This window comes from Pseudomonas sp. WS 5051, assembly GCF_012985715.1.
Taxonomy (GTDB): Bacteria; Pseudomonadota; Gammaproteobacteria; order Pseudomonadales; family Pseudomonadaceae; genus Aquipseudomonas; species Aquipseudomonas bubulae.
In genome coordinates this window covers 1-50,837 of record NZ_JAAQWV010000023.1, presented here as the reverse complement: position 1 = coordinate 50,837, position 50,837 = coordinate 1, and the positions used below count along the sequence as shown (strand labels likewise).

51 protein-coding genes and 10 pseudogenes are annotated in these 50,837 nt (G+C 53.3%); 39 read left to right on the top strand and 22 right to left on the bottom strand.

All coding sequences use genetic code 11. The annotated features are described in order from the left end of the window. Positions 1–505: 505 nt before the first annotated feature. The 3 genes from HBN79_RS22895 to HBN79_RS22885 are packed head-to-tail and all read left to right on the top strand — an operon-like array spanning position 506 to position 1,520. Positions 506–769, top strand: coding sequence for a type II toxin-antitoxin system RelB/DinJ family antitoxin (locus tag HBN79_RS22895; protein WP_169917261.1), 264 nt, complete (start codon positions 506–508; stop codon positions 767–769). Then, positions 756–1,043, top strand: a complete 288-nt coding sequence (locus tag HBN79_RS22890) for a type II toxin-antitoxin system YafQ family toxin (RefSeq protein ID WP_169917260.1) — start codon at positions 756–758, stop codon at positions 1,041–1,043. The genes HBN79_RS22895 and HBN79_RS22890 overlap by 14 nt, the downstream gene beginning before the upstream one ends. A 39-nt stretch (positions 1,044–1,082) precedes the next feature. Continuing rightward, positions 1,083–1,520: a hypothetical protein gene (locus HBN79_RS22885; RefSeq protein WP_169917259.1), complete on the top strand. Its 438-nt coding sequence runs from the start codon at positions 1,083–1,085 to the stop codon at positions 1,518–1,520. Between the two features lie 375 nt (positions 1,521–1,895). Here the strand turns inward: HBN79_RS22885 and HBN79_RS24055 are convergent. Then, a pseudogene (locus HBN79_RS24055) lies at positions 1,896–2,153 on the bottom strand (transposase); the annotation flags it as partial. 566 nt (positions 2,154–2,719) lie between these two features. On the opposite strand from HBN79_RS24055, the gene ltrA (HBN79_RS22875) reads away from it, so the two are divergent. Continuing rightward, the gene (gene ltrA, locus HBN79_RS22875) at positions 2,720–4,045 is read left to right on the top strand and encodes a group II intron reverse transcriptase/maturase (protein ID WP_203304376.1); all 1,326 of its coding nucleotides are present in this window, start codon (positions 2,720–2,722) and stop codon (positions 4,043–4,045) included. A gap of 54 nt (positions 4,046–4,099) precedes the next feature. On the opposite strand, the pseudogene HBN79_RS22870 reads toward ltrA (HBN79_RS22875), so the two are convergent. Beyond that, positions 4,100–5,404: pseudogene (locus HBN79_RS22870) on the bottom strand (IS66 family transposase); the annotation flags it as partial. Between the two features lie 17 nt (positions 5,405–5,421). Continuing rightward, positions 5,422–5,781 carry an IS66 family insertion sequence element accessory protein TnpB gene (tnpB, locus tag HBN79_RS22865; RefSeq protein WP_238930714.1) on the bottom strand — a complete coding sequence of 120 codons (360 nt, stop codon included), beginning with the start codon at positions 5,779–5,781 and terminating at the stop codon, positions 5,422–5,424. A gap of 70 nt (positions 5,782–5,851) precedes the next feature. Here tnpB (HBN79_RS22865) and HBN79_RS22860 point away from each other — a divergent pair. The 3 genes and pseudogenes from HBN79_RS22860 to HBN79_RS22850 all read left to right on the top strand — a co-directional run. Next, positions 5,852–6,250, top strand: a pseudogene (locus HBN79_RS22860) (IS5 family transposase); the annotation flags it as partial. 22 nt (positions 6,251–6,272) lie between these two features. Next, the gene (locus HBN79_RS22855) at positions 6,273–6,860 is read left to right on the top strand and encodes a ParA family protein (protein ID WP_169917258.1); all 588 of its coding nucleotides are present in this window, start codon (positions 6,273–6,275) and stop codon (positions 6,858–6,860) included. Further along, positions 6,857–7,888, top strand: a complete 1,032-nt coding sequence (locus tag HBN79_RS22850; protein ID WP_169917257.1) for a ParB/RepB/Spo0J family partition protein — start codon at positions 6,857–6,859, stop codon at positions 7,886–7,888. The genes HBN79_RS22855 and HBN79_RS22850 overlap by 4 nt, the downstream gene beginning before the upstream one ends. A gap of 12 nt (positions 7,889–7,900) precedes the next feature. On the opposite strand, the gene HBN79_RS22845 is transcribed toward HBN79_RS22850, so the two are convergent. After that, positions 7,901–8,842, bottom strand: coding sequence for an IS1595 family transposase (locus HBN79_RS22845; protein WP_169917256.1), 942 nt, complete (start codon positions 8,840–8,842; stop codon positions 7,901–7,903). A 425-nt stretch (positions 8,843–9,267) separates the two neighbouring features. Between HBN79_RS22845 and HBN79_RS22840 the strand changes: the two are divergent. Then, positions 9,268–9,456 (top strand): annotated as a pseudogene (locus HBN79_RS22840) (serine/threonine protein kinase); the annotation flags it as partial. Positions 9,457–9,495: 39 nt separating this feature from the next. On the opposite strand, the pseudogene tnpB (HBN79_RS22835) reads toward HBN79_RS22840, so the two are convergent. Beyond that, positions 9,496–9,720, bottom strand: a pseudogene (tnpB, locus tag HBN79_RS22835) (IS66 family insertion sequence element accessory protein TnpB); the annotation flags it as partial. A gap of 86 nt (positions 9,721–9,806) precedes the next feature. Between tnpB (HBN79_RS22835) and HBN79_RS22830 the strand changes: the two are divergent. Continuing rightward, a pseudogene (locus HBN79_RS22830) lies at positions 9,807–10,370 on the top strand (VacJ family lipoprotein); the annotation flags it as partial. Positions 10,371–10,765: 395 nt separating this feature from the next. Then, a complete protein-coding gene (locus HBN79_RS22825; RefSeq protein ID WP_169917270.1) occupies positions 10,766–11,359 on the top strand; it encodes a trypsin-like peptidase domain-containing protein in 594 nt (197 codons plus the stop codon). A 103-nt stretch (positions 11,360–11,462) separates the two neighbouring features. On the opposite strand, the pseudogene HBN79_RS22820 reads toward HBN79_RS22825, so the two are convergent. The 4 genes and pseudogenes from HBN79_RS22820 to HBN79_RS22805 all read right to left on the bottom strand — a co-directional run. Further along, positions 11,463–11,771: pseudogene (locus HBN79_RS22820) on the bottom strand (SH3 domain-containing protein); the annotation flags it as partial. 469 nt (positions 11,772–12,240) lie between these two features. Further along, positions 12,241–12,642, bottom strand: a complete 402-nt coding sequence (locus HBN79_RS22815; protein ID WP_238930713.1) for a hypothetical protein — start codon at positions 12,640–12,642, stop codon at positions 12,241–12,243. 31 nt (positions 12,643–12,673) lie between these two features. Then, positions 12,674–13,171 (bottom strand): transcription/translation regulatory transformer protein RfaH, encoded by a 498-nt coding sequence (rfaH, locus tag HBN79_RS22810; protein ID WP_169917255.1) that lies wholly within the window; start codon positions 13,169–13,171, stop codon positions 12,674–12,676. A 189-nt stretch (positions 13,172–13,360) separates the two neighbouring features. After that, the gene (locus HBN79_RS22805) at positions 13,361–13,726 is read right to left on the bottom strand and encodes a hypothetical protein (protein ID WP_169917254.1); all 366 of its coding nucleotides are present in this window, start codon (positions 13,724–13,726) and stop codon (positions 13,361–13,363) included. Positions 13,727–13,856: 130 nt separating this feature from the next. Between HBN79_RS22805 and HBN79_RS22800 the strand changes: the two genes are divergently transcribed. From HBN79_RS22800 to HBN79_RS22730, 15 genes are all read left to right on the top strand, one after another. Continuing rightward, the gene (locus HBN79_RS22800; protein ID WP_169917253.1) at positions 13,857–14,309 is read left to right on the top strand and encodes a low molecular weight protein-tyrosine-phosphatase; all 453 of its coding nucleotides are present in this window, start codon (positions 13,857–13,859) and stop codon (positions 14,307–14,309) included. A 45-nt stretch (positions 14,310–14,354) separates the two neighbouring features. After that, positions 14,355–16,589: a polysaccharide biosynthesis tyrosine autokinase gene (locus HBN79_RS22795; RefSeq protein WP_169917252.1), complete on the top strand. Its 2,235-nt coding sequence runs from the start codon at positions 14,355–14,357 to the stop codon at positions 16,587–16,589. Between the two features lie 257 nt (positions 16,590–16,846). Continuing rightward, positions 16,847–18,250: a hypothetical protein gene (locus HBN79_RS22790; protein WP_169917251.1), complete on the top strand. Its 1,404-nt coding sequence runs from the start codon at positions 16,847–16,849 to the stop codon at positions 18,248–18,250. Further along, complete coding sequence (locus HBN79_RS22785; protein ID WP_169917250.1) at positions 18,247–19,467, top strand: polysaccharide pyruvyl transferase family protein; 1,221 nt, start codon at positions 18,247–18,249, stop codon at positions 19,465–19,467. The genes HBN79_RS22790 and HBN79_RS22785 overlap by 4 nt, the downstream gene beginning before the upstream one ends. Positions 19,468–19,534: 67 nt before the next feature. Beyond that, on the top strand, positions 19,535–20,503 hold the full coding sequence (locus HBN79_RS22780; protein ID WP_169917249.1) for a lysylphosphatidylglycerol synthase transmembrane domain-containing protein: 969 nt from the start codon (positions 19,535–19,537) through the stop codon (positions 20,501–20,503). 111 nt (positions 20,504–20,614) lie between these two features. Continuing rightward, complete coding sequence (locus tag HBN79_RS22775; RefSeq protein WP_169917248.1) at positions 20,615–21,946, top strand: Coenzyme F420 hydrogenase/dehydrogenase, beta subunit C-terminal domain; 1,332 nt, start codon at positions 20,615–20,617, stop codon at positions 21,944–21,946. Between the two features lie 31 nt (positions 21,947–21,977). Beyond that, positions 21,978–22,721 (top strand): WecB/TagA/CpsF family glycosyltransferase, encoded by a 744-nt coding sequence (locus HBN79_RS22770; RefSeq protein WP_169917247.1) that lies wholly within the window; start codon positions 21,978–21,980, stop codon positions 22,719–22,721. A gap of 22 nt (positions 22,722–22,743) precedes the next feature. Next, a complete protein-coding gene (locus tag HBN79_RS22765) occupies positions 22,744–24,150 on the top strand; it encodes a mannose-1-phosphate guanylyltransferase/mannose-6-phosphate isomerase (RefSeq protein ID WP_169917246.1) in 1,407 nt (468 codons plus the stop codon). Positions 24,151–24,384: 234 nt separating this feature from the next. After that, on the top strand, positions 24,385–24,693 hold the full coding sequence (locus HBN79_RS22760) for a hypothetical protein (RefSeq protein ID WP_169917245.1): 309 nt from the start codon (positions 24,385–24,387) through the stop codon (positions 24,691–24,693). 87 nt (positions 24,694–24,780) lie between these two features. After that, positions 24,781–25,893, top strand: a complete 1,113-nt coding sequence (locus tag HBN79_RS22755; RefSeq protein ID WP_169917244.1) for a polysaccharide biosynthesis/export family protein — start codon at positions 24,781–24,783, stop codon at positions 25,891–25,893. A 14-nt stretch (positions 25,894–25,907) separates the two neighbouring features. Next, a complete protein-coding gene (locus HBN79_RS22750; protein WP_338136061.1) occupies positions 25,908–26,567 on the top strand; it encodes a YjbF family lipoprotein in 660 nt (219 codons plus the stop codon). A 29-nt stretch (positions 26,568–26,596) separates the two neighbouring features. Then, positions 26,597–27,331 (top strand): capsule biosynthesis GfcC family protein, encoded by a 735-nt coding sequence (locus HBN79_RS22745; protein WP_169917263.1) that lies wholly within the window; start codon positions 26,597–26,599, stop codon positions 27,329–27,331. Continuing rightward, positions 27,328–29,421: a YjbH domain-containing protein gene (locus HBN79_RS22740; protein WP_338136060.1), complete on the top strand. Its 2,094-nt coding sequence runs from the start codon at positions 27,328–27,330 to the stop codon at positions 29,419–29,421. Before HBN79_RS22745 ends, HBN79_RS22740 begins: the two co-directional genes overlap by 4 nt. Then, positions 29,418–29,777 carry a VanZ family protein gene (locus HBN79_RS22735; protein ID WP_169917243.1) on the top strand — a complete coding sequence of 120 codons (360 nt, stop codon included), beginning with the start codon at positions 29,418–29,420 and terminating at the stop codon, positions 29,775–29,777. Before HBN79_RS22740 ends, HBN79_RS22735 begins: the two co-directional genes overlap by 4 nt. 370 nt (positions 29,778–30,147) lie before the next feature. After that, positions 30,148–31,539 (top strand): undecaprenyl-phosphate glucose phosphotransferase, encoded by a 1,392-nt coding sequence (locus HBN79_RS22730; RefSeq protein ID WP_169917242.1) that lies wholly within the window; start codon positions 30,148–30,150, stop codon positions 31,537–31,539. Here HBN79_RS22730 and tnpB (HBN79_RS24050) read toward each other — a convergent pair. Continuing rightward, entirely contained in the window at positions 31,533–31,892 is a 360-nt protein-coding gene (gene tnpB / locus HBN79_RS24050; RefSeq protein WP_338136062.1) for an IS66 family insertion sequence element accessory protein TnpB, read from the bottom strand. The genes HBN79_RS22730 and tnpB (HBN79_RS24050) overlap by 7 nt on opposite strands. A 20-nt stretch (positions 31,893–31,912) precedes the next feature. Continuing rightward, positions 31,913–32,875, bottom strand: coding sequence for a DNA-binding protein (locus HBN79_RS22720; RefSeq protein ID WP_169917241.1), 963 nt, complete (start codon positions 32,873–32,875; stop codon positions 31,913–31,915). A 196-nt stretch (positions 32,876–33,071) separates the two neighbouring features. On the opposite strand from HBN79_RS22720, the gene HBN79_RS22715 reads away from it, so the two are divergent. The 3 genes from HBN79_RS22715 to HBN79_RS24045 all read left to right on the top strand — a co-directional run bounded on the left by HBN79_RS22715 (position 33,072) and on the right by HBN79_RS24045 (position 35,655). Then, positions 33,072–33,791, top strand: a complete 720-nt coding sequence (locus HBN79_RS22715) for a hypothetical protein (protein WP_169917240.1) — start codon at positions 33,072–33,074, stop codon at positions 33,789–33,791. Continuing rightward, the gene (locus HBN79_RS22710) at positions 33,788–34,939 is read left to right on the top strand and encodes a tyrosine-type recombinase/integrase (RefSeq protein ID WP_169917239.1); all 1,152 of its coding nucleotides are present in this window, start codon (positions 33,788–33,790) and stop codon (positions 34,937–34,939) included. The genes HBN79_RS22715 and HBN79_RS22710 overlap by 4 nt, the downstream gene beginning before the upstream one ends. Before the next feature lie 278 nt (positions 34,940–35,217). Continuing rightward, positions 35,218–35,655 carry a hypothetical protein gene (locus tag HBN79_RS24045; protein ID WP_238930712.1) on the top strand — a complete coding sequence of 146 codons (438 nt, stop codon included), beginning with the start codon at positions 35,218–35,220 and terminating at the stop codon, positions 35,653–35,655. Between the two features lie 244 nt (positions 35,656–35,899). On the opposite strand, the gene HBN79_RS22700 is transcribed toward HBN79_RS24045, so the two are convergent. The 10 genes and pseudogenes from HBN79_RS22700 to HBN79_RS22655 form a co-directional block, all read right to left on the bottom strand. Further along, complete coding sequence (locus HBN79_RS22700; protein WP_169917237.1) at positions 35,900–36,334, bottom strand: ATP-binding domain-containing protein; 435 nt, start codon at positions 36,332–36,334, stop codon at positions 35,900–35,902. 61 nt (positions 36,335–36,395) lie between these two features. Continuing rightward, a pseudogene (locus tag HBN79_RS22695) lies at positions 36,396–36,752 on the bottom strand (AAA family ATPase); the annotation flags it as partial. A 794-nt stretch (positions 36,753–37,546) separates the two neighbouring features. Beyond that, complete coding sequence (locus HBN79_RS22690) at positions 37,547–38,554, bottom strand: DNA replication terminus site-binding protein (RefSeq protein ID WP_169917235.1); 1,008 nt, start codon at positions 38,552–38,554, stop codon at positions 37,547–37,549. 665 nt (positions 38,555–39,219) lie between these two features. Beyond that, a complete protein-coding gene (locus tag HBN79_RS22685; RefSeq protein WP_169917234.1) occupies positions 39,220–40,248 on the bottom strand; it encodes an IS110 family transposase in 1,029 nt (342 codons plus the stop codon). 51 nt (positions 40,249–40,299) lie between these two features. Beyond that, positions 40,300–40,836, bottom strand: coding sequence for a hypothetical protein (locus tag HBN79_RS22680; RefSeq protein ID WP_169917233.1), 537 nt, complete (start codon positions 40,834–40,836; stop codon positions 40,300–40,302). Beyond that, positions 40,811–41,128 carry a hypothetical protein gene (locus HBN79_RS22675; protein ID WP_169917232.1) on the bottom strand — a complete coding sequence of 106 codons (318 nt, stop codon included), beginning with the start codon at positions 41,126–41,128 and terminating at the stop codon, positions 40,811–40,813. Before HBN79_RS22675 ends, HBN79_RS22680 begins: the two co-directional genes overlap by 26 nt. Before the next feature lie 80 nt (positions 41,129–41,208). Then, positions 41,209–41,505: a CopG family transcriptional regulator gene (locus HBN79_RS22670; protein WP_169917231.1), complete on the bottom strand. Its 297-nt coding sequence runs from the start codon at positions 41,503–41,505 to the stop codon at positions 41,209–41,211. Positions 41,506–41,563: 58 nt separating this feature from the next. After that, on the bottom strand, positions 41,564–42,208 hold the full coding sequence (locus HBN79_RS22665) for an AAA family ATPase (RefSeq protein WP_153439109.1): 645 nt from the start codon (positions 42,206–42,208) through the stop codon (positions 41,564–41,566). Positions 42,209–42,362: 154 nt separating this feature from the next. After that, positions 42,363–42,824 carry a hypothetical protein gene (locus tag HBN79_RS22660; protein WP_153439107.1) on the bottom strand — a complete coding sequence of 154 codons (462 nt, stop codon included), beginning with the start codon at positions 42,822–42,824 and terminating at the stop codon, positions 42,363–42,365. Positions 42,825–42,896: 72 nt separating this feature from the next. Next, entirely contained in the window at positions 42,897–43,133 is a 237-nt protein-coding gene (locus HBN79_RS22655) for a hypothetical protein (RefSeq protein WP_169917230.1), read from the bottom strand. A gap of 204 nt (positions 43,134–43,337) precedes the next feature. Between HBN79_RS22655 and rdgC the strand changes: the two are divergent. From rdgC to ltrA (HBN79_RS22605), 11 genes and pseudogenes are all read left to right on the top strand, one after another. Beyond that, positions 43,338–43,808: pseudogene (gene rdgC, locus HBN79_RS22650) on the top strand (recombination-associated protein RdgC); the annotation flags it as partial. Between the two features lie 111 nt (positions 43,809–43,919). Beyond that, positions 43,920–44,108: pseudogene (locus tag HBN79_RS24040) on the top strand (DNA translocase FtsK); the annotation flags it as partial. Beyond that, positions 44,105–44,416: a hypothetical protein gene (locus tag HBN79_RS22645; RefSeq protein WP_169917229.1), complete on the top strand. Its 312-nt coding sequence runs from the start codon at positions 44,105–44,107 to the stop codon at positions 44,414–44,416. The pseudogene HBN79_RS24040 and the gene HBN79_RS22645, both read left to right, overlap by 4 nt. Positions 44,417–44,836: 420 nt before the next feature. Continuing rightward, a complete protein-coding gene (locus tag HBN79_RS22640) occupies positions 44,837–45,874 on the top strand; it encodes a replication initiator protein A (RefSeq protein WP_203304375.1) in 1,038 nt (345 codons plus the stop codon). Positions 45,875–46,026: 152 nt separating this feature from the next. Then, positions 46,027–46,362: an XRE family transcriptional regulator gene (locus HBN79_RS22635; RefSeq protein ID WP_178089948.1), complete on the top strand. Its 336-nt coding sequence runs from the start codon at positions 46,027–46,029 to the stop codon at positions 46,360–46,362. After that, positions 46,352–46,774 (top strand): hypothetical protein, encoded by a 423-nt coding sequence (locus HBN79_RS22630; protein WP_178089947.1) that lies wholly within the window; start codon positions 46,352–46,354, stop codon positions 46,772–46,774. Before HBN79_RS22635 ends, HBN79_RS22630 begins: the two co-directional genes overlap by 11 nt. 30 nt (positions 46,775–46,804) lie before the next feature. Continuing rightward, entirely contained in the window at positions 46,805–47,038 is a 234-nt protein-coding gene (locus HBN79_RS22625) for a hypothetical protein (RefSeq protein ID WP_153439099.1), read from the top strand. Positions 47,039–47,050: 12 nt separating this feature from the next. Further along, entirely contained in the window at positions 47,051–47,266 is a 216-nt protein-coding gene (locus HBN79_RS22620; protein WP_153439097.1) for a hypothetical protein, read from the top strand. Positions 47,267–47,351: 85 nt separating this feature from the next. Further along, a complete protein-coding gene (locus tag HBN79_RS22615) occupies positions 47,352–47,630 on the top strand; it encodes a hypothetical protein (RefSeq protein WP_169917228.1) in 279 nt (92 codons plus the stop codon). Positions 47,631–47,894: 264 nt separating this feature from the next. Beyond that, entirely contained in the window at positions 47,895–48,491 is a 597-nt protein-coding gene (locus HBN79_RS22610) for a type IIL restriction-modification enzyme MmeI (protein WP_238930715.1), read from the top strand. 553 nt (positions 48,492–49,044) lie between these two features. Further along, entirely contained in the window at positions 49,045–50,529 is a 1,485-nt protein-coding gene (ltrA, locus tag HBN79_RS22605) for a group II intron reverse transcriptase/maturase (protein WP_169917227.1), read from the top strand. A gap of 204 nt (positions 50,530–50,733) precedes the next feature. On the opposite strand, the gene HBN79_RS22600 is transcribed toward ltrA (HBN79_RS22605), so the two are convergent. Beyond that, positions 50,734–50,837: transposase domain-containing protein (locus HBN79_RS22600; protein ID WP_169916207.1), on the bottom strand; the 104-nt coding region annotated here is incomplete at its 5' end.

Sequence of the window (50,837 nt, the reverse complement as noted above, 5' to 3'; positions counted from 1 at the left end):
GGCTTGAACATGTGCGATCCATAACTCGCGCCGCACTGACATTGGTTCCATGTAACTCTCCCGACGAAAAGAGCACAGGATGCCGACCGAGTCGAATGGGTTACAGGTGGTAGGGCTGGACGCTTACACTTTGATTAACGAAACGGGTTTTTGACACGCCTTTTCGGGTGTTTACGGCCATTTTTGGCCCTTCCTTAAACGGTTTCGTAAAACGGTGGTTTTATCGAACTATCCAGACAGTACGCGGGTTTGCGGGCAGACGCTGGGCTTAAGTGCACTTTCTGTTCCATTGCGCCTCAAACCCCAAGTGGGCCTACCGGCCCTCTTCACTGCTTGCCCATTCGCCTGCGGCTCAAGGGGAAGTTTTGCGGCCGTTTAACGACCGCGACGGTTACGGTGGGGTTGGTGTTACACCCCTACTTCACCGCCATAGATGGTGATTTTTTGTTCCTCCAGGCCGCGCTATATTGAGCTACACTGTGGCCCAAGAATAGGAGAGAAAGCCATGTCCACAAACGCTGTAGTGCGTGCTCGTATCGACGAACACATCAAAGAAGAAGCCGCTGCCGTACTTGCGACAATGGGCCTCACGGTTAGCGATGCTTTCCGCATGATGATGACCCGTATCGCGCAGGAAAAAGCGCTGCCATTCGAGCCGTTGGCGCCCAACGCCGAAACCGTCGCTGCAATGAAAGAGGCCCGGCGCGGAAAGTTAAAAAAGTTCACCACCGTTGATGACTTGATGGCGGGTTTGAATGCGGACGATTGAGCATACCAACCAGTTCAAGCGCGACTTTAAGCGAGAGGCTAAAGGTCAGCACCGGGCCGATTTAGAACCAGGTGGTCTGTTCATCAAGGTCATTACCGCCCTAGCGAAGGATAAGGTGCTGCCCGAAAAGCATCGTGACCATGCCCTGACTGGCGACTGGAAAGACCATCGGGATTGCCATATCAAACCGGATTGGGTGCTGATCTATCGCAAGCCAGACGATGAGCGATTGCAGCTTGTGCGACTTGGATCACACAGCGAACTGAGCCTATGACCAGTCAGACTGTGACGCGTCATATGACGGAACTACACCATGCGTCACACCATAGATGAGGCCGCGTCACTGGTTGGCAGGACGCGCCGATCACTGTACCGAGCAATGACCGAAGGCCGCTTAGCATATGGGTTAGAGGCTGACGGCCGTCGCTACATCGACACTGCCGAACTGCTGCGCGTCTACGGGGCTTTTGATTCACCGTCACAGAGCGTCACACCGCAAATGTCACATGGCGTCACAGTGCCGAGCGACCTCGGGGAGATCATCGCCAAGGCCGTCGCAGAGGCAGTGGAACCATTGCGGAAAGAGATCGAACTGCTGCGCCTGGAGAATGCCGAGCAACGCCGGCTCGAGCACAGGCCTGATAGATGTCAACCGAGACTTCGTCCCATCCTCAGATTGAGGAACACCCACAAACGATGGACGTTGAACGGCCTCGGGCTCAGTCATTTGCGGATCTGCTGGCTGGGATGAAGTAAACATTGTGTCGCGACAAAAAACGCTGAAAACGAAAACATGTCGCGGATGAGGACTGTGCCAGAGTTGCTGTGCCAAGGTGTGCCACAGCTGTGCCAAAGAGCAGGCGGCTTAATCCAGAGAAGACTTTTTGCCTAAAGGGGGAAGGATTTCGGCTAGGCCTGACAATGGACCTATAAAGGCCTGACAAACACCAGACAAAGGCCTGACACCGGGCGTACCCCCTGACAAACACCGGACAACGGCCTGACAAACGCATGACCACCTGGAAAGGCGGATACCTTCAGTCGATCAGAGGAAAAAACACAGGCACGCTAAGGATGTATACATCCCGTGCCAAAGGGAGCCCCCTTTGAAACCCGACTCTACGAGTCAAACGCTAGGTGAAGTGAACTCCATACGGATTTGCACGGCCGCAGCTAGCTCGACTATTTCGTCCAGGGAGAAGGCATTGAATTGCTGATCGAGCAGTGAGTGCACACGCGCTATGGGGAGGTTGGCCTTGGCGGTTTCCACCAGGCTGTAGATTTGAGCACTGGCCGTCGCGCCCTTGGGCGTGTCGCTGAACATCCAATTTTTGCGACCAATAACAAAGGGTTTTACCGCTCGCTCGGCCCTATTGTTATGTACGCCCTGACAAGGCGTATGAGTTCAGTGGGTGCGAATCCCACCCGGCTACTGTCGCTCCGGCCGGAAGCACTTTGGAGCAGTTCAGGAGGCAACGAATGGGCTGAAGTATCTGAAGAAAAGGCTTCTTTTAGGAAGTCAGTGACTGTGCAGGCCGTAGCGCGCAGCGAACACCGAGCAGGCCCCGAAAATGCCTTGCGGTAGCCGACCCGCCATAATAACGGGGAAGGTTGATAGTGCTGAGGGATCGAGCGTCAAGCGAACTTGGCACTGCCGCCGGGGTAGTGGTGATGGCATGTACAGAAGAGAACTCATACGAAACAGGGGAAGCCTGCCAGGGTGAAGTGGCCGTTAGACACGGCCATACAAACAGAGCGCCCGTGAGGGATGGCGCTGGCTCGGACAGGTGGCGGATGGGCTCGTAGTACCGTTGAGGCCGGGTAATGCCGGAGTAGGAAAGGAGCCCTGGTCCAAGAGAGGAGTACAAAGTGGTAAGAACGATGGGATTGGCGCCAAGCCTACTAACCCAGGTGAGAAATCGCGTTCGGACACTACAGCGTGCCCTGTATGTGAAAGCTAAGACAGAGCCAGACTTTCGCTTCTACAGCCTGTGGGACAAAGTCTATCGAATCGATGTACTGGTCATTGCCTACCAACGTTGCCGCGCAAACCGAGGCAGCCACGGTGTGGATGGTCAGCGATTCGAAGACATTGAAAGCATAGGGTCTATGGAGTGGCTGGCTCAGCTACGCGAGGAGCTGAAGTCGGGTGGATATCGACCTCAGCCCCTGCGGCGGGTATGGATTCCCAAAAAGAACGGAAAGCTTCGTTCCTTGGGGATTCCTTGTATTCGAGACCGCGTTGTTCAAATGGCCGTCAATCTCACACTCCAAGCGATTTTCGAAGCGGATATGCAACCATCGCAGTATGGTTTCAGACCTCGTCGAGATGCCAAGGAAGCGGTGAGGCAGGTGCACCATTACACCGCAAGGATTGGGTTGAGAGACGTTGTCGATACGGATCTTCGTGACTATTTCAATACCATTCCACACGGGCCTTTGATGAAGTGTCTGGCCCGGCGTATCTCGGATGGCAGGGTATTGCGGCTGATCAAGCAATGGCTTGAGGTGGCCGTTATCGAACTCATTGACGGAAAGCCCCGACGCACCAACGAAGCCAAACACACGCACCGTGGCAGCGCGCAAGGATCGGTGATCTCGCCGCTGTTGGCCAACGTGTATTTCAGGCGTTTCATTCTGGCCTGGGAAAAGTTTGGCTACGCCAAACGTCTGCATGCAAGGATTGTGAATTACGCGGACGACATGTTGATCTGCTGCCGCCCCGGTAGCGGAGAGCAGGCAATGGTGTTGATGAGTGGCCTGATGGCGCGGCTGGGGCTGAGTGTCAATGAAGAGAAGACGGCGCTGGTGAAACTCCCGGAACAGTCACTCGACTTTCTGGGATACAACCTGGGCAGGCAATATGATCGTCATGGGAAAGCCTATATCGGCACTCAACCCTCGAAAGGGGCGATGAAGTCGATTATTGGAAAAATCCATGATGAAACGACGATCAGCATGACGTGGGATACGGTAGGGCACCGGATAGCTGAGCTCAACTCGATCCTTCGAGGTTGGGCCGGCTATTTCGATCAAGGGCCTGTGCTCAAGCACTACCGAATCCTGCAACGCTACACTGAACGCCGTATCCGACGCTGGTTGGTCAAAAAGCATAAGCGACGAGGCCGCTCTGGGTACCGTCTATACCCGGATGCATTTCTATACGGAAAGCTAGGCCTCCATCAGTTGCCCACGCGAATGGCCGATGTGTCGAGTGCGAAGGCCTATCGATCTCGGACGAAAGCCGGATGCGTTAGTAGCGCACGTCCGGTTTGACGAGCGGGGTGTGGAAACGGAGCGCAAGCCACCGCGCCACATCCCGACTCTACCGATGGGCAGGAAGCCGGCCTCGGTGTAACGCTCAAGCTTGCTCCAGTTGCTGGCCAGATAACCGACGGCCTTGCCCAAGGCACTTTGCGTCGTCACCTGGGGATGGGTTTTCTCCAGCCAGCTTTTCAGTTCTGCGAGTACTGGCAGGCCTTTTTCCTGTCGAGCGCTAAAGCGCTGGTCATCGCTGGCTTCTTTGAACTCGCGCTCGATGCCGTAGAGTTTGTTGATCAGGTTCAGCGCGATGTCGGCTCGACCGGTCTTACCCTTGGGCTGCACTTTTTGCGCATCGACGAACTTGCGTCGCGCATGTGCCCAGCAGCCCAAACGCTCGACACCCGGCTGCGCACCCAAGGCGTTATAGCCGGCGTAATCGTCGGTCATCAGGTAGCCGCGATAATCGGCGAGCAGGCGCAGCGGCACCTCCTGCGCTCGGCTGGTGGTGTAGTCAAACAGGACAACTGGGCGCTCAGGCGGGCCGCTGGCTTGGACCCACATCCAGGACTGGCTGGTCGGGTCTCGATCCGGTTCCTTCAGCACTTGTACCCGCGTTTCATCGCAGTGGATAACCGGACTTTCCAGCAACCGGTCGCGCATCAAATTCAGCAGCGGTTGCAGGTGTTCGCCGCACTGGATGACCCAGCGCGCCAGGGTTTGCCGGGGGATATCGACGCCGTGTCGGCCAAGTACTTTTTCGAACCGATACAGTGGCAAACCGTCGACGTATTTGGTGGTCAGCAGCATCGCCAACACGCTGGGACTGGCCATACTTTTTTCGATCAGTTGAGCCGGTTTGTCGGCGGTGACCGGTGCCGTTTCACAGCCACGGCACGCGTAAACCTTGCGGATGTGTTTGATGACGCGGATCTGCATCGGCACGATCTCCAGCTGTTCGCTGGTTTCTTCGCCGATGACGTGTTTGCGGCAACCGCAAAGGCAAGTCAGTTCGTGTTCGGGCAGTTCGTGGATGACTTCAATGCGCGGCAGGTCGGCGGACAACGGTTTGCGTTTGCCACGGCGCTGGGTCGGGGCAACGACTTCTTCGTCAGACTCATCGGTGACCGGAACCGCGAGGCTTTCGGGTTCATTAAAGAGCGCGAGCTGCGGCGTCTGCGGATCGACGGTTTGTTCTGATTTGCGCCCGAACAAGCGCTGACGTAGCAACTTGATCTGTTCTTTCAGATCAACAATCTGACCTTGTTGAGCCAGAAGCGCTTCAGCTGTTTTGGCCTGCTGAGCAAGAGACTCAAGCAGTAGTTGCTTGAGTCGTACAGGGTCATCAGGAAGGTTGTCGGGCATCAAATTCATGCCCGGATTATATCCGATCAGGCGACGAATCTTGGTGTTAAAACTTGATGCGGACGATTCCTCCACAGATCAAAACCATCCAACAACCAATTCAATTCCTGCACGCTCAAAACAATCGCTTCGTCAGTAGGATCGGGCGCGGTTTTGAAACGTTCGGACTCCAGACGCTTGAGCCAAAGGCAAAAGCCGTTGCGCTCCCAATAAAGGATTTTCACTCGATTACGGGGGCGATTCAGAAAGACGAAAAGCACGGGGTCGAACACGGCGACCTTGATATCCAACTCCACCAGGGCGGCGAGGCCGTCGATGGATTTTCGGAAGTCGACGGGTTTGGGGTAGAGGTACACTTTTTCGACTTTGGCGTCGGGACGCATCATGGTTGCAGGCTCCTGATGGGAATCGGGAGCACAGCATCGGGCTTCAACTGGCAGCTTTGAATGTGTACACGGTGGATCGCTTACGATCCATCTGGCGGTGGATGCCTATGGATTGCCAATAGAGTTTGTGATCACCGGCGGTGAGGTCAATGACTGCACCGCCGCCCCGGAGTTGATAGCAAAGCTGCCTCATGCTCAAGCGATCGTCGCGGACAAAGGCTACGACAGCGAGCGTATACGCGAGCAGATTGAGGCGAAAGGGAGCAAGGTCGTCATCCCGAGAAGGCGCAACTCAGTGAAGGGAAATGCCGATCTGGACAAGGGTTTGTATCGATACCGGCATCTGGTAGAGAACGCCTTTGCCCGACTGAAACACTTTCGAGCAGTGGCGTCTCGGTACGACAAATTGAAAAGAAACTACGAAAGTGTGGTGGCCATGGCCTGTGGTGTCCTATGGCTACCCATGTGAAACGTCAACAGACCCTAGCCAGATGTTTGATGATTCGCCAGACCTTGTGTTGTCATTTTTTGCCGACCGCGATAATTCGGGTATCACCCTGATTCACAATGATGATCGCTTGGCCAACATTGAAAAGCTTGACCTGGAAGATGCTGCAACGCTGTTGCGCACCCATGTTGAGGCGCTTTCGCAGTATTTCGATGTTTGCCTGATCGACACGCCGCCATTCCTCAGCAACGTAATGGCATCGGCACTGTTGAGCGCTGATTTTGTTATGTCTCCGGTGGAGCTGGAGCCATACAGCCTGCAGGGCATGGAAAAAATGGTGGCCGTCATTCAGAACCTACGCGAAGCAAACCCGGCCCTGCAATTCCTCGGAATGCTGCCGAACCGCTACAACGTCAAGATTCCGCGTCACGTTGAAAACATGGCGATCTTGCGCGAGGCCTATGCCGACTTGGTAATGCCTTTTGACATCCGCCAACGTGACAGCATCGCTGAGGCATTGGGTAATCAAATTCCTGTGTGGGAAATCAAGAAAACCGCTGCGCGTGATGCGACAAAAGAGATTTGTGCAATGACTCAGTACGTGTTTGAAAAGATGGAGGTTATCCAATGAGCGCCAATACCGAGAAGAAGCCCCAGGAAGCCGCTGTGACGCCGAAGAAGCCTGGCGGAATGGGGTTGGGTGGTATGAAACTTTCGGGCCTCCTGAAGACTCAGGCGGCCTCCGAGGAAAGCGCTCTGAAGGAGCTGGACCTTACTCTGATTGACGAAGATCCCCATCAGCCGCGGCTGGAAGACAACCCAGGCTTTCGTCCTGAAATGATTGCCGAAATCGGTGCGACCATTAAAGCTCGCGGTGTGAAGCAACCCATTTCGGTGCGGGAGAACCCGGACAAGCCAGGGCACTACATCATCAACGATGGAGCGCGGCGCTATCGCGGCTCCAAATGGGCACATAAGACGACCATCCGTGCAATCGTGGACAACGACTTTGTGCCTGATGACCAGGTGGTGGCGAACATCCAGCGCGAGGGTCACACGGCGCGAGAAATAGCCAAGCTCATTGACCAGCGTTTGGCGTCAGGCATGAAAAAAGGCGAGATTGCCAAACGCTGGGGCAAGTCGCCGGCATACATCACGCAACACGCAGCCTTACTCAATTTGCCCCCTGTAATCGCTCAGGCATTCGATAGCGGCCGTATCGCTGACATTACCCTGGTGAACGAGCTGCTAACTGCCCACAAGGACAAGCCTCAAGAGGTAGCCGACTGGCTGGCAGACGAGAACCAGGAAATCACACGCGGTTCCGTCAAGCTGTTGCGGGAGTTTCTGGATGAGGGGACCGAGCGCGACCCTCATACCATCGACGCATTCAACGGCAAGACGGACGCCGAGAATGACGACGATGAAGGCGGAGAGGAAGGGGCCGGCGATGGCGGGAAGAAGCCGCCGAAAGAAGCAGACCCTATCAAGATCAAGAAGGCTATTGTCCAGGTCGAAATCAACGGCGACCTTTGCCGACTGATCCAGACCAAGCGACCAACTGAAACCGGCCTGGCCTGGTTCAAGAACGAGATCAGCGGCGAGGAATTTGAGGCTGATCTTACTACTGCAAAAATGGTTGCCCTGGTCGAAGGCTAAACATTTACCTGATTACGCATAAACCTCAGCCAGCCTGAGCAGTCGATAAGGCATGGGTGGTGTCCGCAGGGCGACATAGCTGAAACGCTCTATCATCGAGCCGAGATCGAAGCGGCGATTGAAGCGATATTCGAACTCGGCCAAATAGCGCGGGGCGTGCTTGAGGTGAAAAGCATGGAAAGTGCCGGCCAGCGAGTTCTTGACGTTACCCAACAAGGTGTTGACCCACTTGAAGGACGGATGCTGAACGCTGGCCCGGCCACCTCCCATGACGGAGGCAATGTGCTGACAACCCCTGGCATCGAAGGCCTTAAAGCAGGCTAAACCGTCGCTGAATACTGTACTTCCGGGGGCAACCGAGCGTTGCGCATAATGCGCTATCTCCTTGCTCGTGAACGCGCGTACACGGCGTAGTTGCAGGTACTGCGGATGCCCTTGCGCACTGGTCTGCACCGCCGCGATAAAGGGAACTTTATGTTCCGCACCTCGCCCGCGTTTTCCAGGTCGTTCACCGCCCAGATAGGCGTCATCAATTTCAATTCGGCCGCTGAGCACCCGGCTTTGTACGCGCTCGAACATCACCTGCATGATCTTGTGCTTGAGCTTCCAGGCCGTGTTGTAGCTCACGCCCAGTTCGCGCGCGAGCTGTAGGGCCGACAGACTGTTCTTACGCTGAGTCAGCAGATAGATCGCCAGGAACCAGGTCGTCAGAGGGAGCTTGGTGCTATCAAAAATGGTTCTGGCCGTCAGTGAGGCTTGATGATGACAGCGGTTGCACTGATACAGCTGTCGCTCTAGCCAACAGGCACCACGGTGACCGCACTCAGGACAGCTGAAACCTTCAGGCCAGCGCAGTTTGAACAGCGCGGTGTGGCACTGCTCTACTGTGCCGTACTGCTGCAAAAAGTCAGGCAGTGAAAGACCGGGCTGGAATTGGATTCGATTGCGTGGCATGTGGGCACCTCCACTGGTTATCCATACAGAAACCATAGCAGAGGATCTGTGAGGTGGCTGACCTTGGTGGGTAATCAGGAACATTTAAGGCGCGCGCCTGGCGCGCGCTGCACTTTTCGTAGAGCTGAAAAGACATCATTGGGGGTCATTCAAGGTCACGGAACCCCCCGTAAAATAAGGGCATTCATCAAATTTGGTTGACACAAGTGTCACCTTGTATATGATTGCAAGTGAGCGCGAAACCAGTGGCCTTCAGCGGCAATGACTGGCGTAGGAACCCCGGCGATGGCTGAACATCGGCGTAGGGTGAGACCTCCACACCCCTGCTTGAGGGTGTGTATATGAATATCAAGCTTCAAATTCGAGGGCTACTGTCACCAGTAGCCCTTTTTCTTTGCTCTCAAAAAAGCGTGTAGCGCTTGTACTACTTGCACACCAGCCAGAAAATCGCCGTGATGCACAACGTCGACGACGTGATCCTCGGCCCTGGCGACCTTGGCTTTTTGCGTAAAACCTTTGGCGACCGCCTGACCCTGTACCCGTATGGCGGGCACTGCGGCAATATCAATTACCGTGTCAACAGCGACGCGATGCTGGAGTTTTTCCGTGGCTAGCACAATGGCCTCGTCGGTCACATCGGGGGATGTTTTGAAGCGCTCAGCCTCGAGGCGTTTGAGCCAAAGACAGAAGCCGTTTCGCTCCCAATACAACACCTTGACCCGGTTACGGGTTTTGTTGAGGAAAACGAAAAGCACCGGGTCGAACACCGCGACTTTAATATCCAGCTCGACTAGGGCGGTCAGCCCGTCGATGGATTTTCGGAAGTCCACGGGCTTGGGGTAGAGGTAGACTTTTTCAACTTTGGCGTCGGGACGCATCATGGTGGCTGGCTCCTGAAAGGGATCGGGAGCGCAGCATCAGGCTTCTATTAGCAGCTTTGAATGTGGGGTTCGTGGTGCGCTTACACTTCAACTACCGCTTCGACCAATGGGTGTTCCTGCCGGTGGTGCATGGCTACACCTACGTCACCCCAGAACTCCTGCGCAAAGGCGTCAGCAACTTCTTCAACAACCTGGGCGACGTCACCAACCTGCTCAACAGCCTGCTGCAGCTCAAGGGCCAACGCTCGCTGGACATCACCGCCCGGCTGCTGCTCAACACCACCGTCGGCGTCGCCGGCCTGTGGGATCCTGCCGCGAAAATGGGCATACCACGCCAGACCGAAGACTTTGGCCAAACTCTCGGCTTCTATGGCCTGCCAGGCGGCCCCTACTTGATGCTGCCGATCCTGGGCCCCTCCAACCTGCGCGACACGGGCGGCCTGGCGGTCGACTTCAGTGCAGAGTCGGCCATCAACTTTTTGAACGTATCGGACGTGAGCACCGACCACCCGGAAATCTGGGTATTGCGCGCCATCGACCGGCGCTACAGCACCACGTTCAAATACGGGCAAACGAACTCGCCGTTTGAATATGAAAAAGTGCGTTACGTGTATACCGAAGCGCGTAAACTGCAAATCGCCGAGTAAAATCCGGCGATCAAAAAATGCAATAAGGCCGTGGCGCATGACAATCGCCTGACGCCAGATTTAATAACGATATATCTCGCCGCCATATAGGAGCCTTATTGGCTCCTAAGCCTTTAATATCAAGGCCTCCAGCCAAAACCCCGCCTGAACGATACCCAGCCTGAACAGCTGCCAGCACCCTATTCTTTGTGACTATATAAAAGTGATTAATCCTAGAACAATTCGTTCTGACGGAAAAATTCTTAACCATCTTAAGTAATAGCAACGGGCCATTTCAGCCCGCCGAGAGAGTGCGCTCTACTCCCCGCAAACCTACTCCAGACAAGACGGTGAAGCTCATGACGAAGATCATGGCAATCGTATTTCTAGGAGCGTTAACAGCAGGATGCAACGGCATTGTAAAACCCGAACTCGTGGGTAGCGATGCTTACTTCCAAGTCCATTCAGGCTTCCCCCTTCCATACGTCTTCTTGGCTTCGGCCGTGCAGTGGAACGAAGACTACGCCGTCACGGCCAGCCACGTCCCCTTGCTCGCCAATGTGCAACACACCTGCAGCACCGGCTGCGACCTGGTGTTTTTCAAGCACAAAGCCCGCGGCTACCGCCCCCACTGGCGAGCCCCAAAAACCGGCGAACGCATCACCGCCGAAGGAGCCAGTCCGTACCTTACCAGTGCCAGTGGACAGGGCCGGGTGTACTCCACGCCCTTTTTCAACACCAACGACAACAGCGGCGACCGCTACGCCATCCACGACGCGCCGATAATCAAAGGCATGTCCGGTGGCCCGGTCATAGCCGCAGACGGCAGCGTGGTCGGCATCAACATCGGCTACCACAGCATCACCCCAGAAGAACAAGCCAAACACCCCGGCATCAAAGACGCGCAACGCATCAGCGTGTTCCTGCCCTATGCCGTGATCCAGCGAGAATGGGTGATCTTGCAAGCGAAGCTACACCCTGTTGCCGCTGACCGAAAACTGACCCAGTAGAGGCTGCCTGCCGGCAGCGGCAGATTTGGATTTCTTGCGCGAAAGAGGCTCAAAGGTCATTCAGCGCGAAGCCTCCAACGCCAACTCCCCGCACAGCTAAACCCTACAAAGCATCAGCAATACGAATTTTATTCAAAGGCACCCAACCAGACACACCATCCGCGATCCGAGTAGCCCAAAGCCAACCATTCAATTGACGCGTACCGATCAGGCGATCACCGATGACAACCTCCAGTTCCCTGGCCGTGTAATCCTGCGTAACCACCCCGCTATCGATAATCTGCCCCGGCACCCAACCCGCCTTCTGCCCCGGTGCCGAACACAGAAACCACTTATCCCAGCCTTCAGGCCCATCGTATTGCTCACCCACTGAAACCCTGTCGCCAGCCTTCAAGGTGATCGGCTCAGGGTATTCACTGACGTGTGGCTGGTCTCTGTACCTAGCCCTGTGACTGGCCTCTGTGCCTGCCCCTGTGGCTAAACTCTGTGCCTAGCCCTGTGGGAGCGTGCTTGCCCGCGAACAAACCCACCACGCACTACCTGAAAAACCGCAATACCTCGATTTCATGCATCCCCTAGATTTCAGCCCCCATGACTACCAGACACTGAACCCCAGCCACCCCACAGATTCCACTAAAACAGCGATGTCATCGCCTAACAAGCCTTGCTCCCCACAAGCCGCCCCCACTCAACATCGACATGAATAAAGAGCCCCGTAGGAGCAAGCGGTTCGGCGCTCCGACTTGCCTGCGATAAGCTGGAACACCCCCAGAGGCCAAAATCACCACCCCATCGAGTCTTCCAGCAAAGCACTTAGTCAATGCCAACGCCGCTTCAGTGGCCTCCGTTGAACCAATCGACGTTGACCAACGATCAAACAATCAACCCTGGAGACTACCGCCCCCAGCCGAATCGCTCCCCCGTCTCAATTGCCGCCCCAGCACATCCAACACATCACACCCATCCCGCAGCAACAACGCCGCCGCCTGGCTGACGCACTGCAAATCCTGACCATCGGCCCCCATCATTTCATTACGCGCAAAGCTTTCGAGCAGCTCGGTGGCTACACGGATACGCAAGAGGGCATTGTTGTGGAGATCAGCCAGCGGGGCGTGGCTGTCGATGGCGAGGCAAGGAAGGTCGCAGTTGTTCGTGAGGGGAATGTATTGAGGCATAGTTGGCTCTCCGCTATGAATGGGTTTTATCCATTTAAACGAGTCGCCAAACTCGGTCGCCATGTGGGCGACCGACAAAATATAAGCCGCCCGTTTCTGCTCGATCAAGCATAGAAACATGGCGACACAAGACAATCGGCTAGAGCTTTCCTATGCCCCGAAGCGGCAAGGTGACCTGATGCTGGCGGTGCAAAAAGTTCAGCAGCAACACCACCCGCTCATCCCCGTCCATGCGCAGGTAGATAGCTTGCAGGTCGGCAAACGGCCCCTCGACAATCTGCACGGCCTGGCCACTCACCAACTGCAACTCAATTTCACCCGCTTGGGCTTCCTGCAGCCGCAACTGCTCGATCAAGGCATCCGCCACCGCCAGTGGCTGATTACCAAACGCCACCACCCGCAGCACACCACGAGTAGAACGCAAAGGTCCCCAGTTATCCTGATCATCCAAGTGAATAAACAGATAGCCCGGAAACAACGATTCTCTGACCACCGAACGCTTACCTTGGGCAACGCGCTCACGCAGATACTGAGGCCGGAAACAGCTGTACCCCTGCCTAACCAGATTTTCTTCCGCGCGTTCTTCCTGCCGGGACTTGCACTGAATCAAATACCAAACCTTGGCTGTAGATTCCATTTCCTTACTTCCGCCCCAACATTTTAATACTACATACGCCTTGTATCCATCGGCGTACAGCTACATTTTTTGCGAGGCCGGAGTATACCAGCGACACATTTTTTTGCCAGATCGGCATATTCTTGTAACTTTCAAATCAACTGAATAGCATCTAACAAAACAGCAACTTATTGACGCCAAATACACTATTTAGATCCAAAGATAATACCCCGTAATCAATCTGGCATATGCCAGTCCAAAAAGACTACATTCGGAAACCGCGTCCTGATCACCAACCAGCGCCACCTCTCCACTCGTCGAAAATAAAAATGCCTCGTTAAAGCCCCCTTCCTCCTTCCTCCTTCCTCCTTCCTTCGCACCACAAGGTGGCAACCCACCCTGGCCCGAAATCGCCAGCGTGAAATAGACCGTGAGAATCAAGAATGGTTCGCTTTTCCTGTAGCCCTCTACCCAGATAGGTTGGCACAAAAATAAAGGGTCGCCTGTGATCCAAAGCAACGAAACACACAACCGTGGAGATTCGCTACAGGATGGCAAAATAGTGGCGTTTTTCACTACTCTAAAAGCCTTCAAGAAGGTGAAAGCCCCCGCAACCTCGGGCTTTCGAGCTTGACACTCTTGTCACAGAACCTTACATTCCCGCGCCTCTCACTTTCACCGATGACTTCGCACAAGGAAGGTCGCTTTGTTCAAAAGGGTATTGATCGTGTGCATTGGTAACATCTGCCGTAGCCCTACGGCAGAGCACCTGCTGCGTGGCGCAATCCTCAAAGCCAAGCCTGATTCTGACATTCAGATCAGCTCCGCTGGCTTGGGCGCCCTCGTCGACCACGCCCTTGAACCGACCGCCCAGGAAGTCCTCCAGGAACGCGGCCACCCGCCGATGGACCATAAGGCTCGCCAGTTGCGATCTGCACTGGTCAGCGAATCCGATCTCATTCTTGTCATGGAACAACGCCATATTGAAGGCGTGCTGCGGATCGCTCCTGAAGCTAGGGGTAAGGTTCTGCTCTTGGGCAAGTGGCAAGACAACCGTGAAATCGACGACCCGTATAAACGAGGCAAGCCTGCGTTCGTTCATGCTTATGCGTTGATCGAAGAAGCTGTAAACGCCTGGGCCCAACGTCTCGTACGTTGAGAGCCAATTTCTTGAATTGTAGTACCTGATAAAGAAAACTGACTTATGCAGCAAGCGCCGGTAGTAAATATGCACAACAACGACAAAGATGACGAAATAGATCTTCTTGGTCTATTTGTAACTATTGTCGACCACAAATGGCTAATTTCTGGAATTACCGGTGCATTCATGGTAGTCGGCATTGCATATGCCGTACTGACGACACCTGTTTACCAAGCAAATGCATTAGTACAAGTTGAAGCAAAAAAAAATGACATGCTGGGCTTCTCTGATGTAAGCAGTATACTCGGCAAAGAGTCCCCATCTGCCACCGAAATTGAATTAATAAAATCCCGAGCAATACTGGGAAAAGCTGTAGATAATTTAAAGCTAGACATCATTGTTGAACCAAAATACTTTCCTGTCATCGGAGAGTTTATTGCTCGCCGTTTTCCCCCCAGCACCCCTGGCGAGTTGTCAAACCCACTTTTTGGAATGAATGAATTTTCTTGGGGTGGCGAAGAGATAAAAATTTTTCAACTCGAATTACCTTCAGAATTACTAGACACTACTCTTACACTTGTTGCTGGGGAAAATGGCAACTACACCTTGAGCGATGAGGACAATAATCTTATCGCGGAAGCTCAAGTTGGACGGACTTTTGAAAGCAACGATACAAAAGTAGTCATTGAAAAATTAAATGCTCACCCAGGCACACAATTTCATATCACTCGAATTGCAAGGCTAACAAGCATTCTCGATTACCAAAAACAGCTAGATATTACTGAGAGAGGCAAAGAGTCAGGGATCATAGGTATGTCGCTGGAAAGCACCGACCCAGACTTAGCAATAAAAACTTTAAATGAGATCGCCAATCTCTATGTTCGTCAAAACGTTGAGCGTACATCTGCAGAAGCGGCTCAAAGTTTAGATTTTTTACGAGAGCAGTTACCACAAGTCCGTAAAGATCTAGAAAAAGCTGAAAACGCTCTAAATCAATATCAAACTCGCAGCAAATCGATTGACATCAGCCTCGAAACTAAAGCAATTTTAGACCAAATAGTGGCACTGGACACAAGTATATCCGAGCTAAAACTACAACAAGCGGAGATGGATCGAAAATTCACTCGTCAGCACCCCGCATATAGAGCTCTTCTTACTCAGATTAATGAATTAACCTCTAAACAAGGTGGGCTAGCAAAAAAAGTTGAAGGGCTCCCTTCAACCCAACAAGAGCTGCTTAGTCTAACAAGAGACGTCCAAGTAGGAACAGAAATATACACTCAACTTCTTAATAAGTCGCAAGAACTGGACGTAATGCGCGCAGGAACAGTCGGCAATGTAAGATTAATCGATGCGGCCGACGTAGACTTAACTAAACCTGTAAAACCCAAAAAGGCACTCCTAGTTCTCGTAGCAACATTACTCGGAGCAATTTTTGCGATTGGCTTAGTATTTCTGAGAAAAATACTCAATCGAGGACTCGAAAGCCCTGAGGCGATAGAGCAATTGGGACTACCCGTTTATGCGTCTATACCCTATAGCACTATTCAGAAAGCGGAAGAAGACAAAAATTCTAGCGGACGCGGACGCGCCAATAAAAAAGCAGCACCTTTGCTAACCAAAAGCCATCCTACAGATCTTGCCGTAGAAGCATTGCGCAGCCTTAGAACAAGTCTGCACTTTGCAATGCTGGAGGCGGAAAACAATCGCTTAATGATTTCAGGCCCAAGCCCTCAAGTAGGAAAATCCTTTGTATCCGCTAATCTTGCTGCTGTTATTGCGCAATCAGGCCAACGAGTGCTTTTAATTGACGTTGATATGCGCAAAGGCTATTTACATAAAATTCTCGACCTCCCAGTTGAAAATGGTTTATCGGATGTTCTTGCAAACCAGTGTGGATTGATCGCAGCCATCCATAAAACAGAGGTCGACGGGTTCGACTTCATCAGTCGGGGTAAAATCCCGCCAAACCCTTCAGAATTACTAATGCACTCAAACTTTAGCAAGCTCCTAGAAGAGGTCAGCGACAAGTATGATCTGGTAATTCTTGATACACCACCAATTCTAGCTGTAACAGATGCAGCGATTGTTGGCCGTCAATCTGGCACTAGTATGATTGTAAGCCGTTTTGCACTCAATCCAATTCGTGAGATCGAACTCACCCTTCGTAGATTTAATCAAAACGGCGTTCAGATAAAAGGTGCAGTATTCAACGGTGTAGAGCGTAGAGCATCGGCCAGTTATGGTTATGGTGGCTATGGGTATTACAACTACGAATACAAATCAGATAAAGCTTGAAATATTTGTGACTGATTCGCCCCCTCTTTTTCCATAGAGGGGGTCAAAATTACCCCCTGCAATATAGCTCTCGAGGATTAGCAAAAAATCTTGGGGCGGTAGCGTGGATAATTCAAATTAAAATTACCGACTCAAGCTTTAGTGAAAATCTCACGTATCACTTGCAAAGAAGAGCACGTTAAACCTCGCACCAGGTCAACGGATAAATTTACACCTGGTAAATATGTCAACCATCCGCGGCCAAACATAGTCAAATAATGACCACCTCAAAGAAGTACCTTGATACACTTAGTATTTGTTTGCTTTTTCTGATTGCCGCCTGCCTACCCGCGGCCCTTCATAAGTTGTCAGATATAATCTTGCCAATAACTACAGCACTGGCAGTCCTACTTCTCATTCTTTATATTTCAAAAATAAGTAACAACCGCCGAGAAGGGATAGCATTTTCTATACTACTTTCTTATTACCTTGTGGGCTTCTATCTTGCTTCAATCATCCCCCAAATTTCCGACATCCCTCACGGCGCAATCCGCTCTAGCCTTGCACTTATAAAAAACATAGGAGCTTGTGCAGCTCTTTCAATCGTCACTCTCAGCGCCCTTAGAAAAGGAGTAAAACCCAACACTTGGACCCTCATGTTTTGCGTTTGCGTCGGAATCGCTACTCTGCTACCCGTTCAAAACAATCAAGTTAAACTACAGTATCTCGCCAATAGCTTCATTCCTATTGCACTGCTTATTACATTTATTAGCCTTAAATCCCAAGCACCCGACTTACCTTCTTACTCGAATACTAATATACGCCCCTGGGCTGTGCTTTTACTTCTTTCAGCACCAATTGGTGCGCTCATTAGCTTAGTATTAATCCCGCCGGAATATTTCTTAGAACAGCAGTCCGCGAAAGGTTATGAATTAATTTCCGGCTACCCTAGACCCTGGTGGACAAATATTGGAGACAACCTTTACTTACGTTTTCCAGGCACTTCAGAAGATCCAATTTTATTTGGCTATATAACAGCGGCTGTCTCGCTCGCCCTTATTTCGGAAAAAAAGAAAGCTTTAGCAATCTTAACAATACTGCTTACTTTCATTAGCATGTCGAAAGGGGCGATAATTTGGCTGATCGGTTCTTTAATACTTTCTGTACTCAGTGAAAAACTAAAACAGAAGCGACTTGTATATTTTGCAAGCAGCAGCGCTATTATCGCGTTATACCTACAGGGTGCCTCAAACTTAAAAACGAGCGCGAGTGTACACCTCGTAGGTCTATTGAGCCCAATTCAAAATGCTTTGAGTAGCCCAGGCATAGAATCCATGCTAGGTCACGGAATAGGCTCAAGTGGTAATATCCTGAAATCATATTTGATGGGTGATCTTTCGCATGACGATTGGCTAAGCGGAGGCGCAGAAAGCGGATTAGGTTTGGTCATATACCAATCGGGCCTCCTCGGAGGTATTACACTTGCGTTAGCAACCTTTAGCGCATTTAAAAAACTTAAATCGCCACTATCGAAAAGCGCTTGGGCAATCTATTGGATAAACGCCTTAATGCAAGAAAACCTAGTCAATCTGAATTATTTAATTTGTTTATTTGTTGTTATCTATGCAGCAGAACAAGCATACATCAACTCTAAATTAAATTTAAAAAGGAAAACTTTGTGAACCCTAAAATCTCAATAACCAATCACACCGGGTCGCGCAATCGTGGATGCGAAGCATTGGTCGCTTCAAAAATTGCAGGAATTAGAAATCTAGTTCCAAATGCTAGCTTTGTGATTCACTCTAACGATCCAATGTATGATAAGTGGCGATTTGAGGGAGTTGCGGACACAGTCCTTTCGTATCTGACAAAGACTCCAAACCATCCAAATAGCTTAGCTATTAACAAGCTTGCTTACAAAACGCTGGCATTAATAGAAAAAATCGCACCAAAGAAAACACAAGGAATCTCAATCAATTCTATAGGTGAGTTGAAGTCATCTGATTTGGTTATTTGTTCTGGTGGCGACATTTTTACATCTGACTATGGAAACTTACGTAAACATCTTTCGTACCCCATCGCATCAACACAAAAAACATATCTTTGCAGCCAATCTATTGGACCATTCAAAAAATCCGATGAAACTTATTTCCTAAAAGCTGTTGAGCGCGTAAGCGCAATAAGTGTTCGAGAGAGCGCCTCCTTTGAGTACTTGAAGTCAAAAGACATACAAACCGATTTACATCTTGTAGCCGACGTCGCATTCACTCTTCCAACATTAGATAGAAAAATCGCGGAACAATATATACTTGATCGATTCGGAATTACAGCTGCAAAGCCGATTGTGGCGATTTCCGTTAGCCAAGGCATAATCAAATATTTGAGCCTAAACAAAGAAGATTACTACACAGCATTTGCGAAATTCGTAGACTTTCTTACTGAACAGGGAAAGCAGGTAATACTGATCCCGCATGTAATTGAAACAAACCCCGGCAATAACGATATTATTGCCTGTGATAGCGTACTTAACAGAACTGTATCCAAAGGGTCAGTCAAAGTTATTTATGGCGAACCCTCTGCAACTGAGCTAAAAGGCATTATAGGTCTTAGTGAGTGCTTAATTGGAACCAGAACCCATGCAACAATCGCTTCCATGTCACAACGAGTGCCGACAGTAAGCATCGCATATAGCCGAAAAGCTTATGGGATAATGAATGATATCTACGGAGAGTCTCAAGCAAAAAATCTAACGATTGACGCAAAAGATCTCACTTTTGACTCACTAGTTAGATCCTATGAGACATCATTAGAATCAACCATCAACACAGTCACCCTAGACAACATAAAACTTCTCTCTCACCAAAACTTTGAAATCGCAAAAAAACTATTAAGCATCTAATCATTGCAGACAGCCAAGCTTTGTAAAGCAAGGCTTGGCGCAACTCCAAAGAAGCCAAAAACAAATCATGAAAAAAGACATAAAGGGCTGGTTGGTTTTTATTTCCAAGGCCGCCTTATCTCTAGGATTAGCTTGGTTTGCGATTATAAAAGCTGACCCAAATGAACTAATGCTCTCATTAAGCAAAACAAATTTCATCACTTTGCTATCTGCACTCGCTGCTACTTTTCTAGGTGTTGTTGTTGTTCAATCTTTAGAAATATACTATTCCGTTGCCGAAAAAGGTAAGTTGACAATAGCCAGCTTATTAAAAATCAATACATCAATGATGTTCTATTCATTATTTCTGCCTTCAGCACTCACGCTATACATAAGATGGAAAAAATATAACGAACATGAAGTTGACCCGTACGCTTCAGCCACACTAGTTGGAGTTCACAAAATACTTCAGATCCTTACTGCCTGCTTATTCACCCTCGCATCAGTATTATTATTCAATAAAGATATATTTCCCTCCATAGAGGAGTTCACTTATCTAGTAAGCGCTATCACTGCGGCAATATTAGTACCCACGTTAGTAATCACTATTTTCAAAAATCAATTGGCTTTTGTTCAAAACAAAACATCATTACCCTTCAAAATAATCAACAAAATATTAGGTGCGATCAACAAATTTACAGATCTATCTGCAAGCAATAAGACAAAAGTAATTTTCTATGTAGTGGTGCAGCACTTTCTGTTTGTAGCAAGTGCCTGGATACTATTAATCCACATTTTCCCAGAAACCAGTTTTATTTCAGTTTTATTCATTCGATCTCTGCTAGTTATTTTGCTGGCGTTCCCAATTTCAGTTGGCGGGCTCGGTGTAAGAGAAATTATCTTTTTCTCACTGTTCCCATTGTTTGGTGTACCGCCAGCAGAGGCACTAACTGCCTCACTTCTACTTTTTCTTATTAACGTACTAATTGCTTTCGCAGGTGGAGCTCTCGAGCTTTTTAAACCTATCAGACAACTCTTAAAGAGCGATATTCAATAAATGTCACATCCTCAAGTAATCCCCTTGGTATCAATAGACAACCCGGCCTTGGAGAACGGCTACTGCGTTGGGTGTGGCGTTTGCTCAATTGCTACCGACTCTCAGATACAAATGAGACTTGACGAATATGGGAGATACAAACCCTACGCAACAGCCTCTTTAAGCTCACCAATCTCATCTAATATTGCTCAAAAAGTCTGTCCATTTAGCGATACTTCTCGCAACGAAGATGAAATATCATCTATACATTACAAATACCCTGAAAAAACACATAAAAAACTTGGTAGATTTGAACAAGTAATTGTTGGTCACGCTGAGGAAGGTAACTTTAGAGGTGCCGGAAGTTCAGGCGGCCTCACCAACTGGATACTTCATGAACTTCTAGCGTCAAACCAAATTGACGCAGTAATCGGAGTTGGTAAGTCGGAAAGCGCAGACAAGCTATTTGAATATAAAATAATTGAATCAGCCGCCGAAATTTCACTTTTATCCAAAAGTAAATATTATCCAGTAGAACTTTCAAAAGTCCTTCAAAAAGCCCTCGCTAGCGACAACAAAACTTATGCAATAGTAGGTACACCATGTTTTATCAAGGCCACTCGAAATCTCTGCTTAGAACATCCTGAGTTTGCAAAGAAAATAAAATATTTTGTAGCCATCGTGTGCGGACATCTAAAAAGCACTGGATTTGCGGAGAGTCTTGCCTGGCAAGTTGACGTTCTCCCACACCAGTTGACCACCTTCGACTTTCGAGTGAAGCAAGAAAATAAGCCCGCGAACAGATATGCCATTCGAGCTACTGGGCATAGCGATAACATCGAAATTCAAGGCCAAGCACCTGTTTTTGATTTATATGGTACTGATTGGGGGCTTGGTTATTTTAAGCTAAAAGGCTGTGACTACTGTGATGATATCGCAGGAGAAACTGCCGACATTACCCTGGGTGATGCATGGTTACCTGCTGACATTCAAAATTATCAGGGAACCAATATTGCAGTAGTCCGAAGCAAGCACTTACTTAAAATTATTGAGTCCGCGAAAGATCGCGCCGCGATCTCTTATCGCCTCGCAACTGCCGACGATTTTATTATCTCCCAAGCGGCAAACTACCGTCATCGCCATGATGGCCTTAGCTATCGTCTATTCCTAGCAGATAAGCAATCTGAGTGGCGCCCAAAGAAAAGAATCGAAGCCTCAGATACTTCACTTGACGCAAAAAGAAAAAAAGTTATTGAGCTCCGTACTATATTGATGGAAAAAAGTCATATTGCATTCAAAGAAGCAAAAGCACAAAAGCGCTTTTCGAAATTCAAAAGAGCTCTCAATAAAGATTTCATCTTATATTACTATTATTCAGGCTCACTATTAAAAATAATAGCAAAAACTCTTATCATAAAATGGCGCCGAGTACTGCACCTCACGAAAATTAAAAGCTACTGCTAACCCTCTTATTTTCTTCTTGAGTAGTACCAGCATGATCTCGACCACAAAAAAATCACGATTTGGCATTGATTTCTATAATGGTTCAAAAGACTCTTTAATTACAGAAATAAGAAACTCAATCGACGGACCTTATAAATATATTGTAACACCGAACATAAATCATGTAGTTCACCTCAAAGAGAATCGCGAACTACGCGCATCATACGCAAGCTCGAAACACCAAATTTGTGACAGTAGAGTTCTTTTGCCGGTCCTTCGGGTCCTTGGCATAAAACTACCTGAAGCTATTCCTGGCAGTGACTTAACCAACGAGCTATTATTGATTGGCAATAACGAACATTGGTCAGTTACCGTGATTGGCGGTTCAAATTCTGACATCCAAGCCCTAAAGGATAAGCTGCAAAATATAAAAATTCATCACTATAACCCTCCGATGGGATTTATTGACAACGAGCAAGAAGTCTTAAAGTGCATCGAGTTCACTGGCAAACACATTTCCAATCTAATAATCTTTGCAGTGGGCTGCCCTCGACAAGAAATTTTGGCACATCGACTACATATGGCAGGCAATGCGAAAGGAATAGGCCTTTGTGTAGGCGCGTCTATCAATTTCATGACAGGGTCTGTTAAACGAGCGCCGCTTTTTATGCAAAAAACCGGGACGGAATGGATTTACAGGATAATTGCAGAACCCCGCCGACTAGCAAAACGCTATGCCGTGGACGCCTTAAAGTTTATTCCAATATTAGTTGCAGAATTACTAGAACGAAAGTGAACTATTATTAATAGGGTGACGTATGATACCTGTAATACTGTCTGGCGGTTCCGGCTCTAGATTGTGGCCTTTGTCCCGACATATGAAGCCAAAGCAATTTCTTCGACTAACCAACAACACAAGCTCCATACTTCAGAACACTATAACTCGCCTAGATAGCTTAAACGCTGAAAAGCCTATACTTGTATGCAACGAGCAACACAGATTTCTAGTGGCAGAACAGCTGCGAGAAATCGGCATTGAGAGTCCTACAATTATTCTCGAGCCTATTGGTAAAAATACGGCGCCTGCCATTGCTATTGCAGCCTTACACTCATTGGAAAATGGTGCTGACCCTGTACTTTTAGTGCTAGCTGCTGACCACCACATCGATAACGACATCATTTTTTGCGAGAGCATCCGAAAGGCTCTACCTTTAGCTGAAGCAGGAAAACTCGTAACCTTCGGCATCCAACCGTCTAAACCCGAGACAGGTTACGGTTATATCGAAAAAGGCGCAGAAGTTTATGGTGGCGGCTTTAAGGTAAATCGATTCATTGAAAAACCTGACCAAACTACTGCTGAACACTATCTAGCAGAAGGCAATTACTTTTGGAACAGCGGAATATTTATGTTCCGTGCAAGCAAATACATACAAGAGCTTGAGCTTTTCGAACCACTAATTGCTTCTTCTTGCAATAAATCATTTAGCCTTGGGCAAAAAGACCTCCATTTCATAAGAGTTGATGAACCCTCTTTCTCTGAGTGCACCTCTAAATCCATCGACTACGCTGTGATGGAGAAAACATCTGATGCAGTGATGATCCCCCTCAATGTTGGCTGGAGCGACATCGGGTCCTGGTCCGCTTTATCCGATGTTTCAGAAAGCTGTAAAGATGGGAACGTATTAAAAGGTGATGTTATCGTCCAACAATCTGAAAACTCATACATTTACTCAGAGAGCAGATTAATAGCAGCAGTAGGAATTAAAGACCTTGTCATTGTCGAAACCAAAGATGCAATACTGGTTGCACATAAAGGTAAAGTTCAAGACGTCAAGAACATCGTAGAACACTTGAAATGCACGGATCGTCAAGAGCATATGAATCACCGCGAGGTCTATAGGCCTTGGGGGGTTTATGACTCAGTAGATAATGGTCAACGCTACCAGGTAAAGCGAATTACGGTTAAGCCAGGGGCTAAATTATCTGTTCAAATGCACCATCATCGGGCAGAGCATTGGATCGTCGTAAGTGGCACAGCGAAAGTCACGAATGGTGAAAAGACGTATCTTGTCACCGAAAACCAATCAACTTATATACCTATTGGCCAGGTTCATGCATTAGAAAACCCTGGAGTCATCCCTTTAGAGTTGATCGAAGTACAGTCTGGTTCTTATCTAGGAGAAGATGACATAGTAAGATTCGAGGATAAATACGGAAGAATTTAAGTCGCCATCGCATGCGATGGCAAACCGACATTTTTCTATCGCATTACATACTGCTGGCTCGGCATAATAAATAAGAAATTCAGCAGGTTAAATTCTTTGAAAAATCAAGGTAGCACATCGCCTACCAACCGACTTTACATCTAAATGAGTGTTAAAATTTTTTCTTGCCGAACAACCTCTGGTCACTTAACATCACCGACATCTATGAATCAAACTCATCATAAGGACTTCACGATGAACAAATTCCTCGTTTCAGCTCTGGCGATCGCACTTTCCACGTCCGCAATTGCTGCCGAAGCCCCAGCCGCTTCGCCTGCCCCTGAAAACACCGCTGCTGAAACCTCGCTGACCACCGCTACCGAAACCGGTCTGATCGGCGGCGTGAGCACTGCAGTTGTCGTAGGCGCAGCCGTAGCCGTAGTAGCTGGTGGCCTTGCCCTATCAAACAGCGGCGGCGGTGGTAGCGGCTCGGGCGGCACCACTGGTACCACCGGTACTACTGGCACCACCGGTACTACTGGCACTACCGGTACTACCAACTAAATCTCCCTGAAGATTTAGCTCCCTCAACCACCCAGAACCGTCTGGGTGGTTTTGTTTCGATCAGTATTTTCAAAGCGTCGTCCCATCATGATTCGTAGCACTTCACTTGCGCTGCTTGCGGGCTTTGCCCTGCAAGGCTGTATGTTTTCACCTGGCCAAAATATGGATACCAGTCAACTCGTGCGGGACGGTTCGCCTGAGAGCAGCCGAGTGGAGTTGATCCCGATTACGCCCAAGCTCATCGCTCAAAACGTTGCCACTCAGGTTAAATCCTCCGTGCCAGCAGAGCTTTTAAGCTACAAACCAGGCGCCTACCGCATCGGCGCCAACGACGTGCTGTATATCACCGTTTGGGATCACCCAGAGCTGACCGCTCCTTCCGGCGCGCAGCAGCAGATCGATGCGAACGGGCGCTTGGTTCGTCCAGATGGCACCCTGTTCTATCCTTATGTAGGCAACATCCAAGCTGCAGGCAAAACCATTGAAGAATTGCGCAAGCAGATCTCCGACAGCCTGGCTCAGTTTATTGAAAGCCCGCAGGTCGACCTCAACGTGTTGCGCTTCGCTAGCCAGAAGGTTGTTGTCACCGGCGCAGTACTCAAAGCGGGCCAACAGCCTGTCACCACGTCGCCACTGAGTGTTCTAGAAGCCATTGGTACCGCTGGCGCTGACCCGTTGAACGCTGATCTTTCTGGCTTGGTGTTGACTCGCAATGGTCGGGACTATGTTTTGGACCTGGACGCATTGAACAGCCAAAACTCGCAGCTGCAGGACGTGTACCTTCAAGGCGGCGATCAGCTGTTCCTTCCGTACAACGACCGCAAGAAGGTCTACCTGATGGGCGAAGTCAACGCACCTCGCGCTGTCACCTTCAAAATGAGCCGGCTGAATCTGGCTGACGCTGTCGGTACGGTTGGCGGCCTTAATCAGACCACCTCCAACGGCAACGCGCTTTACGTGATTCGTGGCGCTGAGAACCTGGAAACAGAACCCGCCAAGGTCTTCCAACTGGACGCAGAGTCACCAACAGCCTTTGCACTGGCGACTCGCTTTGACCTCCAACCACAGGACATCGTCTACGTTGGCCCAGCTGGCGTTACCCGCTGGAACCGCTTGATCAGCCAACTGTTACCTTCGGCCAGCATTTTGGGTACCGGTGCTGCTTCGGTTAACAATCTTAGCGAAGCCAGCACTCGATAAGGTCAACTCGACTCGTGAAAATCTTGCGTAACCTTGCACTGCTGGCGCTGCCAGCGGTGCTGTCTGGCTGTAGCCCGCTGATGTCGGCCTCCATCGATACCTTCAAAGCGTCCTTCCAAGGGGCTAAATCAATCGACCTGACACAAGCTCAAGTCGACGCTCTGCCTTACGCGCAAATTCAGGTCACGACGCCTTCCAGTGAAGGTGTTATGGCGCTTGCGCGCCAGCGCGGTGAGTTGGAGTTCTGGATCGCTTCGGGAAAGCAAACCCTTCTGATACGCAACGGCTTTGTGGTCCGCAGTATCGGTTTGCTGGGTGGCACAGACGGCACACGCTTCGATGGCGAATCTCCATTCAAGCGCGGTTTGCATCAGTTACCAGACGACTACACCAGCACCCGCTGGATTGACCTGTATGAAGGCCAACGTACCGGGCTGCCTGTTCACAGTCGTTTTGTTCGCAAGTCGCTCGAAACCGTAGAGATCCTGGATAAAAAGTACGAACTCCTGCGCGTGGATGAGCGCATGGAAATCCCGGACCTGGGCTACAGCACCACGAATCGCTACTGGGTTGACCCATCCAATGGCGTCATCCAGATAAGCGTGCAACACCTCAGTCCGGACCTTACTTTGAGAGTCATGCGCTTGCCTAAAACCCGGGAGGTAACCCGGTGAACATAAAGAATTTAATCAGAGCAGGTGTGATGCTTGCCTGCCCAATGCTCAGCCACGCTGCTGTCACCGTCAGCGGCGATGTGCTAAAGCCTGGTCAATACGAAATTACTGCAGGTGCTCGCCTACTCGATGTTGTGATCCCTTCCCGCCCTAACGCTGAAAGCTATTGGCTTGCCGCGACCTGGCTACACAAACCAGAGCTGGAGAAACAACAACGCCTTAAGGTTGGCGTGTTGTTCGATCTGAAGATGGTCGAGCGCGGCGCACTGCTGGACGGCAAAGAGGGTCGAGCTGCACTCGCCGCTCGCCTGTTTGACGAGGTTAGTCGGTTGCCGGTGACCGGTCGCAAGGTCGCCGTGCTGGACCCAATCGCCCTGGAGGTCTCGTTTGCCCGTAACTATCCACTTGCCGATGGCGATCAGTTGATCTATCCAACTCGCCCAAATTCGGTCGAAGTGTTAGGCGCCATAGGAGAGCCTTGTGAGGTTGCGTTTCGACCTATGCAGCAAGCTCGTGAGTATATGGAGAGCTGCACCCTCCTGAAGGATGCGGAAGGCGATTTTATCTGGCTCATCAAGCCCAATGGTGAAGTTCAGCGCATCGGCAATGGCGGCTGGAACCGTGAAGATGGCGCGATCGTTGCCGCAGGCAGCAAGATTCTGGTCCCCATCAAAACCAGCGACATTGATCCCCCTACGCCTGACTTGAACCAGCAATTGGCCGAGTTTCTTGCCACCCAACCGTTGGCGGAGATGGCCCGGTGAAGTTTCGTACTGTTGCAATACTGATGTTGCCTTGTGGATTTATTCAGGCAGAACCCAGGTACACACAAACTGATTTTGGCGGTGTTGGTTTGCTCCAGACACCCAGCGCCCGGATGGCACCCGCAGGTGAGTTGAGCTTCAACGCCAACCGTGTGGAGCCCTACTCTCGCTACAGCTTCTCGTTACAACCTTTCGAATGGTTGGAGGGTAGCTTTCGCTATACCGCTATCACCAACAGAAATTATGGTCCTGAAGCATTCAGTGGTAGCCAAAGCTTTAAAGACAAGGCCGTAGATGTAAAGGCGAGGCTTTGGGAAGAAAGCCACTGGCTACCTCAAGTAGCAATCGGTTTCCGCGACATTGGCGGCACAGGCCTTTTCTCCAGTGAGTATTTCGTAGCCAACAAACGATACAACAACCTGGATTTCAGCCTTGGCCTGGCGTGGGGCTACATTGGGAATCGCGGCGATTTTCGGAACCCCCTCGGCTACCTTGATGATCGCTTTAATGACAGGCCTGCCAGTTCTGCCGCTGTTGTTCGTGCGGGTAACGTCAATACCGATGCCTACTTCCGAGGTTCTCCATCGATCTTTGGCGGATTGGTTTACCAAACGCCCTGGGATCCGCTCACCCTCAAAGTCGAATACGAAGGCAATGACTACAAGAATGAGCCGCTGGACAACGTTATCACGCAGGACTCGCCCGTTAACCTTGGTGCTGTTTACAAACTGAGCGATTCGGTAGACCTCTCCGCGGGTTGGGAACGTGGCAACACCGCGATGTTCGGCATTACGCTGCATACGAATTTCGTCAGCCGAAAAGCCCCAGCCAAAACCTTCGACCCGCCCGCAGAACCTCTGCCCGCCAAGACACCGACTACTGCGCCCGACCAAGTGGATTGGGCGGACGTCTCTTCGCGCTTGAAGAAAAACGCCGGCTACAACGTCGAACGCATCACCCAAAAAGGCGACGAACTCCTCGTCTACGGCGAACAAACCAAGTACTACTACCCCGCCAAGGGCGTGGGCCGCGCCAGCCGCATCCTCGACAACAGCGTGAACGACGACATCAAGTGGTTCACCGTGGTCGAGGACAAATACGACATGGCCGTCGAAGAAATCAGCGTGCCTCGTGAGCAGTTCCGGGCCGTGGTCAACAACGACATGGACCTGAAAGACCTGCACCGCACCACCGAGGTCAATCGGCCTGTGCCGCATTCCGAAACCACGCTCTACACCCAAAAGCGCGATGCCTTCGACGGCGGTTTTGGCCTGGGCTACAAGCAGAATATCGGTGGCCCGGACGGCTTCATCATGTACCAAGTGTCGGCTGACTACGGTGCGGAATATCGCTTCACGCCAAAAACGTGGCTCAGCGGCAGCGCCAGCCTCAACTTGCTGAATAACTTCGATAAATTCCAATACGACGCCCCCAGTAAAATGGAACGCGTGCGTACTGATCTGCGTAAGTACGTAACAACTTCCGATATTACTATGCCATCACTCCAATTGAATCATGCCGAGCGCTTGGATCAAGATTGGTATGGCATGGTATATGGTGGCTATTTAGAATCAATGTTTGCGGGCGTCGGTGGCGAAGTTCTTTATCGCCCAATGGGCCAACGTTGGTCCGTCGGTGCAGACTTGAACTATGTTCGCCAGCGCGACTTTGATCAGGGCTTTGGCTTGCGGGATTACAAGACAGTTACTGGCCATATCACTACTTATGCTGATTTGGGCTATGACATTACCAGCGCCGTCAGCGTCGGTCGTTACCTGGCCGAGGACTGGGGCACCACCATCGACCTGTCTCGCCTGTTCAACAATGGCGTTCGGTTCGGTGCCTGGGTCACCCGTACCACCGCCTCGGCTGAGGAATTTGGCGAAGGTAGCTTCGACAAAGGCATCTACATCTCGATCCCATTCGACGAAGTGTTCTCTGTTTCGACCCTGCGCCGTGCCAACATGGTCTGGGCACCGCTGACGCGTGACGGTGGCGCTCGCCTGGGTCGCCAGTACAGCCTGCAAAACTTGACGGACGGGCGTTACACCGATTTGTTCTACACCAACTTCGAGAAGATTACCGAGTGATAAACCTATTCAAACGGATAGCCGAACTTCCATTTTGGATGCGTTCGGCCATTTTTATCGTTGTGAGTCTGGTGCTTTTGGATGCGGGCTTACGCCCGCAACCCATCCCTCAAGTTTTTGAGCAGGAAGATAAGCTCCACCATTTGGTGGGGTTTATGGCGTTGTCGTTCACCTGCGTGCTGGCCTTTCCCAGGATTCGTTTGCGCTGGGTGGCCTTGGGCTGCCTGGTCATCGGTATTTCCATAGAAGCCGCGCAGGGGCTGATGCCGCTGCGCACTGCCTCCCCCTACGACATGCTCGCCAATAGCGCGGGTGTTTTGTTAGGCCTCCTGACCGCTTGGCGGATGGTGCGATAGAGTCCTCATATTTGAGAAGTCTTCTTGAGTATTCGGGTGACGCCATTAGTTCGTCGCGGTATGGTCCGTGTCACAAAAAGAAACGACCTTTAGGAATCGCAGAGTTTTTACTGGCCTCCCGGCCGGTTATTTCCTGCTTCTCAACTTCTGCCCCATCAACAGCGCAGCCCATTGCGTTGTTACGGAGTTGTGCTGCGCACTAAAGTTTCTTTTTAGACATTATTTTGACGAGTTTTGGTAACAAGTTTCTGACGCTCGCTAATGCATTGATTGGCAACCGCCAACTGAGGCTTATTTCGTGGCCCGCTCCATACGGAGCGTCCGTTATATGGCAGTCGGCATTCGGAAGACAACGAAAGGGAATTCCGCCATGGTTCATGTTCGTGTAAATCGTAATCGCGTTCACAAAGGGCTGACCTTCTGGACGCAATGGGCCTTGGCTATTGCCATGACCACCGGGCTGCTGTTTGTGCTGGCCTACAACCAGGATGGCCAGATCGACTCGGCCTACCGGGTGTTGGCGGTGCTCACGCTGCTCGGCTCGGTGCCGGCGTATTCGATGATGCAGGTGTATCACAAGCGCTTGGGCTATTTGTCTGGCCTGGCGCGTTTGCTGTGTGGGTGGCTCATTACCCTGGGCGGCATGGCGGTGATCGGCTTTATCAGCAAGACCAGCGAGACGTTCTCCCGTGAAGTGATTCTGTTGTGGGCTTCCCTCGGTTATGTGCTGCAGGCGTTGCTGTACGTTCCGATGCACTGGCTGGCGCGCTACTACAGCAACCGCATCAGCAACCGTCAGAAGATTTTGATCGTTGGCACCAACGAGTTGGCCGTCAACCTGGCCGACAAGCTTGCCAAGGTTCAGGACGCGCCGCTGGTAGGCCTGGTGGGGTCGAGCACTGATGAGATCGCCTTCAGCAACACTCACCGGATCGTTGGCCAGTTGGAAGAGCTGCGTGAGCTGATTGCCACCCATCGCATCAGCCGCCTGTATATCGCCCTTTCCCTCAAGGATGCCGAGAAGATCGAAGAGCTGTACATCGACTTGCTCGACTCTAGTGTGGATGTGGTGTGGATTCCAGACTTCAACAGCTTGACCCTGCTGAACCACTCGGTCAGTGAGGTGGATGGCCTGGCGGCGATTCACTTGAACGAGAGCCCGCTGACCAGCTACCCGACTGCTGCCTTGAGCAAGGCTGTGCTGGACCGCGCTATTGCGCTGGTGACGATCGTGACGATCAGCCCGGTGCTGCTGGCGATTGCAGCGGCGATCAAGTTCACGTCCGAAGGGCCGGTGCTGTTCAAGCAGAAGCGTACGGGCTGGAACGGCAAGGTGATCAAGGTTTGGAAGTTCCGTTCGATGTATGTGCATGACGACACCAAGGTGACCCAGGCCAGCCGTACGGACTCGCGCATTACCCCGGTGGGGCGTTTTATTCGCCGTACTTCGCTGGATGAGTTGCCGCAGTTCTTCAACGTGCTGCAGGGGCATATGGCGCTGGTAGGGCCGCGGCCGCATGCGGTGGCGCATAACAACTACTACTCGGACAAGATCATCGCCTATATGGCCCGCCATCGAATCAAGCCGGGGATTACCGGGTTGGCTCAGGTCAGCGGCTGCCGGGGTGAGACCGAGACCATCGAGAAGATGCAGAAACGGGTTGAGATGGACCTGGACTACATCAACAACTGGTCGTTGTGGTTGGATTTCAAGATTTTGTTTAAGACGCCGTTTACGTTGTTGTCGAAGGATATTTATTGAGGGCTTGGCGTTAGGTAGCGTTGAGGCTTTGATTCGCGGGCAAGCCCGCTCCCACAGGGGTTGTTGTGGGGGTGGGCTTGCCCGTTTTGGTTTTTTGTAGCCGCTGCCGATAGGCTGCGATGCGGCCCGAAAGTAAGCGCGCCATGAACCCCACATTCCAAGTCAAGATTTGATTCCCGATGCTGTGCTCCCGATTTCTCTCTGGAGCCATCGGGAGAGGTTTTGAAACGCTCGGACTCCAGGCGCTTAAGCCAAAGGCAAAAGCCGTTGCGCTCCCAATAAAGGATTTTCACCCGGTTACGGTGACGATTCAGAAAAACAAAAAGCACGGGGTCAAACACGGCAACTTTGATAACCGCGCGGTCGCTCGGAATCAGTCCCCCTTGACCTCTTGACGCTGACTTCTGACACTTTCCAGCAGCGCCGCCTGCAGCGACTGGTGCTGCTCAGCCAGCTGCCGGTTGTGCTGTTCGAGCCGGGTCAACGACTGGTCCATCGCTTGCAGCCGACCGCGCAGTTCCGCGGCCTCATCGCTGGCCTTTGAGCGCAGCAGCCGCAGTTGATCGGTCACGCTGCGTTCGTGCTCGAGCTCCTTGCTGAGTTTTTCCGTCTTGGCTTTGTGCTCATCACGCACCCGAGCCGTTTCCAGCATGAGGAAGTCTTGGGTCTTGACCAGTTCCGTTTGATGGCTTTGCCCCAAGGCCAACAACTCCCGCTGCGAGCGTTCGCGCAGCTCGCTCAACTGCTGCTGCAGACTGTCGATTAACCCCTGCAGCCGTTGTTGCTCCACCCGCTGCTGGGCCTGCTGCTCCGCGGTTTTTTCAGATAACTCCTTGAGTTCCGCGGCCAGTGCTTGGCGCTCGGTTTCACTGTTGACCAACTGCTCGGTCAGCCGGATTTTATCGGAACGCAGGCCCTCCACTTCCCGCGTCTGCGCCTCGAATTTTTCACGGTCGGCCTGTGCCTGGGCCCACGCCTGTTCCGCGGTGGCCATGGCCGCCTCGGTGTGCGCCTGCAGCTGCCGGCGTTCCTCTTCATGCCCGGCCGCGGCGGCATTCAAGGCAACGTCCCAGATGCTATCGAAACTGTTGCACACGGCCTCCGGAATCCCCGGCCGGCGCAGGCGCGCGCTCAAGGCCGGGCCGGCCTTGCTCCAGAACTTCTTCACCTCGTCGTTGACCAGGTTCGGCGAGGCCTTGATCCCGTGTTCGGCGGCGATCCGCTCGAGGATCGCCGCCTGGCGCACTTCCTCGCCGCGGTTGAGCAAGTCGGCGGCGTAGGCTTGCACCAGTTCGCGGGTATTTTTGAGCGGTGGGTGGGTGGGTTCGATCGGCATGGGTTTGGGCTCGGGAACAGGGCGAATGACGAGTTTAGCGCAAAAATGGCTCATATATTTTCATATTCAAATAAATAGGATATATATCATTAAAACTAAAAATTCGTGAAAACCGCCGATTATCACGAATTTTTAATCACGTACGTTAACCAAGCAATGCGTAAGCCGTAGCTGGGTTTTCAAATGGAAGCTGGCAATGGCGCGCAAACCCTTTAAACTCGGGATTTTCCCGGAAAAGACTTGCGCTGTGGATCAAGCCAACATTCTTCAGCTCGAACGCGGCAGGACCTTGTTGCGGCCGCCCCCGCTCTCACCGGCCGCCTTTAAGGCGCTGATTGCCGAACGGGGTTGGCGCATGGCCGACGTCGCCTGTCGCTGGTCGATCCGCCCCGAGCACCTGAGCCGCTTGGCGGCGGATGAAGCGCGTGAGACTAAATGGGATGACGGGGTACGCGCCCTGCCGATGCTGGGGCCGCGCGAACGGCTCGCCGTGACCGCGGCCCGGCGGGCACTGGTGCCCAGCCCACCGCGGGTGCGCAAAAGCCCAGCGCCAGAGCCGGTCGCCGGACCGCTTGCGTCGGGGAGCGCGGCGGCGGCTGGCGTGCCCGAGCGGCCGTTCACCTGGGGACCGGAGGAGGACGAAGAGGATGAGGCCTGGGCCCCAGGGGTCGACGGCTTTCGTTACCGCGGTTATTTATCACGCGGCGACGAGCTGGTGGTCGTGCAGGCGATCGAGGGCTTTGCCCGCGAGCACGCCATCCTGCTGGTGATCGCCACCCGGATCGGCGTCGATCCGGCCGGCGGCGCCCAAGAACAGTACCACTGTGAATCCGCCACCGGTGAGCAGCGCTGGTTTGCGCCGGAGCAGATTGACGACGGACTGGTGTCCAATGGAAAAACGCGGGAGCTACGATGAACCCTTCCACCCCCCACAGCCCGACCCGAGTGGATTTTCAGACGAATACCGAGCTGGCCCGGCTGGATGCCTACGCGCTGACCGGGCCCGGCGAGCGTCCCGACCTGATCCAGGCCAGCAGCGACATTGAAGCGGCGGCGATCTGGCTGGAGAGCACCGCCAGAAATCCCAAATCTCGGCGGGTGATGCGCAAGGAGGTGGAACGCTTCATCCTTTGGGCGCGGCACAGCCGTGGTAAGCCCCTGTCGCAGATCCACGTCATGGACGTGCAGGACTACGCCACGTTCCTCGCCGATCCGCAACCCAGGGAGGTGTGGGTCTCGACCACCAAATACCCGCGCCAGCATGCCCGATGGCGCCCCTTCGCCGGTCCGCTGAGTGTGAGTTCGCAGCGCTTGGCGCTGGTGCAAATCGGCAGCCTGTACAGCTGGATGGTCAAGGGCGGCTGGCTCCAAGGCAACCCGGTGGACCTGGTGCGCAAACCGCCAGCACCGCAGGACCCGACCATCAAGCGCCTCCTGCCCATCGAAGGCATCGCGCTGGCCTTTGAAGCGATCAGCCTGACCCAAAATCCACGCAAGCGCGTGCGGGATCACTTCATGCTCAGCCTGTTTTACTTGACCGGTCTGCGCACCTTTGAAGCCACCACCGCCACGATGGGGGATGTGCGCCGCTCGAGTAGCGGCACGCTGTGGCTGACGGTCAGCGGCAAACGCAATAAGGTGCGGGACGTGCCGATCTCGGAGGCGCTGTATGCGGACCTGCAGTGCTACCGGGAGACCTTTGGCCTGCCGCGAGAAATCCCATTGAAGGACGCCACGCCCCTGCTCCTGGCCGCCAACTCGAAACTCAAGCGGGCGCACACCAGCACCGTACTCAAAGCCATCATCGCGATCGTGACCCGGGCGGCGGGTTTGGCCATGCAGCGCGAGCACTTTGAACTGGCCGATCGGCTCGGTGAAGCGACCACGCACTGGCTGCGTCACTCCTGCTTCAGCCATCTGGCCAAAGCCACCGGTGACCTGGTGATGGTCAAGTCGTTGGCCGGCCATAGCAAACTGGAAACCACCAGCCGCTACCTGCACAGCGAAAACGATGCATTGCACGCTGGCGTCGTCCAGACCTTGAGTACACCGCGGCTTAAATGATGGGGGCCCGCCGCGAACCGACGCAAGACGAACTCGGCCACGCAGACCCCAGGACGACACGGATCTATGCGAAGACCTCCAGTGTCGCACGGAAGGATGAAGCGGAAAAATTAGAAGATCTTCAAACAGGGAAAGACCAGAAAAGTTAATTCAAACACTTTCCGAATAACGGTCAGGGCCGCGGTAGGCGTGGCAGTTACCCGCTACCCCCCGCACATACATGCCCCCCCCGATGACCAAGCGTTCAATCGTTGACGGTTCGAAGATAGAGATTGCACTTGCAGCCGTTCGAGCTGACGTTTGAGGTGGCCAACCAGGCGTTGACGATCAAATTCGAATTCGGCTTCCACTGCTTTACCGACGACAAAGGCCACGGTGAGACGCTCTTTCATAAAGGCGAGCGGCGCTACTTCTGCCCTGATCGGTACAACTGTAGCAGCCAGCTACGGGACTACATCGAGCGCCGTTTCATCGAATCGCTGGCTGTGCCGCACAATAGCCAGAAAAAGGGCGGGCAACGCTATTTCTGTATGGACCTGCACGAATACGCGATCTTTTTCTCGATCACAAAACCCCAAGGCACGACCAATTACCTGCGTTTGCACGTGATTTCAGCCTACGAGGTGGCCAACTGGGGACGGCATTCGCTGCCAGGCGGGAAGGCTTTCAACATGCGCTACATCCTCAAAGTGCGGAATGAAGGCAAATCGGTCTGACAGACAGCAAAAAGCCCCAACCGCTTGCGCGCCTGAGGCTTTCTGTAAATCTCATATCGGCGTGTTCTTTTCGACGTTTCCGTCGTTATCCTGCTCACGGGCTAGGAGAGCTTTACGCTCCGAAATCAACACTTCCCTTTCGGGATTCCGGTCTGTGCTGACGAAGTAACTATATCAAAAAAGTTGCCGTAGTTGTCAACTGAATTGACAAATTGTCAATTCAGTCCTGGGGCGAATAAGTGCTTTAACGGCCTATCTCCCGGCGCTCCTGCTGCTTCAAGACTTTCCCTTGCTTCCCTGCTTCTGTATGCTTCTGAGCTTGTTCCCGCAAGGCTTCCAACTTTGCTTTTTCCTCGGGTGAACGGTGGAGCTTATAGGACAGGTCTAGTGCAGCGTGCTTCACGTTCTCGCGGCTGATTGCCTTCGGTAGCGCGCTTTTGTCGTCCGTGAAAATCTTGGCGTCATGGCGTGCCCTGGAGATGGCCACGTAATAAACATCTTTCGCGGTTGTTCTGCTTTTTGCGTCCGCGTCGATCAGCACGCGGTCTGCCGTCAAGCCTTGGCTACTGTGAACAGTCGCTGCATAGGCATGGTCAAGGTGCAGTGGCTTGTCGGTCGGAAGCACAATGCTTCGGTGATCGCTGCGCAGCGTTACGGCCTCTTTAGTGATGGCTTCCACGGTGAACCTGTCACCGTTGGCCACGTCTAGCGAGGCATCGTTGCGGGTGATGCGAACCTTATCACCTGGTGCCAGCTCTGCCCGCTCGGGCTGGTACACCGATACCCGACACAATGATTGCTTGCTCACGCTGCGAGGGAGTCAATGCCACGTACTCGTCAGCGATGGTCTGCCGACGTTCGTGCTTGTCCTCGATCTCCACGACTGAGCTGATTTTGTTGAGCGATTCAGCCGCTTTGCCACGGGCCGAAAGCTCGACCGCTTCTTTCAGGAGCGGGTCTTTCTGCCGTTGGATTTCTTCCATTTTGGCCGTTGCCATGCCGCCGGCCTGGAGCTGGTCGAACGGCCGGCCGGCTTCAATGGCTTTCGTCTGTGCTGTGTCGCCCATCAGCACGACACGGGCGCCGGCTTTCTCGGCGAGCCTCGTAAAGCTCCCGCTTTTCGACCGTCAGACGTAGGGGGATGGCATCAGCTAATCGCATGTTTACTACTGTAGACCCAATGTTATACAGAAAATCCTTATAAACCGTGGCCTGTAGCCTAGCCTGTAGTCGCATCGCAATACAACTGTAAATACGCGAATGGCCGGCTAAGCCTTGAGAATCAAGGCCCGCCGCCGCACCCGCAGGGTGCGTATGGTGTATCGCTTTACCAGTTAAGGATAAGGAACCAAAAAGCTCTCATACAACGCCTTTCTTTAAGGGAAAAACGATCAGAGGGTCATTTTTCCCGCAATCGGCTTGCCCGATTGCAATCTGGAAGCACAAAAGTAGCAGTCAGATAGCACATAGATAGCAACTAAGTAGCAGTTAGGTAGCAGTTAGGTAGCAAAAGATAGCACTTGCATAGCTGAAAAGTAGCATGTAGAGCCGGCCCAAGCTCAAAGAGGCTGAACCCATGGCAGACACCGATCAGCTCAAGACCATGATTTCCGGGTTAGCAGGCAAAACCGATAAACGCGGTGACTGACGGTTTTACCCACTCGGAAACGGCGAACCTCAGTCAATTGGTCGTCCTGGTTGGTCAAAGTGGCATACCAACAATCCAGACTCGGCATGATCGAAAGCAACGTGGGCGAAAGAGCGGATTCCCAGGATTCATTTCAGTGGCGGAAGTGTCATTGCCGACAGCCGCGACCTCACCATGCTCCCGGCAACTTTGTTCTGATTGGGTCGGTGCAGAAAAGATGCAAATTTGCACTTTTGTTCATGCTTACTCCTCATTCTGGCCTGCGCCAGGCAGCGTAGTCGCCAATTTCGAATTTTGAAGGCTCTCGCTCTGTCCGTAGGTCGATTCAATACCGGCGAGATGTGCACCTTCCTCCGCTGCTGGTGTTTTAGGCTCATCACTGGGTAGAAAAAATCTTCCATCGGGTAGGGCTGCTCGACGATTCTTTTGATCTGGCCGCTTGGCTGTGCGCGCCTGGCTGTCGAAGTCTTTCAGGCCAACCACTTTGGGTTCTACGTTGCCCTGGAGCACGAAAATTGGAAGGTTTGCGTGAACCATAGCGTCGTATCGGCTGCTTCCCGAGAACCAAAGCATGCACCGAGGGTGAGGTGCTACCTGCTTGGGATGGTCAAGCACATCGTCATCACTCAGATTGGATAGGGCTCGTAAGTCCATCCACTCGGGCGTTTGCTCAATGGCCACACCTTCACGCTGGGCGCGACCTTGGGCCTCGGCAAGCAAGTACTCGCGTAACCCCCCTACCCCAACTTTCTCCTTCCCGGAAGTGTGCCCGGCCCATGTAAACGTAATCTGTCGCGGGGTGGCGTCGAAGACTTGAATGCACCGTTTGAGTTGATTCAGGGAAAAATCTTTACCCAGGGCGCGGCGCATGATGTGCGATCGCCGACTTATCGAGACATTTTGGGCGACACGCTCGGCTTCGATAGCAGCCTGGAGGGCTGCTTTGCAGCGGTTGACTGCCCTGCCCTGTTCAAGGACAGAACTGCTCAGGATGAAGTATCCCGGCAACCGCATGACCGTTCCTGGTGCTTGGCCAATATCACGTTCGAACTCAGTGAACGCTGCCCGACTGGCATTCACTGCCGCAAGGCCAGTCAGGTGTTTGACAGGGATATACGATGGAGTTTTCTGGGTATTCAAGAGTGGAAGCTGCCAAGCATGTCCGGCGCAAACCAAGGGTGGCCACGCAGCGTCAAAAATGGCGAGAGAACGCAATAGTTCCTGATAGGCGGCTTTGACGGTATCGGACATTGGGAAACCTGCGTAATAATACCACCCCTTCACTTAGGGTAGCTCATAGCGTCCACCTTACCTCATAACCCTGCCCCGCCGCTCTGGCGCTACGCGCCGTGATCAACAAAACAGACGGGGGTCATCGAAATACGGGCCTTAGAGTGCGGGGGTGGTATTGCGGAATTCCCAGAGGATATCTTCCTCTCACCTCAACATTGGGGTTTTTCCAAGGCAGTGGGAATCTGACTATAGATATCCACTTGAGACTCTCAACCATGACCTTCGATGCAACCCTTGCTTCCTACAAATCGTTGCTTGAAGCAAACTATTGATGTCGACTGCTACGCGGTGATCCAGGATGGCATCCTCTGCGGCGTCTACTGCGACCTCGATGGTCAGGTTGACCGGGCATCCGTATATGGACTCCTCCTCATTGCAAGCCCCTTTTCTTTGGCGCCCGCGCCGACTGCACACGTATATTCGGCCTCTAAATACAGCATCGTTTCGATGCAGGGCCATGATGGGCTATTCGCGCGCCGGCTCCCGATCGCTTTTTCGTGCTTTTCGCACGTGGACATTCGAGGGTTTTGCCGACGCCGGTTCGACCGGTTTGCCATCGTTCAGGTTGCTTCGCAATCGTGGTTAAGAGTTGTTTCTCTCGTAGAGCACGTCGGGTAAATAGATCAGGCCGCTGCCTGATTCGGTTGGTAATCAGTGCCGTGACGCAGCATCGCCCAAGCCATGCGTGCAGTTTTGTTGGCCAGCGCAATAGCGGCCACATTGGGATGCGATCGCTCGGCTAAACGAACGGCCCACTGGCTAAGTCGATCCTCTTTGGATTTGGCTGTGCGTAGCGCCGAGCGTGCGCCATGCACCATCAATGTTCGCAGATACGCATCACCGCGCTTGCTGATACCGAGTAGTCGATCCTTACCACCAGAACTGTGTTGCCTCGGTGTCAGTCCCAGTGAGGCGGCAAACTGTCGGCCATTGGCAAACTGACGGGCATCACCGAGAGCGACGACGAGCGCTGTGGCGATCATTGGGCCGACGCCGCGCAGCTGTTGAAGACGGACGGCGGACGGCTCGCTTGTCGCGATCGCCGTGATCTCGCCGTCGAGTTTGCATACTCGTTCATCCAGCGCACGAAGGTCGCCCCACAAACCATCCAGCAGACGACGAAAGCGTGCCGTCAAACCGTTATCCGCATCTTCTAGCCAGCACGGTATCGCACGACGTAGCATCAGTAATTCCTTCGGTGCAACGAGGCCGTACTCGGCAACCAGCCCACGGATCTGATTGGCTTTGGCCGTCCGCTGTTCGATTAAACCGGCCCGGATGCGATGCGTCGCCTGGATATCCTGTTGTTCGATGGTCTTGACGGCGACGAAGCGCATGCTGGGGCGACTCATCGCTTCGCAGATTGCCTCGGCATCGTTGGCGTCGTTCTTGTTGCTCTTGACGTACGGTTTGACGAACTGCGGCGCGATCAGCTTCACCCGAAATCCGCGTGCTTGTAGTTGCCGGGCCCAGTGATGCGCACCACCGCAACTTTCCATGCCTATCTCACAGCCAGGTTCGATCTTCTCCAACACCGTTTGCAGCCAGCGGTCACGCGGCAGACGCTGCCGCCAGACGGGTAGCTCATGACAATCCACGCCGTGGATCTGAAACACGGCGGCCAGGTCGACCCCAATGCGCATAAGCTTCATGTGTGGACTCCTTCTCACGGTTGACTGTGGTTCGCACTTTCAGTCTGGCACTCAAGATGCCGAAGTGAGGAGGAGTCCATCCCATTGCTTTTGACTTTGACCGCAGCGGTTGGGATACAGACTGCGAGTGCTGGGATGGTGATACGACAGGACTAGAAACCGCGTTTTGTATCGCAAATCCAGAGTTCCTCGACCTTTCATAGCCGTCAACGTTTCAGAAATCGCGCCGCCGGTGATACGGCACTCCCATCCATGGAAGCAGATATTGCTGCCGCCAGCGAAAGACCAGGTTGGCATTGACGTCACCCGCGCCAGCGCGGTGTCGGTGCCGGCGCGCATGTCCAGGGGCTCGGTGGCGAGCCACATGGTGTCGATGCGGATCATCGCAGCAGCTCTCGCAGAAAGATGGCGCAGGCGGCAGCGCTTTCGGTCGGCCAGTTCACTTTGACGGTGCCGCGCGGGTGTGGGATTTCGAGGCAGATAGTCGATGATGCAGCTTGCGAATTTGCTTCGGCTACCTTCCAGGGCGATGTTGTTGGCGCGACGGGAAGAGGCCGGCAGGTCAGCGGTAGCCGCCAGATCGGCCACGGTCTGCGCCTCGAATGGACGGAATGCGGCAGGAATGCCCGCCAGGCCGCTTCCCAGATAGCCCTGGATGGCGTCGCTCGCGGCAAGTGCGGTCTGAGAGAGAAAAGCCCACCAGGGGCTTCACGGGAGCCGACAGGTTTACGCCCAGCTGCTCCAGATACTCGGCGACCTGCTGAGGGGCTTTAACGCGAGCCAATGGCTCAAGGCCACCAGCCAAGTCTTCGAGCTTTACGGCCAGCATGCCGCTGATGAGGATGCGGTCTAAAGCGGGGATTTCATCAAGATAGATCATGCGCGCTGCGCCCGAATAGGATAATCATCGCGGGATGATCAGCCATTCGGGAAGCGCGTTTAGGCGTGGGTTTCCGGTTGTTACTGCTCGGTGTCGCCTTTGATGATAGCGCCCCGCTCAATGAACTGACGGCAGGCAAGCGTAATGGCTGCGGCGCGAGCCATTCCGATGTTTCCGGCCTTCTCATCAAGAAGCGCCAAAAGCTCCGGATCAATCGTCAGGCTGATTTGTTTCTTATTCTGCTTCGCCGGCTTTGCAGTCTTCACAGCGACTCCAGAATCAGGCGCGCCGGCTATGAAAGCGTCTATCTTGGCTTCGTCGCGGCCGCCTTCGGTCCGTTTCTCGGCTTCTTGTAGCTTAGGTCTTTTCGTAATCATGGCGTACTGTTCCAGGTGTGAAGCAATATCTGTTCACTATTGAAAATAGATTAGAACACTACTTATCAAATACCGCCATGAGCAGATCCAGTTCCTCCGACGCCTTGGCCACCTTGGGCTTGAACTCGTTAACCGATAAGCCTTGGCCAGAAGCGTTCGCAAACTGTTTGCGACGCACCATCACAAACGGCAGGCGCTCATAAACAGGGTAATCATCCAATGCGCTAAGGGCTTCCAGGTTGTCGGCAGACTCTTTTTTTGGATCGGCCAGATTGAGCAGGGCGTAAATCGGGAACGGGTCGCGGGTGCTCAATGCCTCTTGCAGCAGTTCGTTCATTTCTTCCAGCGCCCACACGTCGAATGAACCTGGCGCAAAAGGAACCACCACCACATCAGCCATCGAGAGAGCCGCCCGCATCGCGGACGAGTCGCGACCACCCACGTCGATAAACACGTCATCGTATTTAGTACGCTGGTGCTTGAGTTGGGCACGTAATTCTGGGCCCTCGGAGTAGCGGACGCATGCGATAGCCGGTTCTACGCGGGCCTCGGCTCGGGCGAGCATTGCCAGTTCCGAACTGTGCTGGCGGTCACCGTTGATCAAGAGCACGTCGCGACCGCGCCGCGCGCGCTCTGCTGAGCCTTGCACGGCGATGGTACTTTTCCCGACACCGCCCTTGGAATTGGCAATAGCGATAATCATTGATTCAATCCTTTTTCAATATTGAAACAGCATTGTTTGAGGTGGTAAGCGATACCGTATAAGCATACATTCAGGTGCAATTCACTTGCAAATCCGCACCAGATCACAGGCAAAAAAAGACCCGCCGAAGCGGGCCAAAGCCTGGTTGAAAGGATTAAGCGGCGAGGGCGGATCTGGCCTTGGCCACCATGGCGTCGGCGAATGCCTGGGCGGCTTGCTCGAACAAAGCGTCGAACTCAGCCACGCCCGCGAACTGGTCATGCACGGCCTGCAGGCGGTCGGCCAGGCCCGAGTCCATTTCGGTGGTGCCCGCGATAACCGACTGCAGCAACTCGGTAGCGGCGGTCAACTGGTCATCCTTAGCGGTAGTCTGTTCCGCCTCTTTCTGCGCCTTTTTCTGACCAGCAACAACCTGAGACTGCAAGGCGCCGAGGCCTTTGGAGCGCAGGCTGGCAAAGCTGGACTGATGATCGCCGCTCGGGCTTGCCGCGACCTGTTTGGCGTCGAAGTCGTGCGATACCACGGGCTGGCCAGCGCGCTGCATGGCCTGGGCTACGCGCTTGAGCGAGCGGGCAGCATCACCGGGGTTATCAAAGTCAAACAGTACGTCAGCCATGAATAGAGTCTCGTTAAATTTGGGGTAGTGTGCCGACGCCACACGCGGGCGCCGGCGGGTGTTTTCCGGGATTTACTCGGGCTTGCTGACAGCCTGGCCATCCCCCTGCTCGATGTGGACGTGGTTCTGCGCGCTGATGCCGTTGCTGAGGAAGTCGCCGCCGGTTTGGGTGACGGGGCCTTGAATATTCAGCTGTGAAGCCACTTGCGCGATGGTGTCCGCGTCGATCGTGAACGTGGAGCCATCCACCACCAGCTCTATGAGCGCGCCCGCTTCCAGGCGGATGCTCTGGCCCGCCTTGATCAGCACCGCCTGGTCGGCGATGAACGTGAAGTTTTCATGCTCCCAATGCCTGCGCCATCGATCGCCAGGGAGTGTTGGTGGTTGCCGGAATCCGAAAGCGCACCCCCTACCCATCCCGCATTCTCACCCGGAGCAGCAATCGGCGGACGCCATCCCGAGATGTCGTTACTGCCCACAGCCAGGGAGTGGTTGTGATTACCGGCGGCATAGGTGATATCTACCCTGCGCGAAGTCCTTGGCTCGCTGCCTTTGCGCCGGGTAACCGTCAAGATCGCCCCCGCCGCGACACTGACTGAATGGCTACAGAAGGAGAAAGCCGCCGAGGATTTCTTTGTCCTGGACAACTGCAACCTGACCGACACCCACGACGATGGCGGCCGCGTCCACTTCAAAAATCAGGATCTGACGTCCGAGGAGTTGAAGCTGCACCTGAGCACCGGGAAACAGGCGATTTCTCTGGATCTGGCGTGGAAAGACCACCTGACCTTTTACCTTGACGACAAGCTGGCCATCAAACGCATCCGCTTCGCTGATCTGCTCCAGGATCAAGTCGCTGCAGACGGTGGCGAGGATGCGCTGGGCCAGCTCGATGCCAGTTTTGCCCTGATGGGTCTGACATTCGCCAAGTTCCTGCCCGCGCTGTTCGAGGCCCTGGGCGGTGAGGAAATCCCGCAGGAAATGGGCGCCGATTTTTCACCGGCACCGATCGCAACCGTCATGTCCGTGCGTACCGGTCGCAAGGAGAAACAAGTGGATATCGAGGAGCTGATTGCGGAGAGCATTGCTGGCGACGAAACCGATTCACTGTTAGCCGAAGCGGTAGCCTTTGTCCGCAAGAGCAAACGCGCGTCGATATCGGCCGTACAGCGCCACCTGAAAATCGGCTACAACCGGGCGGCACGGATGATTGAGCACATGGAAGACACCGGCGTAGTGACACCGATGAACAGCAGCGGTAGTCGTGAGGTCATCAGCGCATGAACTTGATTACCGTGATGGTTCTGGCGCTGCTGGCTCCCCTGGCGCTGCTGGGGGCCTTTCGCGCCAATAAGCTGGCGCCGACTACCCGCAATCGCGTGCTGGTGGTTTCGATGCTGCTGGCGGCCTTCGCCGTGGTCTTGGTGGCGGCGCTGCTGGTGCCTGACGCTCGAATGCTCGACACCAATGCCGAAGCTCTGCGGGCTCAGGTGCGCCTTGATACTCGATTGACTGAGGTGCGCGAGCTGAGCAAGGCCCTCGGCGGTCCCCAGGCGTATATCGAGTACTTGAAGGCGACCAAGGCAGCTTGATGCGTGAAGGCGTACCCGTAGATTGGGTGCGCCAAAGCAGCGAAAATGGGCCTGAAAAGAGTTTTAAAGTTTTAAAAGGTTTTATATCTATGTTTTGGCCATTGTGGATAAGCGCTACAGCCAGCGCCCTGCTTGGCCTAGACCACTCTAACAACCCTGTGGATGGGTGGGTGAATTACAAAAAACGGTGGGTGAATTACAAAGAAAGGTGGGTGAATTACTTATTTCGGTGGGTGAATTACAAAAAAAGGGGGGGTGGGTGGGTGAATTACAAAAAACCGCCCGTTTAGCCCTGCTTTCCACCGTGTAGGCCGCGTCTGACAAGGCTTCCGTCGATTTCCCACCGTAAAATTTGTAATTCACCCACCCGACCTGCACTCTGTTCACCTGTTTACTTGCCCAGAAGCATCGGAAGCGATCATGCCAGCCAACAAGAGCCCAGCGGAACCTGTAAATCAACACAACCGGCGACTTGACGCAATCAAGCAGCGCAAGAAGAAAGATAGCCAGGGCGATCTGTTGGAAGGCTTGGGCGGCATCGAGCGGCAGCCGGCAATTGCAAAGCCACCCAAGGCAAAACCTAAACCAAAACCCGAGAAAGCGGCCAGCATAGAACCGCTGCAGCCTGATTTCTTCATGCCGGTGATTTACGACATTGGTACCCGCGATATCCGCAGCTTGATGGATGTTGCGCCGTTTCGCCTATCGAAAACTCAAAAGCGCGTGAACGACGTTATCCGTTACGAGCTGCCTGACGGTGAGGTCGTTGTGTCTTCTGGCGTCTATGGAATGGCCTCGGTATTTGATTATGACCTGGTACTGATGGCCACCTCACACCTTACCGAGGCGATGAACAGATATCGCAAAGGCGACGGAGAGAAGCCCTCGCAGGTGTTCCGCCCGCACATTAGCGACGTAATCAAGTTCACCAAAAAGACCGAGGGCGGCAATCAGCGCAAAGCCTGGGTCGGCGCCCTGGAGCGGTTGAGCACCACGCACGTCAAGATAAAGCGCACGCGGATGATCAAGGATCGCCTGGTAACCACCGACGAAGGGGAAAACCTGATAGGCCCATACCGGACCATCGCGAGCGCCAAAAACGGCAATATCGAATTCATCGAGTTCAAGGTGGCCGACTGGCTCTACAAAGAAATCACCAGCAACCTAAAACCTGACGTGCTTGCCGTGCATCCCGAATACTTCGAGCACGAATCGGGCTACAGCCGTTTTATCTACCGGCTTGCGCGCAAGGCCGCAGGCAGGGACATGGCCTGTTGGGGCTTCGATCTGATTCACCTTCGCAGCGGGAGCAATAGCACGTTCAAAGAGTTCTCCAGGAACCTGCGCAAGGTTATCAAAGCGAACGACGTGCCTGAATACGACCTCACCGAGGAGCCTGGCCAGCGCGGCCCGCAGCTACGCATGGTCTACCGCAAGTCAATCGACCATCTGAAATAACCGCTTGCGCTGGTAGCCCCAAGGGGTACAAAATTTGGGTATAGGGCAGCGCCTGTAGCGCGACCCGCCACCCGAAAGGATGCCCCATGCAGATCCATTCTGCTCCTGCAACACCAGCGCGGCCCGTCTGCGCATTTCTCTTCGAGTTCCCCATGAAGCATATCGATCGATACCGGCCGCCAGCGCCGGCGGATCTGCTCGCTCTGAAAAAGAATCTGGAAGCCACCAGCCAGGAAATGGCCACCCTTGCAGGCCTCACCCAGGGCAGCCAGTGGCGCAAGTACACCGGCACTGCTGAGTCGCGCCCAATGAACAAGCATATGCACTTCTACATGGCCAGCCTGCTGACCTTGAGCGAGGCCGATATCGAGCGCGTGACGGCCACCATGAGAGCGCACGGCGCCGACGTGACCACTGCACAAATAACCCTGGCCTCGGGCACTCCCCTGGCTGACAACGACAAGCCGAGTCTCACCCATGAATCATGATTTGTTCGGCGACGCTATCGCGCCGAAAGCACCCGAGGCCGACAAGGCACCTCTGCATAACCAGCTGATCAAGCTGGGCGACATGATGGGCGACGGCATGCACCATGAGGCGGACGGTAATTGGATCATCAAGGAATACCGCCGGGTCTGCAAAGCCCTTGGCCTCGCCCATCCGCGCACCAACAACACCGAGTCGAACAATGCCAAGATGGCCAGAGCGCTGGAGCACACCGCCTGCCCTGGATGCACCGGCCCACTCAAGCAAACGCGATCAGGATCGCTGCGGGCAATATGTCCGCGCTGCTCGAAGACGTACAAATTCGAAGTTCGAAAGATGCCGAAAATAGTACCTTTTCGCTATCTTTTCAATATTGAAAAAGAATTGAAAGGCAATGCAAACACCATTCATTGAATGTGCAAGCAACCTGACGGAGCCGCTGCCATGACCGACCCAACCGAAAAAGCCCGCCGCCTGGCGGACTGGCAAGAACGCTTGGACAGCGCTATGGCCACCGACCGTCTGGATGCCTGGCATGCGGAGTTGCGCAAGGACGTGGACGAGCTTGAAGCCCAGGGCCTGATCGATCCCGAGGAGGCACACGATCTGCGCGAGCTGGCCGACGCCGCGCACAGCCATCACGTCGAAGACGCATTGACCCGCGAACTGAACCAATAAGGAACCTCGGACATGATCGACACCCTCGAAAGCGTGCGGAAAGAACTGGCACGGATTCGCGCCCAATTGGCCGGCGCCGAAGCCGTACTGGCGCGAATTCGCGCGCACGGCGACCCCCTGCTTGCCGAGAAAGAAGCCAGCACCCGGCTGTTGATCGAAGCCTTGGGCGTCCAGGCCGAGTCCTTGGCGCAGCAACTAAGCGACAGGCCGGCCCGAGTGTTGCACTAAGCCGGTACCGAAAAACATTGTCCCTAACTGGAAAGATTTTTCCGACTGAAAGGAACCCCTTTACACCTGGTGTAAAGACGGACATTTGAGAAAGGAACCCCCGCCCCTGATTCAAATCGAACAAGACAGCCCCGAGGTGATCGAGGCTACCCGCAAGCAAATCGCCAACATGGCGGCGGCCATCTGTGAGACGCCCGGCAACCTGACCATCCAGCAAGGCCGCGTCATGCACGCCTCGGGCTACCTGTCGGCCTTGATGCTGCATGAGTTGATCAGCCGCGAAACCTATACGCGGCTGCAAAGCGAGTTATGGCAGGCACGGGATGCCGCGTGGGCCGAAGAGGATGGCGCCGCGCAAGGGTGACGCCGCGTTACGCATAACGGCGTTTATGGTAAATCCTGCGCCTGACTACGGATCTTATAGACAGGTGTTCATAGGTGTCGCTCTCCGTGATTAGGAGCGGCTCCTATTATGTAAATCACAGATTTCCCAGACGACAAGCTGAGGTTGTAGCAGGGACTCTGCAAGTGATAGCGGCAGATTCGGTTTTGTAAGCCCAGGTTGTGCCATCACATCGCTCCTTCTCCGTTAGAATCGCGGCTTTTGTCGTAGCCAGGGAGAATGGGTGTGATTGAACAAAAGGTAGAGGCGTACATCGAGCGTTGGGGTGGTGGAATCAGCCGGGGTGGTAATGAAACCGCCAACTTGCAGATGTTCCTCACCGAGTCGTGCACCCTTCTGGAGTTACCTCAGCCTGAGCCCGCCCGCACAGAGCGCAGTGACAACGCCTACATTTTCGAGCGTAGCGTAACCGAGCTGTTCGCCAATGGCGGCAAGACCAGCCGCCGAATTGACCTCTACAAACGCGGCTGCTTTATTCTCGAAGGCAAGGACACCGGCAAGCAGACCGACAGCGATGGTTGGGATGCGACCATCACCAAAGCGGTGAAACAGGCCGAAAACTATGGCCGTGCCCTCCCCGTTGAAGAAGGTCGTCCACCGTTTATCGTCGTCGTTGATGTTGGCAAATCCTTTTCGCTTTACTCTGAGTTCAGCCGCTCAGGGGGCAACTATGTGGCCTTCCCTGACCAGCGCAATCATAAGATTGTCCTAGAGCAACTGCGCAACCCAGACACTCGCGAATTAGGGGTTTGGGGAGCAATGGAGCCGTGCGACCTGAGGTCGTCTGAATTTCTGTTTTACTGGAGAGTTTTCTCCCGATGAAACCGGTTGTTCCATCAACCGTTTCCTACCTGGACATGCGGGGCCGGTAACAGCCCGGTGTGAAGCTCTGGGGACAATGTACCCGCCGATTTTCGGTACGCCTACCCGCGAGGGGAAGCGGAATCTACCAGCACAAAGGTGGCGAGGGGCTAGGAACGAGCGGCTACGACCAACATATGTGAACCTCTGTTAAACGTCGTCATGCTCAACAAGCCAAATGTGCTGACAGGCTTGAACCAAAACGGTACGCGGCCAGGTATGAACCCCTTGATTCCTGGGTCATCATGGACAGTAGGCCGCCGGCGAACAGGAGGGGTCCGCCCCGCTCAGAAATTCAGGCGGAACAGGGTAAGCCCGTAGTGCCGCCGGAAACGGCAGGCGAACCGTAAGGAACGCTGTGGGTGCTGCGGGTAGAGGAATGCGGAAAAAGCGAAGGCCGGCCTGTAATGGGCGGGATACGGGCTGAAACATTGCTCGACGCGAAAGTGGGCAGACTTCCGTATGGTCATTCATGGCGAGAGAACTTGATTAATCGTTACTCGAAGGAAAGCAGATGACGGCTATTGGTAGCGCTGCGAAAACAGATGCGATCGGTACTGGTGCACCTTCGCACGCTGAAAGGATGTGGCTTCAGGCTAACTGGGGCCTCATCAAAGAAGAAGTGAAACGACTCCAGGCGCGTATCGCTAAGGCAACAATGGAAGGCAGATGGGGCAAGGTGAAAGCCCTGCAACACCTGCTGACCCGCTCGCACAGCGGCAAGATGTTAGCTGTCAAACGAGTGACAGAAAATCGTGGCAAGAGAACGCCGGGCGTCGATGGCAAAATCTGGTCGACCCCGGCGGCCAAGTGGAGCGGGATGGAGTCAATGCGACATCGCAGCTACCGTGCGTTGCCGCTTCGACGTATTTACATCCCCAAGAGCAATGGCCAGAAGCGTCCGCTCGGAATTCCCCGCATGCTCTGCAGATCGATGCAGGCACTGTGGAAGCTGGCTCTGGAACCTGTTTCAGAAAGCTTGGCGGATCCAAACTCTTATGGGTTTCGGCCCAACCGCTCGACCGCTGACGCCATCGAATATTGTTTCATCACGCTGGCCAAACGTACGTCGCCAGTGTGGGTACTTGAGGGTGATATCCGTGGCTGTTTCGATAACTTTAGCCACGAATGGATGCTCAAGAACATACCGATGGATAAGACGATCCTGCGGCGATGGCTTCAGGCTGGGTTTATCGATGAAGGAACTCTGTTTGCGACGCAGGCCGGTACCCCGCAGGGGGGAATCATTTCGCCGGTGATCGCAAATATGGCGTTAGACGGACTGGAAGCGGCAGTGCATGCAAGCGTGGGACCGACGAAACGCGCGCGCGAAAAGTCCAAGATAAACGTCGTCAGATATGCTGATGATTTTGTTGTGACTGGAATCTCGAAAGAAATTCTAGAGCACAGCGTTCTCCCGGCGGTCAGGCGGTTCATGGCCATCCGGGGACTGGAACTCTCGGAAGAGAAAACCAAGATCACTCACATTGCTGAGGGTTTTGATTTCCTTGGGCAGAACGTACGCAAGTACCAAGGTAAGCTGCTCATCAAACCGGCCAACAAGAGCGTGAAGGCGCTGCTGGCCAAGGTTAGGGAAGTCGTAAAGAACAACAAGAGTGCCACACAGGCGAATCTGATCCTACAGCTCAACCCGATCATTCGCGGTTGGGCGATGTATCACCGCCATGTGGTATCCAAGTCTCTATTCTCATCGATAGATGCTCAAATTTGGCGTCTCTTATGGACATGGGCCATGCGTCGGCATCCCAATAAAGGCTCGGGCTGGGTAAGACGGAAGTATTTCCACACCGAGGGGTACCAAAACTGGGTATTTGCAGCGCAAACCAAAGTCGGGGGCATTGTCCAACGATGGTGGCTTTTTCGCGCTTCGACGATTCCAATCGTTCGGCACGTCAAAATACGTGGTTTGGCTAACCCCTTTGATTCTGCGTGGTCGTCTTACTTTGCCCGACGTCGAGCCGCGATGGACGTTGATTAATTGCCCGGTACCAGACGATGGTGCCGTTGAACGGCTTGAGCCGGATGAGGGGCGACTCTCATGTCCGGTTCTTAGGGGACGGCGGCGCAGTAATGCGCTGCTGTTACCCGACGAAAACCAACGTAAGCACTGATTAAAGTTCGGTTTACTCATCCGCAGGTGAGGATTAGCGCACTTTGATGTAAGCGTCCAGCCGCCCCACCTTTACTCGGGCTGTGGACCCAGCGGTAGTAGCTCATCGATCCGGCTATTGGGCCAGGCGGGGAGTTTTTCCAGTGTGGCTTTGAGCCAGGCGGCGGGTTCGAGGT

Excerpts from the sequence above, each read along its gene's own strand:
- HBN79_RS22895 (WP_169917261.1), top strand. The coding sequence starts at position 506 with ATGTCCACAAACGCTGTAGTGCGTGCTCGTATCGACGAACACATCAAA.
- HBN79_RS22890 (WP_169917260.1), top strand. The coding sequence starts at position 756 with ATGCGGACGATTGAGCATACCAACCAGTTCAAGCGCGACTTTAAGCGA.
- HBN79_RS22885 (WP_169917259.1), top strand. The coding sequence starts at position 1,083 with ATGCGTCACACCATAGATGAGGCCGCGTCACTGGTTGGCAGGACGCGC.
- tnpB (WP_238930714.1), bottom strand. The coding sequence starts at position 5,781 with ATGATGCGTCCCGACGCCAAAGTCGAAAAAGTGTACCTCTACCCCAAA.
- HBN79_RS22855 (WP_169917258.1), top strand. The coding sequence starts at position 6,273 with ATGTTTGATGATTCGCCAGACCTTGTGTTGTCATTTTTTGCCGACCGC.
- HBN79_RS22850 (WP_169917257.1), top strand. The coding sequence starts at position 6,857 with ATGAGCGCCAATACCGAGAAGAAGCCCCAGGAAGCCGCTGTGACGCCG.
- HBN79_RS22845 (WP_169917256.1), bottom strand. The coding sequence starts at position 8,842 with ATGCCACGCAATCGAATCCAATTCCAGCCCGGTCTTTCACTGCCTGAC.
- rfaH (WP_169917255.1), bottom strand. The coding sequence starts at position 13,171 with ATGGAATCTACAGCCAAGGTTTGGTATTTGATTCAGTGCAAGTCCCGG.
- HBN79_RS22795 (WP_169917252.1), top strand. The coding sequence starts at position 14,355 with ATGCAGCAAGCGCCGGTAGTAAATATGCACAACAACGACAAAGATGAC.
- HBN79_RS22790 (WP_169917251.1), top strand. The coding sequence starts at position 16,847 with ATGACCACCTCAAAGAAGTACCTTGATACACTTAGTATTTGTTTGCTT.
- HBN79_RS22780 (WP_169917249.1), top strand. The coding sequence starts at position 19,535 with ATGAAAAAAGACATAAAGGGCTGGTTGGTTTTTATTTCCAAGGCCGCC.
- HBN79_RS22775 (WP_169917248.1), top strand. The coding sequence starts at position 20,615 with ATGAGACTTGACGAATATGGGAGATACAAACCCTACGCAACAGCCTCT.
- HBN79_RS22770 (WP_169917247.1), top strand. The coding sequence starts at position 21,978 with ATGATCTCGACCACAAAAAAATCACGATTTGGCATTGATTTCTATAAT.
- HBN79_RS22765 (WP_169917246.1), top strand. The coding sequence starts at position 22,744 with ATGATACCTGTAATACTGTCTGGCGGTTCCGGCTCTAGATTGTGGCCT.
- HBN79_RS22760 (WP_169917245.1), top strand. The coding sequence starts at position 24,385 with ATGAACAAATTCCTCGTTTCAGCTCTGGCGATCGCACTTTCCACGTCC.
- HBN79_RS22755 (WP_169917244.1), top strand. The coding sequence starts at position 24,781 with ATGATTCGTAGCACTTCACTTGCGCTGCTTGCGGGCTTTGCCCTGCAA.
- HBN79_RS22745 (WP_169917263.1), top strand. The coding sequence starts at position 26,597 with ATGCTTGCCTGCCCAATGCTCAGCCACGCTGCTGTCACCGTCAGCGGC.
- HBN79_RS22730 (WP_169917242.1), top strand. The coding sequence starts at position 30,148 with ATGGTTCATGTTCGTGTAAATCGTAATCGCGTTCACAAAGGGCTGACC.
- HBN79_RS22720 (WP_169917241.1), bottom strand. The coding sequence starts at position 32,875 with ATGCCGATCGAACCCACCCACCCACCGCTCAAAAATACCCGCGAACTG.
- HBN79_RS22715 (WP_169917240.1), top strand. The coding sequence starts at position 33,072 with ATGGCGCGCAAACCCTTTAAACTCGGGATTTTCCCGGAAAAGACTTGC.
- HBN79_RS22710 (WP_169917239.1), top strand. The coding sequence starts at position 33,788 with ATGAACCCTTCCACCCCCCACAGCCCGACCCGAGTGGATTTTCAGACG.
- HBN79_RS22690 (WP_169917235.1), bottom strand. The coding sequence starts at position 38,554 with ATGTCCGATACCGTCAAAGCCGCCTATCAGGAACTATTGCGTTCTCTC.
- HBN79_RS22685 (WP_169917234.1), bottom strand. The coding sequence starts at position 40,248 with ATGAAGCTTATGCGCATTGGGGTCGACCTGGCCGCCGTGTTTCAGATC.
- HBN79_RS22675 (WP_169917232.1), bottom strand. The coding sequence starts at position 41,128 with ATGATCTATCTTGATGAAATCCCCGCTTTAGACCGCATCCTCATCAGC.
- HBN79_RS22670 (WP_169917231.1), bottom strand. The coding sequence starts at position 41,505 with ATGATTACGAAAAGACCTAAGCTACAAGAAGCCGAGAAACGGACCGAA.
- HBN79_RS22665 (WP_153439109.1), bottom strand. The coding sequence starts at position 42,208 with ATGATTATCGCTATTGCCAATTCCAAGGGCGGTGTCGGGAAAAGTACC.
- HBN79_RS22660 (WP_153439107.1), bottom strand. The coding sequence starts at position 42,824 with ATGGCTGACGTACTGTTTGACTTTGATAACCCCGGTGATGCTGCCCGC.
- HBN79_RS22645 (WP_169917229.1), top strand. The coding sequence starts at position 44,105 with ATGAACTTGATTACCGTGATGGTTCTGGCGCTGCTGGCTCCCCTGGCG.
- HBN79_RS22640 (WP_203304375.1), top strand. The coding sequence starts at position 44,837 with ATGCCAGCCAACAAGAGCCCAGCGGAACCTGTAAATCAACACAACCGG.
- HBN79_RS22635 (WP_178089948.1), top strand. The coding sequence starts at position 46,027 with ATGAAGCATATCGATCGATACCGGCCGCCAGCGCCGGCGGATCTGCTC.
- HBN79_RS22630 (WP_178089947.1), top strand. The coding sequence starts at position 46,352 with ATGAATCATGATTTGTTCGGCGACGCTATCGCGCCGAAAGCACCCGAG.
- HBN79_RS22625 (WP_153439099.1), top strand. The coding sequence starts at position 46,805 with ATGACCGACCCAACCGAAAAAGCCCGCCGCCTGGCGGACTGGCAAGAA.
- HBN79_RS22620 (WP_153439097.1), top strand. The coding sequence starts at position 47,051 with ATGATCGACACCCTCGAAAGCGTGCGGAAAGAACTGGCACGGATTCGC.
- ltrA (WP_169917227.1), top strand. The coding sequence starts at position 49,045 with ATGACGGCTATTGGTAGCGCTGCGAAAACAGATGCGATCGGTACTGGT.